This is a genomic window from Streptomyces atratus, assembly GCF_040655115.1.
GTDB lineage: Bacteria > Actinomycetota > Actinomycetes > Streptomycetales > Streptomycetaceae > Streptomyces > Streptomyces atratus_D.
On the sequence record NZ_JBFAJH010000037.1, the window covers coordinates 1 to 56567 of the forward strand.

Here is a 56567-nt window from a genome sequence, read left to right on the forward strand (position 1 = left end):
ACGACGACTCGCTGGCGGAACACGGGCGGATCGCGGCAACGCTGCGCTACTGAGCAGGAGTCGCCGACCAGTAGGGGGAACAGCACATCTGCAGATCCCGGACCGACCCGGGAACTCGGCGGCGGCGCCCTTTCGTTGCCCCTGCGGAGGCTGCCGGTGCGGGTTGTGCACGGAATCCGTACCGACCCCACCGTTCCACTGCCCTGTGAGGTGTGACACGATGCTGGCCACCCCCACGCCACGGCTGACGCCCTGGCTTCCCGGCATCGCCGCACCACAGGAACCACAGGAGACATCCCGCGTGCAGACCTCCGAACTCCCGGACCTCGCGCACACCGACACCGGGCCGATGCAGTGGCTCGTGACCGCGACCGCCATGGCCGCCGTCGTCGCGGCGGCAGGCATGCTCCAGCCGGATGCCGCCACCGCCTCGGCCTCGAACCCTCACCGCACGACGACGCAGCACGGCACCGCACCCGCGGCCGCCCCCGATCCGGCCCGGGCGAGCTTCCCGCTGGACTGCGGGACGGTGGGGAGCACCGTCGCCAAGCAGGTCCCCGGTGACCTCGACGGCGACGACCGGCCGGAGACCGTCGCCGTGGTCCACTGCGCGGCCGGCTCCGGCACCCCGCCGAGCGGCGTCTACGTCCTCACACAGGGAAGCGGGGCCGCACCCCGGGTCGTTGCGACCCTGGTGGACCCCGTGCAGAAGATGAGCATCGGTGACTTCACCGTGCGTGACGGAATCATCTCCGCCACGCTCCTCGGCTACTCCTCGCCCGAAACCCCGCGCTGCTGTCCCGACCAGCAGGAAAAGGTGACCTGGCAGTGGCGGAACGGCTCCTTCGTCCGCGCCGCGCAGAGCGGCGCGAACAGCGTCTGACCGGTCACTTCCCGTATCCGGCAGGCCGGGGCCGCCGTATCAGGCGTCGGGGCCGTAGAGCTCGACCCTGTCCGAAACGCGACGTACATGAATGCAGTCGCCCGGGCACTCCTTGGCCGAATCGACCACGTCCTGAAGCAGCGGCAGCGGGACGGGCGTCGTCGCCCCCTTGTCCTGCAGCAGCTCGTCGTCGTCGCTCTTCACGTACGCCAGACCGTCGATGTCCAGCTCGAAGACCTCCGGCGCGTACTGCACGCAGATCCCGTCTCCCGTGCAGAGGTCCTGGTCGATCCAGACCTCCAGGTCCTGCGTGTCGCTGCCGGTGGGAGCGTCCTGCTGCACGGTCATTTCTCCTGCCGTTCCCTGCGTATTCGAACCAAAAAAAGCCAGCCCTGACGGGTGTTGACCGGTTCGACGATACAACCGGCCGCATTCCGATGGTGAACGGTGGGTATTCCCCTGGCGTGAGGGAGAGCGCAAGGGTGAAGATCGGACACACCCCGCAGTCTTTGTGATCTAGGGGTTTCAATCATCACCCACCCAGGTAGGGTCAGGAAGCGTCCAGCTCCCCTTGGAGGAGGTGAGGACCGTGGCAGCCCACGACGACGACATCAACCGCGGCATCCGGCCCGGGCGGGGGTCCGAAGACCCAGCCGGCCAGGTCGCCTATCTTGAGCAGGAAATCGCCGTCCTGCGACGTAAGCTCGCCGACTCTCCGCGCCATACGAGGATTCTCGAAGAGCGGATCGTCGAGTTGCAGACGAACCTCGCAGGCGTGTCCGCGCAGAACGAGCGGCTCGCCAACACGCTGCGCGAGGCCCGCGACCAGATCGTGGCCCTCAAGGAGGAAGTCGACCGGCTCGCGCAGCCCCCGGCCGGCTTCGGAGTCTTCCTGCAGGGCAACGAGGACGGCACCTGCGACATCTTCACCGGGGGCCGCAAGCTCCGGGTGAACGTCAGCCCCGGTGTCGAGCTCGACGACCTCCGGCGCGGCCAGGAAGTCATGCTCAACGAAGCGCTCAACGTGGTCGAGGCCATGGAATTCGAGCGGGCCGGGGACATCGTCACCCTCAAGGAGATCCTTGAGGACGGCGAGCGCGCCCTGGTCATCGGGCACACCGACGAGGAACGAGTGGTACGGCTCGCCGAACCGCTCCTCGACATCAACATCCGGCCCGGCGACGCGCTCCTGCTCGAACCCCGGTCCGGTTACGTCTACGAAGTGGTCCCGAAGAGCGAGGTCGAGGAGCTCGTCCTCGAAGAGGTTCCGGACATCGACTACGACAAGATCGGCGGCCTGGGTGACCAGATCGAGCTGATCCGGGACGCGGTCGAGCTGCCCTACCTCCACCCCGACCTCTTCAAGGAGCACGAACTGCGGCCGCCGAAGGGCATCCTGCTCTACGGTCCGCCGGGCTGCGGCAAGACACTCATCGCCAAGGCCGTCGCCAACTCCCTGGCCAAGAAGGTCGCGGAAGTCACCGGACAGCCCGCCGGAAAGAGCTACTTCCTCAACATCAAGGGTCCGGAGCTCCTCAACAAATATGTCGGTGAGACGGAGCGGCACATCCGTCTCGTCTTCCAGCGGGCCCGCGAAAAGGCCGGCGAGGGCACCCCCGTCATCGTCTTCTTCGACGAGATGGAATCCCTCTTCCGCACCCGCGGATCCGGCGTCAGCTCGGACGTGGAGAACACCATCGTCCCCCAGCTGCTCGCCGAGATCGACGGGGTGGAGGGCCTGGAGAACGTCATCGTGATCGGTGCCTCCAACCGCGAGGACATGATCGACCCCGCGATCCTGCGGCCCGGCCGTCTCGACGTGAAGATCAAGATCGAGCGTCCGGACGCGGAGGCGGCGAAGGACATCTTCGGGAAGTACCTCACGCCATCTCTGCCGCTGCACGCGGATGATCTCGCCGAGCACACCGGTTCCAAGGAAGCCGCAGCTCACGCCATGATCCAATCCGTCGTCGAGCGGATGTACACCGAGTCCGAGGAGAACCGCTTCCTCGAAGTCACGTACGCCAACGGCGACAAGGAAGTCCTGTACTTCAAGGACTTCAACTCCGGAGCGATGATCCAGAACATCGTCGACCGGGCCAAGAAGATGGCCATCAAGGCCTTCCTCGACCAGGGCCAGAAGGGCCTCCGCGTCTCCCATCTCCTCCAGGCGTGCGTGGACGAGTTCAAGGAGAACGAGGACCTTCCCAACACCACCAATCCCGACGACTGGGCCAGGATCTCCGGCAAGAAGGGCGAGCGGATCGTCTTCATCCGCACCCTTGTCACCGGAAAACAGGGCGCAGACACCGGTCGCTCCATCGACACGGTGGCAAACACCGGGCAGTACCTGTAGAACGCGGACCGGCTGCGGATGCCCGGCCGGGCATCCGCAGCCGGTTGCTTTCCGGACAGCTCCCGCGACACCGGAGCAAAGACGTAATTGATCTCCCCACCAGCGCAGAGGCGCTCTAGGCTCTTCCGTACCGCCCAGTCGCGCAGTGCGGGGACGGGCACCGCACACGCACCGGACAAGCAGCGGTACTTGAGCGCCGATCCCGGAAGGGAACGCCGCCGGGCAAGGAGGGCCGCATGACCGTACGGCGAGTAATGGGCATCGAGACGGAGTACGGCATCTCCGTGCCCGGACACCCCAACGCCAATGCCATGCTCACCTCGTCCCAGATCGTCAACGCCTACGCGGCGGCGATGCACCGGGCGCGACGCGCCCGCTGGGACTTCGAGGAGGAGAATCCGCTGCGCGACGCGCGAGGCTTCGACCTCGCCCGCGAAACCGCCGACTCCAGCCAGCTCACCGACGAGGACATCGGCCTCGCCAATGTCATTCTCACCAACGGTGCCCGGCTCTACGTCGACCACGCACACCCCGAGTACAGCTCACCGGAGATCACCAATCCACGGGACGCCGTCCTCTGGGACAAGGCCGGCGAACGCGTCATGGCCGAGGCCGCCGAGCGCGCGGCCCAGCTCCCCGGCGCCCAGCCGATCCATCTCTACAAGAACAACACCGACAACAAGGGCGCCTCGTACGGCACGCACGAGAACTACCTGATGAAGCGGGAGACCCCCTTCTCCGACATCGTGCGCCACCTGACCCCGTTCTTCGTCTCCCGCCAGGTCGTCACCGGCGCGGGCCGCGTGGGAATCGGCCAGGACGGCCACGAGCACGGCTTCCAGATCAGCCAGCGGGCGGACTACTTCGAGGTCGAGGTCGGACTCGAGACGACCCTCAAGCGCCCCATCATCAACACCCGCGACGAACCCCACTCCGACGCCGAGAAGTACCGCCGCCTCCACGTGATCATCGGCGATGCGAATCTGTCGGAGATCTCCACCTATCTCAAGCTCGGTACGACGGCGCTCGTCCTGTCCATGATCGAGGACGGCTTCATCAACGTCGACCTGGCCGTCGACCAGCCGGTGCGCACCCTGCACCAGGTCTCCCACGACCCGACCCTGCAGCATCCGATCACGCTCCGCAGCGGCCGGACACTCACCGCGGTGCAGCTCCAGATGGAGTACTTCGAGCTGGGCCGCAAATACGTCGAGGAGCGGTACGGCGCGGACGCCGACGAGCAGACCAAGGACATCCTGATCCGCTGGGAGGACACCCTCAACCGGCTGGAGAACGATCCGATGAGCCTGTCGGGCGAGCTCGACTGGATCGCCAAGCGGGAGCTCATGGAGGGCTACCGCCGCCGCGACGGCCTGGACTGGGATGCGGCCCGGCTGCACCTGGTGGATCTCCAGTACGCCGACGTAAGGCCCGAGAAGGGCCTCTACAACCGTCTCGCTGCCCGTGGGAAGATGAAACGCCTGTTGGACGAGCGCGAGGTCGAGGAGGCCCGTACGAAGCCTCCTGAGGACACCAGGGCGTACTTCCGCGGTCGCTGTCTGGAGCAGTACGCGGACGACGTCGCCGCGGCCTCCTGGGACTCGGTCATCTTCGACTTGCCGGGCCATGACTCGCTGCAGCGGGTCCCCACCATGGAACCGCTCCGGGGGACCCGTAACCACGTCAAGGAGCTCCTGGACCGCTGTCGCACGGCCGAAGAGCTGGTCCGGGTGCTCTCGGGCGGCTGAAAAGGCCGTGATCTGGGAATCATCGAGATGACCCCCGGACGTTGAGACAACTACCGGGCCAATGTCGGATCCCGTAGGTAGGGTCTGATCAAGTGCTTCGAACCGAGCGGGGTGAGCTATATGGCGACCAAGGACACCGGCGGCGGACAGCAGAAGGCGACGCGCTCCACCGAGGAGGTCGAGGAGCAGACGCAGGACGCGCAGGCGTCGGAGGACCTCAAGGAGCGGCAGGAGAAACTGAGCGACGACGTCGACGACGTCCTCGACGAGATCGATGATGTCCTCGAGGCTAACGCCGAGGACTTCGTTCGATCGTTTGTTCAAAAGGGTGGCGAGTAAGCGCTGAAATGTCCGATGTGATCCGCTCGAAGAAGTGCTCGCGACGCCAGCAGACGCTTTCACGGGATGCCTTCGCCAACAACCAGGCATCCCGTGATGGGCTGCAGGCGTACTGCCGGGAGTGCTGGGCCGAGTATCACCAGCAGCGGCAACGGGCGAAGGGGAAGGGCGTACGCCCCAGGGTTGTGGCGCCGGAGGGCCACAGATACTGCCGACGCTGCGGAGGGATCAAGCCACACGGCGCATGGGACCGCAACCGAACTGCCTCCGACGGACTGTCCACACGCTGCAAGACATGCCGGGCCATCGAGGGGCGCGCGGGTCACTTGCAACGTCAGTACGGCATGACCGAAGCCGAGCGCGACGAGATGATCTCGTCGCAGATGGGCATCTGCACGATCTGTCCGGCTGCCCCCGCCATGCATGTTGATCACTGTCACGAGACGGGTAGGGTCCGGGGCGTACTGTGCTTCAACTGCAATTCGGCCATCGGCAAGTTGGGAGATGATCCTGACACCTTGCGCAGGGCCATCGCTTACCTGGAGGGAAACGCGTGGAAGCCAACACTCGTAGCACCGGGCGTCTACCAGCTGCCTTCCTGACGCCGGGATCCTCTTCGTTCATGGACTTCCTGTCCGACCATTCTCCCGAGATGCTCCCGGGCAACCGGCAGCTGCCGCCGCTGCAGGGGGCGATCGAGGCGCCGCACGGGACCACCATCGTGGCCGCGACGTTCCCCGGTGGCGTGGTGCTCGCCGGCGACCGGCGGGCGACCATGGGCAACATGATCGCGCAGCGCGACATCGAGAAGGTCTTCCCGGCCGACGAGTACTCGGCGGTGGGCATCGCCGGTACGGCCGGGCTCGCCGTGGAGATGGTCAAGCTCTTCCAGCTGGAACTGGAGCACTTCGAGAAGGTCGAGGGGGCCCAGCTCTCCCTGGAGGGCAAGGCGAACCGGCTCTCCACGATGATCCGCAGCAATCTGGCCATGGCCATGCAGGGCCTCGCCGTGGTTCCGCTCTTCGCCGGCTTCGACGTCGACCGCGAGAAGGGCCGGATCTTCTCGTACGACGTCACCGGTGGCCGCTCCGAGGAGCAGGGCTACGCGTCCACCGGCTCCGGGTCGATCTTCGCCCGCGGGTCGATGAAGAAGCTCTACCGCGAGGACCTGACGGAGCCGGAGGCGCTCACCCTGGTCGTGCAGGCGCTGTACGACGCCGCGGACGACGACTCGGCCACCGGCGGTCCCGATGTGGCCCGGCGGATCTATCCGATCGTCACCGTCATCACCGACGAGGGCTTCCGGAGGCTCGCCGATGCGGAATCCTCCGACATCGCGCGGTCGATCCTGGAGCGCCGGATGGAACAGCCCGACGGCCCGCGCGCCGCGCTGCTCTGATCCGGATCCCGGGGCTTCTTCGATGCACTCGTCACTGACAGAAAGGGACGGATAGCCGGTGTCGACGCCGTTCTATGTCTCACCTCAGCAGGCCATGGCCGACCGGGCGGAATACGCCCGGAAGGGCATTGCCCGTGGTCGCAGCCTGGTTGTGCTGCAGTACGCCGACGGCATTGTGTTCGTCGGCGAGAACCCGTCCCGTGCGCTGCACAAGTTCAGCGAGATCTATGACCGGATCGGTTTCGCCGCCGCCGGTAAGTACAACGAGTACGAGAATCTGCGCATCGGCGGTGTCCGTTACGCCGATCTCCGTGGATATACCTATGACCGCGACGATGTGACGGCCCGCGGGCTGGCCAACGTCTATGCGCAGACCCTGGGCACCATTTTCTCCAGTGCGGCGGAGAAGCCGTACGAGGTGGAGTTGGTGGTCGCCGAAGTGGGCACCGAGCCCGAGGGTGATCAGATCTACCGGCTGCCGCACGACGGCTCGATCGTGGACGAGCACGGCTCGGTTGCGGTGGGCGGGAACGCGGAGCAGATCAGCACGTTCCTGGATCAGCGCCACCGAGACGGAATGACGCTGGCGGAGGCGCTCAAGCTGGCCGTGCAGGCACTGTCCCGTGATCCCAACGGAAGTGAGCGGGAGATTCCCGCGGAGCGGCTGGAGGTGGCGGTCCTGGACCGTACGCGCCCTCAGCAGCGGAAGTTCAAGCGGATCGTCGGGCGGCAGCTGGCGCGGCTGCTGGAGGCCGACGGCGGGGCCACGCCGACGGACGCCCCGTCGGACCTGGAGGACGGCGAGGGGGGCGAGGCTCCCACCGATGTCACGAAGGCGTCGGGGTCCGGCGGGTCCGCGGAGCCGTCGGCGTCCCCGGAGTCGTCCGAGGAGTAGTCCTGCCGGATGTTCCTGTGCCCGGTCCACCGTTCGCGGTGGGCCGGGGCATCGTCATGAACGGGCGGGTGGGGGCCCGGAGGAGCCGCGGACGACCAGGTGCACCGGCAGGCTGCCGGGTTCGGCCGGGCAGCCGTCGAGCACGGCGAGCAGGGCGGTCATGCCGCGCTCGCCGACCTGCTCGGCGGGGAGCTGGACGGTGGTGAGTTCGGGTTCGACGGCGGTCGCCAGAGCCAGGTCGTCGAAGCCTGTGACGGAGAGGTCGTCGGGGACTCGCAGGCCGAGCCGCCGGGCGGCCTTGCAGGCGCCCGCGGCCAGGATGTCGTCGTCGCAGATGATCGCGGTCGGCCGGGGGCCGGGGGCGGCCAGGGCGTGTTCCGTGGCTTCCCGGCCGGACCGTACGTCGAGCGCTGCCGGGACGGTCCGTACGGAGGCGCCGGGTACGGCCCGCAGGGTGTCGCGGACGGCCCCGGCGCGAACGGCGAAGGTCCAGGAGCCGACGGCCGACGCCAGGTGCAGGAAGCGGCGGTGGCCGAGGGCGAGCAGATGGTCCGTCACCTGCCGCATGCCGTCGGCGATGTCGAGGTTGACCCGGGCCGCGACGCCGGTGTCCGCGGGGTCGCTGTCCAGCATGACCAGAGGCAGGCCGGCGCCGCGCAGGGCGTCGAGGGCGTCGGCGGCCATGGACGAGGCGATGACCCCGTCAAGGGCGGCGCGGGCGGAGGCGAAGGGGTCCTTGGCCGGACCCGTGCCGTCGGGGGAGGGGTAGAGGACGACCCCGAAGTCGTGTTCGGCGGCTACGGCGGCGGCGCCGGTGTAGACACGCGCGAAGAACTCGTTGGTGAGCGCCGGGACGACCAGCAGCGCGGTCCTGGTGCGGCCCAGGCGGAGGCTGCGTGCGGCGAGGTTGGGCCGGTAGCCGAGGTCCTGGGTGACGGTGCGGACGCGCTCGGCGGTCGCCTCGGAGACCCTGCCGCGCCATTTGCCGCCGAGGACGAGGGAGACGGTGGCCTGGGAGACGCCTGCGGCCCGTGCGACGTCGCGGCTGGTGGGCCGGGCCGGGGCGGGCTGGGATGCGCTGGTCACGGGACCTCCGGGCTGGGCGGGTGCGGTGCTGGTGCGTGCGGTGAGGTGGACCTGAGGACTGGCCACATGGTACGTATGAAGCTCGAAGTTATACGTAAAACCCCTGGTGTCCTGAAGGCGCCCGGGGGAGAGGGGCGGGACATGGCCGCGGGATATCTGGACATCCTCCGGGCGCGGCATGCCGCACGGCTGCTGATCGGCACGCTGGTGGGGCGGCTGCCGAGCGGCACCGCCCACATCGCGATCGTCCTGTTCACCCGGGCCGAGGGAGGCAGCTACACCCTCGCGGGAGCGCTCGCGGCGGTGTACGGCCTCGCCACGGCGGTCGGCCAGCCCCTGCTGGGCCGGGCGGTGGACCTGTACGGCCAGCCGCGCGTCCAACTCCCCGCCTCCGTCGTCTCCGGGCTGGGCATGTCCCTGCTGGCCCTGGTGGGCCTCGGATCGCTTCCGCTGGCGTACGGGGCCGTGATCGTGGCAGGGGTGTTCACGCCGCCGCTGGAGGGCGGTCTGCGGGCACTGTGGCCGACGATCCTGGGGAGCGAGGACCGGGTGCACCGGGCGTACGCCATGGACGCCGTGGCCCAGGAGGTCATGTTCACCGTGGGCCCGCTGCTGGTGACGGTGCTGGTCTCGCTCCGGTCGCCCGCCGCCGCGCTGCTCGTCATCAACACGATAGGAGTGCTGGGGGCGCTCTCCGTGGTGGTGTCGAAGCCTTCCCGCACCTGGCGTTCGGCGCCCCGTGAGGCGCACTGGCTGGGCGCGCTGCGCTCGCCGGGGCTGCTGGCGCTTCTCGGTTCGTTCTTCTTCGTCGGGCTCGCGCTGGGCTCGATCACGGTGGCGGGCGTCGCGTACGCCGACGACCACGGTCGCGAGGCGGTCTACGGCTGGCTGATGGCCGCGCTCGGTCTCGGCGCGCTGATCGGCGGCGCGGTGTACGGGGCACGCCAGTGGGCCGGGGCGCCGGAGCGCCGGCTGCGGGTCATCGTCGCGCTGCTGGCCCTCGGCTATCTGCCGCTGATGCTGACACCGGATGTGGTGGCGATGACCGCCCTGGCCGCGCTCGCGGGGGTGTTCCTGGCGCCGGCGATCGCGTGTTCGTTCATCGTGGTGGACCGGCATGCTCCGACGGGCACGGTGACGGAGGCGTTCTCCTGGCTCGTGACGACGTTCGGCGTGGGCGCGGCGGCCGGAACGGCCGTGGCGGGCCCGGCCGTCGAGCTGGGTGGGACGGCGTGGAGCTTCGCCGTCGCGGGGGCCGGTGGAGTGGCCGCGCTGATGGTACTGCTGGCGACGGGAAGGGTCCTCGCGGTTCCCTGGCGTACGGATGTTTCCACGCAGGGATCCGAAAATGATCGAAACGGTGCTGTCCAACCCGGTTTCAGCTCGGGCCATCAGGCGTAATGTTCAGTCATGGACCGCCGCATTTTCGGGCTGGAGAACGAGTACGGCGTCACGTGCACGTTCAGGGGACAGCGCCGACTGTCTCCTGACGAAGTGGCGCGCTACCTCTTCCGCCGTGTCGTGTCATGGGGCCGCAGCAGCAATGTCTTTCTGCGGAACGGCGCCCGCCTCTACCTCGACGTGGGATCGCATCCGGAATATGCAACCCCCGAATGCGACAATCTGACCGAGCTGGTCACCCACGACAAGGCCGGCGAGCGCATTCTCGAGGGCCTGCTCGTCGACGCCGAACGCCGCCTGCACGAGGAGGGAATCGCGGGCGACGTCTATCTCTTCAAGAACAACACCGATTCGGCGGGAAACTCCTACGGGTGCCACGAGAACTACCTCGTGGCGCGGCACGGAGAATTCTCCCGGCTCGCGGACATCCTCATTCCTTTCCTCGTCACGAGGCAGCTGCTCTGCGGTGCGGGGAAAGTGCTGCAGACCCCGCGCGGCGCGGTCTACTGCGTCAGCCAGCGTGCCGAGCACATCTGGGAGGGCGTCAGCTCCGCGACGACGCGCTCCCGTCCGATCATCAACACCCGCGACGAACCGCACGCGGACGCGGAGCGGTACCGCCGCCTCCATGTCATCGTCGGTGACTCCAACATGTCCGAGACGACGATGCTGCTCAAGGTCGGCGCGACGGACCTGGTGCTCCGCATGATCGAAGCAGGTACGGTGATGCGCGATCTGACGCTGGAGAATCCGATCCGGGCGATCCGTGAGGTCAGCCACGACATCACGGGCCAGCGGAAGGTACGCCTCGCCAGCGGCCGCGAGGCGTCCGCCATCGAGGTGCAGCGGGAGTACTACGAGAAGGCCGTGGACTTCGTCGACCGCCGCGGCATCCGCACCGGCACGGTCGAACAGGTCCTGGAGCTGTGGGGCCGCGCGCTCGACGCCATCGAGGCCGAGGACCTCGACCGGATCGGGACCGAGATCGACTGGGTGATGAAGTACAAGCTCATCGAGCGGTACCGGGCCAAGCACAACATGACCATGTCGCATCCGCGGGTCGCCCAGATAGACCTCGCCTACCACGACATCCACCGTCGGCGCGGGCTGTACTACCTGCTGGAGCGGAAGGGGCAGGCCGCCCGTATCTGCAACGACCTGAAGATCTTCGAGGGCAAGTCGGTGCCCCCGCAGACCACCCGGGCGCGGTTGCGCGGTGATTTCATCCGAAGGGCCCAGGAACAGCGTCGGGACTTCACCGTCGACTGGGTCCACCTCAAGCTCAACGACCAGGCGCAGCGCACGGTGTTGTGCAAGGACCCGTTCCGTTCCGTGGACGATCGAGTGGAGAAGCTGATCGCGGGTATGTGACCGGGCGCAGGACGCGCCTCGGCTCTTGTGCGACTCGGGCCCCGTACGTTCCTCGTACGGGGCCCTGTGCACGCCCTAGAGTGTCGGGGACCCAATCAACTGTGCCGTCTGAGATCTGAGGAACCAGTGCGCCGACTTGCCGGCCTTCTCGTTGTCCCCCTGCTGCTGTTGACAGCGGCGTGCGGCGGCAACGGCAAGGGATCCGCCTCCGCTTCAGCCTCCGCCTCGAACAACGCATTCCCCGCGATCACCGCGGGTGCGAAGTTCGGCGAGAAGCCCACCCTCTCCAAGGGAGAAGGCGATCCTCCCAAGGATCTGAAGACGCGTGTCGTCAGTGAGGGAAAGGGCGCGACGCTGAAGAACGGCGACGCGATCCAGGTCAACTACCTGGGGCAGGCGTGGGACTCCACGAAGCCGTTCGACAACAGTTTCGACCGTAAGCAGCCGTTCGATCTGACCCTCGGTGCCGGCATGGTCATCAAGGGCTGGGACCAGGGGCTCCTCGGGAAGAAGGTCGGCAGCCGCGTCCAGCTCGTCATTCCGCCGGACCTCGGTTACGGTGCGCAGGGCCAGGGCGACATCAAGCCGAACGCCACCCTCGTCTTCGTCGTGGACATCCTGAAGGCGACGACGATCCCGGTGTCCGCCAAGGGCACCCCGGTCGCGCAGGACAACGTCGACCTGCCGAAGGTGGGCACCAACACCGATGGCAAGGCTCCGACGGTCAAGATCCCGCAGAAGACCGACCCGCCGACGAAGCTGGTCTCCAATGACATCCTGGAGTCCAAGGGTGAGGTCATCAAGGAGACCGACAGCGTCGTCGTGAACTATGTGGGTCTGCTGTGGAAGGACGGAAAGACGTTCGACAGCACGTACGCCACAGGCAAGACCCAGACCTTCCCGCTGGCCCAGGTCACCCTCAAGGGTCTGAAGAACGGGCTGATCGGCAAGAAGATCGGCAGCCGCGTCCTGCTGGTCATCCCGCCGGACCAGGCCTTCGGCGACAAGGCACAGCAGTCCATCCCCGCCAATTCCACGCTGGTCTTCGCCGTGGACCTGCTGGCAAAGATGTAAGACTGTCCCGGTTGCCCAGTTCATCATGTGGAGGAGCAGTTCAGTGAGCATCGAGAAGCCCGAGATCGACTTCCCGGGCGGCGAGCCGCCGGCCGACCTGGAGATCAAGGACATCTGGGAGGGTGACGGGGCGGTCGCCAAGGCCGGCGACATGGTCAAGGTCCACTACGTGGGCGTGGCCTTCTCCACCGGCGAGGAGTTCGACGCCTCGTGGAACCACGGCACCCCGCTGCAGTTCCAGCTCGGTGTCGGCCAGGTCATCTCCGGCTGGGACCAGGGTGTGCAGGGCATGAAGGTCGGCGGCCGTCGCCAGCTGACCATCCCCGCGCACCTCGCGTACGGTGACCGCGGCGCCGGCGGCCGTATCGCCCCCGGCGAGACGCTGATCTTCGTCTGCGACCTGATCGCCGTCTGATCCGTTCCCCGGACACATCACGAGGGCCCGTGCTGGACTGCACGGGCCCTCGTTCCGTCGGAGCGCGGGCCTCAGGAGGGCGCCGAAGGCCGTGGCCGGGTTCGCGGCGCCAGGATCCTCAGCACCCTCCTCGCTTTTGTCCGGACACTCCGGAGCGGTACGGTCGAGGGTCGTAGAGCACGTAGAGAAAGGGCGCCGATGGCGATTGCCAAGGCCGAGCGGCTGATGAACCTGGCGCTGTGCCTGCTGGGGACCCGGCGCCCGCTCAGCAAGCGCGAGCTGCGAGGTTCCATCGAGGCCTATCTGGAAGCGGGCGCCGACGAAGCCTTCAACCGGATGTTCGAGCGGGACAAGGATGATCTGCGCGAGCTCGGTCTGGTCATCGAGACCGTGGAGAACCTGGACGGCGACACCGGCTATCTGGCCCGCCGGGACAGCAACCGGCTGCCGCCGATCACGCTGGACGCCGAGGAGGCCGCGGCGCTCGGTCTGGCCGCGAAGGTGTGGCAGCAGGCCCGGCTCGCGGGCGCGGCCAGTGGCGCGCTGCAGAAGCTCCGGGCCGCCGGGATGCCGGAGGCCGAGGACGCGTACGAGGTGCACAGCGCCCTCGAGCCCCGTATCCCGGTCCATGAGGCAGCGTTCGAGCCGTTGATGCTGGCGTGCCGGGACCGCCGTCCGGTCACTTTCGACTACCGCAAGGGCAACGCCGCCCGCCCGGAGCAGCGCCAGGTGGAGCCCTGGACGCTCGAGTGCTGGCGCGGTCACTGGTATCTGGCCGGCTGGGACCGGGACCGTCGTGCCGAACGGGTGTTCCGCCTCTCCCGGATCACCGGCCGGGTCCGCTCGCGGGCCGGGGCGTTCACCGCCGAGGTGCCCGACGTGGTGACCGTCCGGGAGACCGTCGAGAGCTGGGCCGGGGAGACGGCGACCCGGACCGCGCTGATCCGGCTGCGGTCCGGCTCCGGTTACCCGCTGCGCTCGCGGGCGATATCGGTACGGGAACTCGGCGACGGCTGGGAAGAGTTGGAGATTCCGTACGGGCACGGTCTCGACGCCTGGCTCGTCGAGTTCGGCCCGGACGTCGTCGTGCAGGAACCCGCGGATCTGCGGGCCGATGTGATGGACCGGCTGCGCGCCGTGGCCAAGGACTGAGGAGGGACCGTATTCATGGCGACGAACGCGATCGACCAGACGCGCCGGATGCTGTCCCTCGTGACGTATCTGCGGGAGCGCCCCGGCGCCCATGTTCAGGACGTGGCCCGGGCATTCGGGATCACCGAGGACGAGCTGATCTCGGACCTCGACGTCCTGCCCATGTGCGGGACGAGCTTCCGCGGCGGCGATCTGCTGGACATCGACACCGACGGCGACCGGATCTGGTGGCACAACCCGGACGACGTGGCGGAGCCGCTGCGGCTCGCGGCGGACGAGGCGACGGCCCTGCTGGTCGCGGCGCGCGCCGTGGCCACGCTGCCGGGGCTGCGGGAGAGCGACCGGCAGGCACTGCTGCGGGCCACCGCCAAGCTGGAGACGGCGGCCGGTGAGGTCGGGGCGGCGAGCTCCCGGCTCTCGGTCACCTTCGAGTCCGAGGGTGGCGTCTTCGCCGATGTCGACCGGGCGATCTCGGAGCGGCGCCGGCTCTGGCTGCGGTACTACTCACCCGCGCGCGACGAGCTCACCGAGCGCGAGGTGGACCCGATCCGGCTGTTCGCCGTGGGGCATACGTACATGGAGGCCTGGTGCAGGTCCTCCGAGGACCGGCGCACGTTCCGGCTCGACCGGGTCGCCGAGATCCGGCTGCTGGACGAGCCGTCCGCACCGCCGGAGCTGGAACTGCGGGACCTGTCCGAGGGGCTGGTGCAGCCGGCGGCCGAGGACCCCGAGGTGGTGATCGAGGTCGGGCCCGGTGGCCGGTGGGTCGCCGAGTACTACCCGCACGACAACGCGGAGGAACTGGCCGACGGCGGACTGCGGATCACCTTGCGTACGCCCGATCCGGCGTCGCTGCGCAGGCTTGCGCTGCGACTCGGTGGGGAAGGGCGCATCGTCGCCCCGCGGGAGCTGGCACAGAGCGCACAGCAGGCGGCGCAGGCGGCGCTCGCCGCCTACGACGGCCCTGCCTGAGCGGACACCTGAGGGGATATGAGAAATATGTCTGTGATGTCGGGTATCTCGACTGTGGTGGTACCGGAGTCCGTACGGTTCAAGGCCGCCTGCACGGACTGCCGCGGGCGCTTCGAACTCGCGGCGGGTGCCCTGCGCCTCGCCATCGGCTCCAGTCGTCGTACCACGTTCTACTCGTTCACCTGCCCCGAGTGCGGCGCCGCCGTCCGCAAGCCCGCCGGGGAGCGGATGGTGGAACTCCTCACGGGCGGGGGCGTGCGGACGCTGCGCCTCCACGCCGGCCTCCAGAACTCCTGACACACCGGCACCCGGCTCCTGCACACCTAGACAACATCGAGGCTCTGCGCATGTTCTGGCCCATGCTCGCCATCGCCCTGGGATTCCTCGGGATCGCCGTCCTCGGCGTGCTGGCCATCAAGGTGTTCGTCGAGGCCCAGCGACTGGGGCGGCAGGTGACCCATACCACTCGGCGCATCAACCGGGCTGCGGAGGACCTCGAACGGGCCGCAACCGATCTCGCCGCCACCGGCGAAGCGTTGCGCTGACGCGGGCGAGGGGCGGCGCGCCGGACCGGCCGATCGGGGCGGGCGGAGCCTCCTGTTTCTCAGGTTCGGAGGGTACGCTGCTGGTGACGGCCCTGAGAGCGAGGCGTGGGCCGTAATCGCAAGGATGCGTGGGTATTGCCCTGCGTTTACTCCTGCGGGATACGATCGCTGACAGTACGAAGACCGGACGTCTGTCCGACGTTCGATCAGCCCCACCCCTGCTGCCTCGGTGAGAAGGTACACGCATATGTTCGGAAGGCTCGGCGCTCCCGAGATCATCCTGATCCTCGTCGTCATTGTTCTGCTGTTCGGCGCGAAGAAGCTTCCTGACATGGCTCGCTCGCTCGGCAAGTCGGCCCGCATCCTCAAGAGCGAGGCCAAGGCGATGAAGTCCGAGGGCGCCGCCACGGCCACCCCCGCGGACCCGCCGAACGGCGCTGCCCAGGACCAGTCCGCTCCGCGCACCATCAAGGCCGCCCCCGGCGACGTGACGAGCTCGCGTCCGGTTGCCGAGCCGACCGACTCGACCAACCGCTGACAACCGGGCCGACGCAGGCGCCGTGATGCTGACGGCCTGCTGCACGAGATGAGGACGTGGGTTGCTCAAGTCTGCCCGCAAGCAGGAGACGGACCCAGAGGGCCGCATGCCCCTGGTGGAGCACCTGCGTGAGCTGCGTAACCGGCTGGCGAAGGCTCTGCTGGCGATCGTCCTGGTCACGATCGTCGCCGCGTTCTTCTACAAGGGGATCATCGAGTTCTTCACCGACCCGGTGCTGAAGGCGGTCGGTTGCGAGTCGAGCTTCGCCGAACTCGCGAAGAAGGAGGACGGCACCTGTGCGCGCATCGTCCTGAACGGTCTGCTGACGCCGTTCACCCTTGCGCTCAAGGTCTCCCTCATGGCGGGCGTCGTCCTCTCGTCGCCGATCTGGCTCTACCAGCTGTGGGCGTTCATCGCCCCCGGTCTGCACAAGCACGAGAAGAAGTACTCGCTCGCCTTCGTCGGCGCGGGCTTCCCGCTCTTCCTCGCCGGTGGCTTCTTCGCATACAAGACGCTGCCCACGATGGCCAAGGTCCTGCTGGACTTCTCGCCGGCCGGCCTGGACAACCAGCTGCCGCTCGATGACCTGCTGGACCTGATCACACGCATGGTGGTGGTCTTCGGACTCTCCTTCGAGCTGCCTCTGCTGCTCGTCATGCTGAACCTCGGCGGGGTCATCACCGGCAAGCGGATGCTCGGCTGGTGGCGCGGGATGATCATGGGAATCACGGTCTTCGCCGCCCTGGCCACGCCCAGTACGGACCCGCTCACCATGCTGGCCCTCGCCGGGCCGATCTGGGTCCTGTACTTCTGTGCCACGGCACTCTCGCTCCTCAACGACCGCCGTAAGGCACTGCGTGCGGCGGAGGGACCCGCCGATGACGAGGCGTCGGAGCTGGACCTGACCCCCGAGGACATCGGTGAGATCGAATCGGTGCCGACGTCCGGGTCGCTGCCCGCGCAAGCAGGGCCGGACCGTGACCGGGTGAACGGTTACGACGACATCACCTGACCTTGTAAGGTCCCCCGGGTGACCAGCGAGATCACCCTTTTCGTCAATCCCACCGCAGGACGCGGCCGGGGCGCGCACGCCGCGCAGCCGGCCGCTTCCGCGTTGCGGGCCGCCGGATTCTCCGTACGCACGGTGCTGGGCGAGGACGCCGACGACGCACTGCGTCGGGCCCGTGAGGCCGTCGCGGGCGGGACCGGTGCGCTGATAGCCGTGGGCGGGGACGGCATGATGTCCCTCGCCCTCCAGGCCGTCGCCGGGACCATGACACCGCTCGGTGTCGTCGCCGTCGGCACCGGCAACGACTTCGCCCGCGCCCTCGGCCTGCCGATACGGGACCCGGCCGCAGCGGGAAGGCTCGCAGCCGAGGCCCTCAAGAGCGGCAGCGTCCGCGAGATCGACCTCGGCAGGGTCGGGGAGCGGTGGTTCGGTTCGGTGCTCGCTTCCGGCTTCGACTCCCGGGTCAACGACCGGGGCAACCGGATGCGCTGGGTCGGCGGGCGGTTCAAGTACGACCTCGCGATCCTCGCCGAACTCGCCGCGTTCAGGCCGATCCCGTTCCGCATCAGGCTCGACGGCGGACCCGTCCAGGAGATCGAGGCGACGCTCATCGCCGTGGGCAACGGGTCCACGTACGGCGGTGGGATGCGGATCTGTGCGGACGCCGTCATGGACGACGGGCTCTTCGACGTGACCGTCGTCGGGGACTGCAGCCGTACCACCCTGCTCAAGGTGTTCCCCCGCGTCTACAAGGGAACGCACCTCGGTCATCCCGAGGTCACCGTGCACCGGGTCTCGTCGATCGAGCTGGTCGCGGCCGGTGTCACCGCGTATGCGGACGGTGAACCGCTCGGCGCCCTGCCGCTCACCGCGACCTGTGTGCCGGGTGCCGCCAGGGTTCTTGCACGTTGAATTAAAGATCGCGCTGACTGTCGGAGGTGACGGGTAGGCTCGTAACCAAGATGACAGAGGACCTCTCACCAGCTGAGCGATACCAGGCTTTCCGGATCCGCGCCGCCGAGCAGGCCACGGCACTCGCGCCCTTCCGCGAGTTGTACGAGTTCGGTCTGGACCCGTTCCAGATCGAGGCATGCAAGGCCCTGGAGGCGGGTAAGGGGGTGCTGGTCGCGGCCCCGACCGGGTCGGGCAAGACGATCGTCGGCGAGTTCGCCGTGCATCTCGCGCTGCGCCAGGGCCGCAAGTGCTTCTACACCACACCGATCAAGGCCCTGTCCAACCAGAAGTTCACCGATCTGGTCAAGCGCTACGGAGCGGACAAGGTCGGCCTGCTGACCGGCGACAACAGTGTCAACGGGGACGCGCCGGTGGTCGTCATGACCACCGAAGTGCTGCGGAACATGCTGTACGCCGGCTCCCAGGCGCTCCGCGGCCTCGGCTACGTGGTGATGGACGAGGTGCACTACCTCTCCGACCGCTTCCGTGGCGCGGTGTGGGAGGAAGTGATCATTCATCTGCCGGATTCGGTGACCCTGGTGTCACTGTCGGCGACCGTGTCCAATGCCGAGGAGTTCGGCGACTGGCTGGACACCGTCCGCGGTGACACCGAGGTCATCGTCTCCGAGAACCGGCCCGTGCCGCTCTGGCAGCACGTTCTGGCCGGCCGCCGGATGTACGACCTCTTCGAGGAGGAGACCGACCACGGTGGCCGCGGCGTCGGCCGCCGCGAGGTCAGCCCCGACCTCGCCCGGCTCGCCCGCATGGAGAACCAGCGCGGATACAACCCGCGCGAGCGCCGCCGCGGAAAGATGGTGCGGGAGGCCGACCGCGAGCGCGAGCGGCGCCAGCGCAGCAAGATCTGGACCCCGTCCAGGCCCGAGGTCATCGACCGGCTGGACGCCGAGGGGCTGCTGCCCGCTATCACGTTCATCTTCAGTCGGGCCGGCTGCGAGGCCGCCGTGCAGCAGTGTCTGCAGGCCGGACTGCGGCTCAACGACGAGAACAAGCGCCGCCTGGTGCGGGAGATCGTCGAGGAGCGGACGGAATCCATCCCTCCCGAGGATCTCCATGTCCTCGGCTACTACGAGTGGCTCGAAGGTCTGGAGCGAGGCATCGCCGCGCACCACGCCGGCATGCTGCCGACCTTCAAAGAGGTCGTCGAGGAGCTGTTCGTACGCGGGCTCGTCAAGGCGGTCTTCGCAACGGAGACCCTCGCGCTCGGCATCAACATGCCCGCGCGATCGGTGGTGTTGGAGAAACTCGTCAAGTGGAACGGCGAGCAGCACGCCGACATCACCCCGGGCGAGTACACCCAGTTGACCGGGCGTGCCGGGCGGCGGGGGATCGACATCGAGGGCCATGCGGTGGTGCTGTGGCAGCGCGGCATGGACCCGGGAGCGCTGGCCGGACTCGCGGGTACGCGTACGTACCCGCTGCGGTCCAGCTTCCGGCCCTCGTACAACATGGCTGTGAACCTGGTGCAGCAGTTCGGGCGGCACCGGTCGCGTGAGCTGCTGGAGACCTCGTTCGCCCAGTTCCAGGCCGACCGCTCGGTCGTCGGGATCTCCCGGCAGGTGCAGAAGAACGAGGAGGGTCTCGAAGGCTACCGCGAGGGCATGACCTGCCACCTCGGTGACTTCGAGGAGTACGCACGGCTGCGCCGTGACCTCAAGGACCGGGAGACGGAGCTGGCCAAGCACGGCGCGTCGCAGCGGCGGGCCGCCGCCGCGGCCTCGTTGGAGAAGTTGAAGCCGGGCGACGTCATCCACGTCCCGACCGGGAAGTTCGCCGGGCTGGCCCTGGTGCTGGACCCGGGGCTGTCCGCCGGGCGGGCCAACGCGCATCGCGGGCTCGAATACAACGACGGGCCGCGGCCGTTGGTGCTCACCGCCGAGCGGCAGGTCAAGCGGCTCGCCTCCATAGACTTCCCCGTGCCGGTCGAGGCGGTGGAGCGGATGCGGGTGCCGAAGTCGTTCAACCCGCGGTCGCCGCAGTCGAGGCGCGATCTGGCGTCGGCCCTGCGGACCAAGGCAGGGCACATTGTGCCGGAGCGGCACCGCAGGGGGCGGGCCGAGGCTGCGGACGACCAGCAGATCGCCCGCTACCGGGCCGAGTTGCGGGCCCATCCGTGCCATGGGTGCAACGAGCGTGAGGACCACGCGCGGTGGGCGGAGCGGTACCACCGACTGCAGCGGGACACGAAGCAGTTGGAGCGGCGGATCGAGGGGCGGACGAACACGATCGCCCGCACCTTCGACCGGATCGTGGCGCTCCTCACCGAGCTCGACTATCTGCGGGGCAACGAAGTCACCGAGCACGGGCGGCGATTGGCCCGGCTCTACGGCGAACTGGACCTGCTGGCCAGCGAGTGCCTGCGGGCAGGGGTCTGGGAAGGGCTGAACCCGGCCGAGCTCGCCGCGTGCGTGTCCGCGCTGGTGTACGAGGCGCGGCAGGCGGACGACGCCGTGGCGCCGAAGCTGCCGTCCGGGCCGGCGAAATCGGCGATGGCCGAGATGGTCCGCATCTGGGGACGGCTCGATGCCCTGGAGGAGGACTTCAAGATCAACCAGGCGGAGGGTGTCGGGCAGCGGGAACCCGATCTCGGATTCGCCTGGGCCGTCTACATGTGGGCGTCGGGGCGGACACTGGACGAGGTGCTGCGCGAGGCGGAGATGCCCGCGGGGGACTTCGTACGGTGGTGCAAGCAGGTCATCGATGTGCTGGGGCAGATCGCGGCCGCGGCGCCGCCGGGTGCGGGCGCCGGGTCCGTGGCGCGCAATGCCCGCAAGGCGACGGATGCGGTGCTGCGGGGAGTTGTGGCTTACAGCTCGGTGGGGTGACGGGGCTCCGCCCCCGGATCCCGGTCCGGGGCGCCGGACGGGCCGGATCGCGGCCCGTCCGGGTGCGAGGACCGAGGATCCGGGGACGGTGCACCTCCGGTCCGTGGGCGGCGCACCCCCGATCCGGGGCGGTGCGCCCCGTTACGCAGTGTCCGTGCGCGCGGTGTCCCGCTTGGCGACTGCGAACCGTCGGCGAGGTCGATGCGGCCCACCGTCACGGGGTGGGGCAACGAAGTGGTCAGCGTGCCGAGACCTTCGGGCGGCAGCTCCCCTCCCACACCTCTGCCTCGATCCTGCCGCCGCCCTCGCCGACTCCCTCCAGGCCGGACTTGGGCGGGTCGGTTCGCAGGGCGTGCAGTCGGTAGACGGGGGCGGTGGTGGTCGTACGGATCAGGCCGGGCCCAGGGAAAGGAGTTGGGGGTGGAGGTGCCGGCCCGTCGGATGGGCGCCCACGACTGTGACGCCCGCCGCCTCGGCGGCCGCACGTGCGGTGTGCTTCGCGCCGAACACCTCCAGCTGCCCGGCGGCCGGCCCGACGGAGACGATGCCCGCGTCCTCGGAGGGGAAGCCGTAGCCGGGGTGGATGCCGCCCGCCCCGGTCTCCTTGACGGCCTTCAGGGCTACTTGTGCTGGTTGCGGCTGTGCAGTGGCAGAGCGGCAAGCGCGAGCAGAATGGCAAGTCCGAGCAGCACGATCGCCTCGGGAACGGGTTGCTCGGCGCGCCAGAGCTGGACTGGCAGCCCGATCCAGGGCACGCGCAATCGTGCTACGCCTTGGAGTGCCGTGGGCCGTATCGGAGTGGAGTCCGGTGTGGAGTTGGCGTCACCTTTGGTGATCAGGTTGTTGTTGGGAAGTACCTGGTGGACCCGATGGGTGAGCAGACGGCTGGGTCGGGTGGGGTCCTGGGCCAGCACGATTTGGCCCACCGCCGGTGTGCGGTCGCGCGGTGGTGGCTGGTAGAGAACGACGTCGCCCGGCATGAGGGCGGGACGCATGGAGCCGGACTGCACCACGCCCGCTGTCCAGCCCAGCGCCACCACGGGCAATTGCGCCCACACCAGCAGCCCAACCATCGAGCCGAGCACGGTACGTGAGATGACCGCGGTGACCGCGCGGATCGGGTGCGGGGTCCCCTGGGCCGTGGGTTGGCGGAGCGCGCTGGCCGCTAGGTCACTCGGGAGAGTCACTTGTGTTCCCGCGCTTCCCAGGTGAAGGTCACCTCGTTAATGGTCACGCTTTGGGAGCTGTTGGGTGCGCTCCGGCTGAACTTCCACGCGAAGCGGAAGCTCAGCGAGTTGGGTGGCTTGCCGGGCAGGGTCCAGGGACCCACGCCGGTGCGGAAGTCGGTGTACAGGGCGATGAACTGGTCCAGAGTGCCGTCGAACGCAGTCTTGTGCGGAGTGAAGCCGTTGCAGTCGCCGAAGGTGCCGCCGCTGCCTACCTCGATTTTGAGGTTGATGAAGGATTGGAAGTTGTTGGGCCAGTTCGGTGAGTTGCTGTACAGCTTGAGCGCGGTGGGGAAGTCGGCGTGCGGCTCGATTCTGATGCAGTTGGAGCCTGTGTCGCCAGGTCGCATGTTGTCGATGCGGAACATGGGCACCTTGCTGTCGTTGGCCAGCCCGAGCGAGCCGGACTCCCACGTGTTGCCGCTGTTGCTGCTGGTCCCACTCCAGTCGGCGTAGGTGGCACCCCAGACCAGAGCACCGCTGAGCAGTAACCCGAGCGGAACGGGCACCACCTGCGCCAGCACGTTCAGCCAGGGACGCGCCATCGCCCACTCCGTTCAATTCCGTCGCTCCTGCAGCATATTGTCTCACCCTGTCCCACCTGCGGCGGTGCCGCTCCGTGTCGCAATCCGGGTCTGATGGAGGCTCGATTTCCTGAGGAGGGTCGGGAACCGGAACGGAGCGTCCGTCACCGCGCCAGGTCGGCGGCGATCCGTGGCGGCGGCGCTACCGGCCCGCACAGGCGGTGACGTTCGCTGGCGGCACGGACGCCGAGCCGCTGATCGAGGCCAGGACTCTGCCTTGCCCAGAGGCGGAACAGGGTCAGGCTGTGGGTCTGGCCGCTGCGGAGCCGCACGTATGCCGTGATCGTCTGATCGACGCCCTCAGCGTGACATCCTCGACCAGCAGGCCGCACATCTGCTCTGAGCGCGGGTCGCACTGTCATGACATCGCGACTGATGACCACCAGCGACCGCTGTCGGCCGAACGAGGCAACGCAGTCCACGTTCGACGAGGTGGTTGTAGCGGGCGGTGGTGATCTCCGAGGAGCGTCCCGGGCGGGCCGCGGACAGCCGCAGCAGCCGGCCCTTGTCGTCGGTGAGCGCGAGGAAGAGCAGGCCGTGGGCCTTATGCGCACGGGATGAAGTGCGTGAACAGCGCGATGTAGGTATCGACGATGTGGTGGTAGGCGATGCCGCCGGACTTCCCCAGCCTGACCGAGGTCTCGGAGAGCAGATTGTCGACGGCCTCCACAGGCTCAGAGCTCACCGGTCGCCTCGTCGTGGCTTTTGGCCCCACCTTGGCTGAACCCCAGGAAGGCCCGGTTGCCCTCCGAGGTGGCGTCCCGGGCCGGATCGCCGGGAGTCGTCGGGCGGGCGCGCCAGGCCTGCACCTCCAGCGGGGTGCAGGTGTAGTCGGGGCGCGGTTCAAGCGGGTGCGGGACGTTGGCGATGAGCACGGTCAGGTCCTGCTCGGCGCGGAGCGTCACCGCGGCGCCCGGCCCGGCGGATCCGGTGAACTCCAGGGCGCCGTCCTCAGGACCGACCTGGTCTTCGGACTGATCGAAGGCGTGATCCTGGTGCGCCGGTCCGGACCGGAACAGCCGGTGGCCGCGTTCGCGGAGGCGACGGCGGATGCGGCGCTGCGGATGTTGGGCGCGGAGCGCGCACAGCCCGCGCCCTGCTGGATGTGGTGCCTGTGGACCCCCAGACGTGCCTCGGCCGGTCCGCTCGGTGCGGACCGGCCGAAAGCTCACGCTCCTTCGTCGTTCAGGGACCGCTGGGCGGACACGCCCTAGGTCCGATTGCTCCTCGCCGCCGCGCCGGCGCAGGCCAGCCCCAGCAGTACGGCCAGACCGCCGATGATGACGTTGTTGAGGACGACGCCCATGTCGGGGCTGCGGCCGACGACCCACGGCGAGACGATCATCCAGATGCCCATGGCACAGATGGCCCAGCTCAGGCCGTACATCCGGTCCGGCATCGCCGTGAACCCGAGTCCCAGTACCGCGATCGCGATGCCCATGATCAGGTTGTGCTGCACAAGCGTGGGCTGGCTTGCCGTGAAGTGAAGTACCCAGGGCGAGACGGCGCAGTAGAGGCCGACGAGGAACACCGGTCCGTCCACGAGCGCCACATCGCGACCACCGAGCATGCGGGCATAGCGCTCCCGCATTTCGGAGGCATCCGGGTGACTGGTGATGTCAGCGCGGGTGTGTGGTGAGACGTTGGACATGAGAGTCGTCTCCTTCGATCCTGCAGGCCCGACCATGGTGTGAGCGGGGTGTGCTGTAGGCGCCTGCTCCACCATTCTGCGCTTATCTCGGCCTTATGTGTATATGTCGGACCCTCTGGATCCTAGGATTCCTGGGCTCCCAGGCGCCGGGCCGGAACCGCCAGCTCGGGCGTTCGCAGGATCCGGTTTTCGCACCCCGGCAGCGGGACGTGCAGGGGCTCCGTCCAGCGTGGCGGGATCGCGCCCATGCCGTACACCGCCCCGGCCAGGGCGCCGGTCACCGCCGCGACCGTGTCGGTGTCCCCGCCGACGTCGATCGCCGCTGTCAGCGAGGCTTCGAAGGTCCGTGTCGTACGCAGCGCCCAGACCGCCGTCCCCAGGGCACGGCCGCACCGCCCCGTTGAACTCCGTCGCCGGACCGGGATGTCAGCCGGGTGCGAGGACGGCCGCCCAGCGTTCGCGCTGGTCGTCGTGTACGTCGGCCAGGGCGCCCGGCACGGCTGCGAGCGGGTCGTCGCCGTTCAGCGCGCACCCGGATCAGCTCGGGAGGACGGCGGTGCCTTCCCGTGCGGCGCCGTCGCCATGCGTCAGTGCCGCGATCCGGCGGGCCGCGGCCATCGTCGCGGCCCGCGCCGACGGCTCCGGGCCGCCGGTCCGTGCGAAGTACACGGCGGAGGTGGCGGCCCGCTTCAGTGAACCGTTGCCCGCCGCACGACCGTTGACCTGGAAGTGGCGCTGTCAGCCGAGGCCGCGCGCCCGTTCGAAGCGGGCGCGGGCCTCGGCCAGATCCACCACCGGGTCCGGATAGCCGACCCGGGCCCGGTCCGGGCCGGTGAGATTCCACGGCTCGTGCACCGCAGCGCCGTCCAGGCCCGCCAGTTCCGGCACCCAGCGCCGTACGTACGCGCCCCGTGGATCGAACCGCTTGCCCTGGATCAGCGGATTGAGCACGCGGTTGGGGCGGGTGTCCGTACCGGTGCCCGCCACCCACTGCCAGTTGAGCTGATTGTTCGCCAGGTCCCCGTCGACCAGGAGATCCAGGAAGTGCCGGGCGCCGACGCGCCAGTCCACGTACAGCGTCTTGGTGAGGAAACTCGCGACCAGCATGCGGCCCCGGTTGTGCATCCAGCCCTCGTGCGCCAGCTGTCGCATCGCCGCGTCGACCAGCGGATAGCCGGTGAGCCCGGCACGCCACGCCTCGATCTCGTCGGGGTCGGACCGCCACCGGTCGCCGCGCGGACGGTAGTCGGCCCAGGCGGCGTCCGGCCGGGCGGCGAGAACCTGGTGGTGGAAGTCCCGCCAGGCGAGCTGCCGTACGAACGCGTCGGCGCCCGGTCCGCCCTTCTCGCGTGCCAGGTGCACCACTTCGGCCGCGGAGAGACAGCCGAAGTGCAGAAACGGCGACAGCCTGGATGTCGCGTCCCCGGCGAGGTCGTCGTGGCCGGTCCCGTAGTCGGCCATCGGGCCGTGCAGCCAGGAGGTCAGCAGTCTGCGCCCTGCCGTCTCGCCGCCCTCGGCAAGTCCCGGGGACAGGCCCGTCACCTCCGCTCGCGTCGGCAGCGGTGCGGACGTCGCCGTGTCGGGAACCCGTACCGTCCGCGGCCCGGTCAGGGTGCCCCGTACCCCCGCCGCCTCCCAACGGCGGAAGTACGGGGTGAACACCGCGAAATGGTCACGGCCCGCCGGGACGACCAGGCCCGGAGCGAGCGCGGTGACCACCGCGTCATGGACGTGCAGGGCGCAGCCGGCAGCCCCGAGAGCCGTACGCAGACGCTCCTCGCGTTCCCTCGCGTAGCCGCTCACCCCGGCCGCGATGTGCAGACTCTCCGCCCCCGTCTCCGCGACCACGGCGCACGCCCCGGCCACCACGTCGGCGCTGCGGACGACCAGCCGGCCGCCGCGGCGGCGCAGCCCCGCGTCGAGATCGACGAGGCAGTCGGCGAGGAACGCCCGCCGGTTCGGCGCGTCGAAACCGGTCCGGCGGATGCCGTCGTCCTGGACGAAGAGGGGAACGACGGCATCCGCGTCGCGCACCGCGGCGTGCAGAACGGGGTTGTCGTGCATCCGCAGATCGGAGGTGAACAGCGCCACCGAGACGGTCATGGCAGGGAGCCCCTCATACGGTCGGGAAGGTCAGCAGTGTCAGGGGAGCGGACGTCGGCTGCACGGAGCCGCCGGCCGGCTCGACGGTGATTCCTATGCCCGACGCGCCGTCGACCGGGCCGTCGTCGCTTCGACGGAGCGCACCCGGTCCACCGCCCGGTGTCATCACCCAGTTCACGGCGCTGCCGCGGGAAGCCTGGAAGCGGGGGCGGTCCGCCACACCTCGACCAGCGCGTCCTGCGCCGCCTTCTCCGACTGTGCGGGATCGCGCAGCACCCCGTACGAGGCCGAGGACCGGGCCGCAGACCGCGTCGTACACCGTGGCGAACGCAGCCTGGCCGCCGCGGGCGACAAGACCCAGGGGTTCCTGGAGATCGGGCCCACCCGATGGTGCTTCGCTGATGTGCAGGGCTTGTTTCACGCGGGCTTCCTCCCAGGATGCGCGCCGGTTTCATGAGGTGATTCGGAGCCGACGGCAGCGCGGATTGGTCAGTGCGTGAAATCCTTCCACGCCGCCGCGAACTCGCGATACATCGTGGTTGACGCGTAAGGGTGCTCGCGATATGTTTGTACACGAGTATTCGATGATGAAGTAATGATCTGACGAAGTGAAGGGCGGTGGGGGCGGTGGCCAAGCGGCGCAAGCTCAGCAATCCACTGGCGCTCACGGTGATGGTGCTGCTCGCCGAGCGGTCCATGCATCCGTACGAGATCGCCCAGACGCTTCGCCGGCGCGGCAAGGAACACAGCGTCAAGATCAATTTCGGCTCGTTGTACACCGTGGTCCAGAACCTGGAGAAGCACGGGTACGTCGAGGTGGCCGGCGTGCAGCGCCAGGGCAACCGCCCCGAGCGCACGCTCTACGACATCACCGAGGCGGGGCGCGCCGAGATGGTCGACTGGCTCTCCGATCTGCTCGCGGTTCCGGCCGCCGAGTACCCGGTCTTCGAGACCGCGCTCTCGCTGCTGCCGGTGCTGCCTCCGGAGGATGTCGCGGAGTTGCTGGAAACCCGGGAGGCGGCGCTGGCGGTCCAGTCCGCGGCGACGCGGGGCATCCTCGGCCGGCTGGCGGAGAAGCTGCCCCGGGTCTTCGTGGTGGAGACCGAATACCAGCTCCACATGATCGATGCCCAGCTGGAGTGGATCAAGAAATTCCGTACCGAACTTCTCGACGCCACGATCAGTGGCATCGAGGAGTGGAAGTCCTTCCACGAGACCGGCGAGGTTCCGCGGGACTGGCAGGACCTCGACGAACAGGAGATCGTCCTCGATCCCGAGCGGAAGGCGTAGCGCCAAGCGGTATCGAAGAAAGAGAAAGACCCCGGCAGGGGCTGTTGGAGCAGCGCCCGCCAGGGTCTCGAACCCCGGACCGGCCATGCCGTGAAGGCGAGCCAGGCGATCGAGGTGCGGCACACCCAGGATAGCCCGGCTCTCTTCACGCGGATCGGTTCGGCATGCCCGGACACCCGCTGACCACAGGAGAGAGCTCCGTGATGAGCACCCGTGCGCCCGCAGTAGAGGCGCGACAACTGATCAAGACCTATCCCGGCGATGTCACCGCACTGAACGGCATGGATCTCACCGTCGGTGCCGGCACGGTCTTCGGACTCCTCGGTCCCAACGGCGCCGGGAAGTCCACCACCGTCAAGATCCTCACCACCCTCGCCCGCCCCGACTCCGGCGCCGCGAGCGTCGCCGGACACGACGTGCTGCGCCACCCCGACCGGGTCCGCCGCGCGATCGGCGTCGTCGCTCAGAAGTCCGGCGCCGACCCGGTCGCCACCGGCCGGGAGAACCTGTTGCTGCAGGGCAGGCTGTACGGGATGCGGGGCGCCGCGGTCCAGCGTCGCGCCGATGAACTGCTGGACCGCTTCGACCTCGCCGACGCGGGGAAGCGGCAGGTCAAGGGGTACTCCGGCGGAATGCAGCGGCGCCTGGACGTGGCGCTCGGCCTGGTCCACCGCCCCGAGGTGCTGTTCCTGGACGAGCCCACCACCGGACTCGACCCCGAGGCCCGTACGGCCATGTGGGACGAGATCGCCCGGCTGGCCGGCGACGAGGGCCTGACCATCGTGCTCACCACGCACTACCTGGAGGAGGCCGACCGGCTCGCCGAACGCATCGCGATCGTCGACCGCGGCCGGATCGTCGTCGAGGGCACCCCCGACGAACTCAAGGGCGAACTCCGCGGCGACGCCGTCCACATGGAGCTGCGCACCGACGCGGACCGTGCGGCGGTCACCGCCGCGCTCACCGGACTGCCCGGGGTGTACGAGGTGCTGGCCAAGGGCCGCCGGGTCAGCGTCCGCGCCGAGGACGGAGCCGCCGCCGTCCCCGTGCTGCTCGGCGCCCTGGACCGGGCCGGTGCGACGGTCGCCGCCGCCACCGTCGCCCGCCCCTCTCTCGACGACGTCTATCTGCGCTACGCCGGACGCCGCTTCTCCGAGGCCGAGGCCGTGGACGCCCAGCAGATCCCCGCCACGGTCGCCGCAGGAGGTACCCGATGAGCAGTCACGTCATCGCCCAGACCTGGTACATGACCCAGCGTCAACTCATGGCGATCATCAGGCAGCCGGTCTTCCTGGCGATCTCCCTGGTCCAGCCGGTGATCTGGCTGTTCCTGTTCGGCAACCTCTTCAAGAAGGTCGTCGAGCTCGGCGGCTTCGGCACCACGTCCTATCTGGACTACCTGATCCCCGGCATTGTCGTGATGAGCGCCCTCGGGTCGAGCATGTGGGCCGGAATGGGCACCCTGGAGGAGATCGAGCGGGGAACGCTCAACCGCTTCCTGACCACCCCGGTCAGCCGGAACGCGCTGATGAACGCCAACGTCGTGCAGAACGGCATCAGTACCGCCGTCCAGTCGGTCATCATCGTGCTGCTCGGCTGGGCCGCCGGTGCGACGTACCCGGGTGGTGCGGGCGGGCTGCTGATCCTGCTCGTCGCCTCGATCCTGCTCGGTACGGTCTTCAGTGCGCTCTCCAACGCGCTGGGGATGCTGGTCCGCCAGCGCGAGTCGATCATCGGTATCAACACGTTCCTGCTGCTGCCGCTGACCTTTCTCTCGTCCTCGTTCATGGCGCCGAGCCAGATGCCGTCCTGGATGCGGCAGACCGCCGACTTCAACCCGGTCAACTGGGCGATGGTGGCGGGCCGTTCGGCACTGACCGCCGAGCCCGACTGGGGGCTGGTGCTCAGCCGCGGGGGAGCGCTGCTCGCCCTCGCGGTGGTGGCGGTCTGGCTGTCGACCCGCACCTTCCGCTCGTACCAGAAGTCCGTCTGACGGCGCGTGCGGCCGCTGGGTCAGGAGAGCGCCGTGTCGTGGAACCGGTCCGGGAAGGTCTCCCCGGGCCGGCTCTTCGGTTTCCGGACCGCGCGCAGCACCAGAAAGACCAGCAGGCCGAACGGCGACAGCAGAATGGTCAGTACCAGCAGGGGACTCATCACCAGGGCGGGGATGCCCAGCCGCCGCCCCTCCAGGAACATCCACTGGCCCAGCAGCAGATCCCAGGCGATCACCTGGGCCCAGATCGCCCCCGCACCGTTCGCCAGCACGGTCAGGTCGCGGAACGTGTCGATGTCGGGGCTGCGGACGGCAGTCCACAGTTCGGGGAAGACCGGCACGGCCATCAGCAGATACACGGCCAGCACCGGCAGAACGGTCAGAGGGGACGCCGCGAGGCGCGCGGTGGGCCGCCAGCGCGGCGCCAGGACCATGAGCAGCCAGAAGGGCGCGGCCAGCCAGAAGGAGACCTCGAAGAGTGCGCCGGTCATGCCATGAGCTCCTTCTCGACGGAATCCGCTGTGCGGACTACGGAAATCGGCCGCAGGGCCGCATATGTTCCGGCGGCGGTGGCGGCCAGGACGAGTGCCGCGGCGGTGAGCGTCGCGCCGTCCGGATGAATCAGTGACTGCCCGCGCAGCGCCTGCCAGGTGACGAGGGCGACGACCGCCGCGTACGCCCCGGAGGCGACGCGCACCAGACGCAGCCGGACCCGCGGATCACCCAGTCGGGGAAGGCGCGGGGACAGCGCGGCCAGCGCGAACAGGAAGAGCGGGAGCAGCTGGAGCGCATGCATTCCGACGAAGTGCGGGATACGCAGATCGCCGCCGGTCGTCGACCAGCCGGTGAGCGGCATCGAGGGGCCGCCGTCCGGTACACCGACGGAGTGCGCGCCGACCACATCGGCGGTGTCGAGGTTGCCTGCGGCTCGCTGCCCGGGCGTCGGCTGCGTCATCAGGAAGCCGAATCCGGCTCCCACCAGAGCTATGAGCACACCCGAGCGGATCGCCAGGGCGGCGGCGCGGTCCGGGATACGGGCACGCAGCAGCAGGATCGCGATGACCAGGGTTCCGGTCCAGAGGATGACGACGGTGGCGCCCATCACGGTGAACAGCCGCTCGTCGAAAGGGGTGGCGTGGTTGAAGTGACTGCGCCTGCCCCGGATCACCTGCCCGGTGATGATCGCCATCTCGACCAGGCTGGAGAGGGCGACCACGGTCCCGGCCACCCAGCCGGTACGCCGGCCACGGGTGAGCAGCGTCAGCATCCAGGCGAGCGCCAGGGCGTACACCACGAACGAGACCGCGAATTTGAAGGGCTTGAACCAGATTGCCGAACCCAGGAGGACCCGGTCGTCGACCAGCAGTCCCACCCCGGAGACGACGGCCATGACGGCCATTGCCGCGGCGAAGAGGACTAAGGGACGGTGCCAGGAACGCCATGACGACATGGATGTACCCCCAGTGACGGTGAAAGACCAATATGGATAGTGGCACTCTCCGCTATCCGATAGTGGAACTATCTATGATGGGATGCGGAGTTGGCAAGGGCGGAAGGAGTGACGCGCGGTGCGCATCGGCGAGTTGAGTCGCAGGTCCGGGGTTTCGGTACCGACGATCAAGTTCTATGTACGTGAAGGGCTGCTGCCCGCAGGGCAGTTGACCAGCCCGAATCAGGCGTCGTACGACTCCGGGCACGAGCGCAGGCTGAAGTTGATCCGCGCCCTGCTGGACGTCGGCGGCCTCTCGCTCGCCGCGATCGGGGATGTCCTGCACACGATCGACGACCCCGCGCAGCCGGTGCACAACGTGCTGGGCGTGGCGGCGAAGCGGATCACGGCGCTGGAGGGCGGCGAACCCGGGCCCGAACTGGATGACGCCCGCGAGGAGGTGGCCGAACTGCTGGTCCGGCGTGGCTGGCGGGCCGAGGCGCACAGCCCGGCCGGCGAGGCGCTGGCCGGGGTGCTGGTCGCGCTGCGGCGGGCGGGGCACGGGGGGTTCGTCGAGCTGCTCGACGACTACGCGGCCGCCGCAGAACCGGTCGCCCGGGCCGACCTCGACTATGTGGGGCGGCGGGCGGCGCGCGAGGACCTGGTGGAGAGTGTGGTCATCGGCACGGTGTTGGGCGAGGCGATGTTCAGCGCACTGCGCCGGCTCGCACACGTGGACGCGTCGGCAAGGGCGTACGGCGACGGCAGGCCGAGGGAGCCGCGCGGCGCCGGCTGACCGGGAGCCCGGGACATACGCACACCCCGGTCACCGTCCGGGAGCCCGTGACACGCATGCGCCCCGGTCGCCGTCCGTCCTGGACGGTGACCGGGGCGTACCTACCCACAAGAGGCGCCCGGGTGCGGTGGCCTACGCCGCGCGCTCCTGCTCGCGCTCCACCTGCTCGTTCCACTGCCGCTTCACCGAGCGCCAGGCGTCGTCGTTCTGGCCGCGGCGCCAGTAGCCGGAGATCGACAGCTGCGACAGCGGGATCCTCCGGTCGAGACGCAGGTGCCGACGGATCTCCTTCACGAACCCCGCCTCGCCGTGCACGAACGCCTGGACCTCGCCCGCGGGGAAGTCCAGCGACTTCACCGCCGCGGTCACGGCCTCGCCGACCGGGCGCTCGCCGCGGTGCAGCCAGGTGAGCTCCACCCCGTCGGCCGTCTCGATCTTCTGCTCCTCGGACGCGTCCGCCACCTCGATGTACGCGTGCGCCACCGCGCCCGTGGGCATTTGCTCCAGCGCCGCCGCGATCGCCGGCAGGGCGCTCTCGTCGCCGGCCAGGAGGTGCCAGTCCGCGGACGCGTCCGGCCCGTACCCGCCGCCGGGGCCCAGGAATGTCACCTGATCGCCCGGAGCCGCCCGAAGCGCCCACGGGCCGGCCAGGCCCTCGTCGCCGTGCACCACGAAGTCGATCGCCAGCTCCCGGGTGACCGGGTCCCAGGAGCGGACCGTGTAGGTGCGGGTGGTGGGCCACAGCTCGCGCGGGTACTCCTCGCGGATGCGGGCCATGTCGAACGGGTGCGCATAGTCCGCGCCCTCGGGTGCGAAGCACAGCTTGACGTAGTGGTCGGTGAACCCGGACAGCGCGAAACCGGCCAGGCCGTCCCCACCGAGTACCACGCGCACCATGTGCGGGGTGATCCGCTCGGTGCGCAGGACCTGGGCCCCCTGCGCCGTGGGCGCCTGCCGCGCCGGTCGTTCTGCCACGAGGTTCTCCCTGCTCCAAATACTTAGGCTTGCCTAAGTTAGCACCTCATGCCCGGAGGGCGGAGAGCAGTCGCTGCAGGGCGCCGCCCAGTCCCCACTGCTCGGCCAGCGCTTCGAGGGCGGCGGGGTCGCGCGGCTCGGTGGGCAGCGCCGGATCGAACGCGGGCAGCGGGACGTCACCGGCGACCCGGACCACGGTCGGGGCGACGGCCACGTAGTCCCGTGCCTCGTCGAGCCGCTTGCGCTGCGAAGGTGTCAGCCTGGACGCCGGATCGTCCACCGCGGCCATGATCCCGGCCAGGTCGCCGAAGGTGTCCAGCAGTTTCGCCGCTGTCTTCTCGCCGATGCCGGGGACCCCCGGCAGCCCGTCGCTCGGGTCGCCGCGCAGCAGCGCCAGATCGACATAGCCGGAGCCGTCCACCCCGTACTTCTCGCGCAGCCACGCCTCGTCCGTGAGCTGGAGCGACCCGACACCCTTCAGCGGGTAGAGCACCCGCACCCCGCGGGCGTCGTCGACGAGCTGGTAGAGGTCCCGGTCGCCGGTGACGATGTCCACCGGGCCCGTGGCGAGGCCGGTGAGCGTACCGATCACGTCGTCCGCCTCGTACCCCGCGACACCGACCCGGGCGATGCCGAGCGCGTCGAGCACGTCCTCGATGATCGGGACCTGCGGGGCCAGCGTGTCGGGGGTCTCCTCCTCGTCGGGGAGTCCCTCGGCGGTCTCCACGGCGACGCGGTGTGCCTTGTACGACGGGATCAGCTCCACCCGCCAGTGCGGGCGCCAGTCCGCGTCCATGCAGGCCACCAGCTCGTCCGGCCGGTGGTCCTGGACGAGCCGCCCGATGAAGTCGAGCAGTCCGCGCACGGCGTTCACCGGTGTGCCGTCCGGTGCGCGCACCGAATCGGGGACCCCGAAGTAGGCCCGGTAGTAGAGGGAAGCGGTGTCAAGAAGCATCAGGCGTCGCGTCACACCCCGATGATGCCGCACCTCACTGACACCGACCCGGAAGTGAGCTGGGTCACTGTTCCGTTTGGCTCGTGTAAGTACGGGCAGGCGCTCCATCGGAGCGGACCACGTCGCCATTTCGACTGCAGCGCGTGCCAAGCGGACCGAATCCGCGCCGCTCCACGGTCTGCCGGAGGGGGTGGCAGACCGTTTTCGGTTCAACGCGTGAGGTGTATGTGTCAAGGCTGCAAGCCGACCACTTGTACAAGGTGTTCGGCAGACGACCCGATCAAGCCGTGCAGAAGCTCGAGAGCGGCACGGACCGCGACGAGTTGCGCGCCGACGGAACGACCGCAGCGGTGATCGACGCCTCGTTCACCGTGGAACCGGGCCAGATCTTCGTCGTGATGGGTCTGTCCGGATCCGGCAAGTCCACGTTGCTGCGGATGCTCAACGGGCTGCTGGACCCCACAGCCGGACGCGTGCTGTTCGACGGCCAGGACCTGACCGCCCTGAGCCCCCGCGAACTCCGCGCCGTCCGCTCCTCGAAGATCAGCATGGTCTTCCAGCACTTCGCTCTGTTCCCGCACCGGAGCGTCCTGGAGAACGCCGCGTACGGCCTCGAAGTGCAGGGTGTGCCGCGCGCCGAGCGCGAGAAGCGCGCCGCCGAGGCGCTGGAGATGACCGGACTCGCCGGCTGGGAGAAGTCCTGGCCCGACGAGCTGTCCGGCGGCATGCAGCAGCGCGTCGGCCTGGCCCGCGCCCTCGCCACCGACGCCGACCTGCTGCTCATGGACGAGTCGTTCAGCGCGCTGGACCCGCTGATCCGCCGCGACATGCAGGACCAGCTGCTCGAACTGCAGAAGCGGCTGAAGAAGACCATCGTCTTCATCACCCACGACCTCAACGAGGCCATGCGCCTCGGCGACCGGATCGCCGTGATGCGGGACGGGAAGATCGTCCAGCTGGGCACCGCCGAGGACATCCTCGTCACCCCCGCCAACGACTACGTCGCCTCCTTCACCCAGGACGTCGACCGCTCCCGGGTGCTGACGGCGGGCGCCATCATGGCCGAGCCACACACCGTCATGGGCACCACGGGCGACGACGGCAAGGAACTCCGTACGCCCGACGACGTCCTCGGGGCGGCGCCGGCCACGGTCTCCGAGTCCACGCCGATCATCGAGCTGTTCACTCCGTGCTCGCGCAGTGGTGTGGCGGTCGCCGTGACCGATGCCAAGGGCAGGCTCGTCGGGGTCGTACCCCGGTCCCGGCTGCTCGCCGTCCTCGGCGAGCCGATGACCCCCACCGAGCTCCCGCAGGACGTCACGACCACTGCGAAGAAGGTGGCCGCCGATGTTTAGGCTCCCGCTCGGCGCATGGGTGGACCGTGCGGTCGACTGGCTGCAGACCCACCTGGCCTGGCTGTTCGACGCGATCAGTACCGTCGTCAGCGGCATGTTCGACGGCATAGCCGCCGTCCTCTCCGCCCCCGCCCCGCTGCTCTTCGCGGGCATCGTCGCCGTCATCGCCTGGTGGCTGCGCGGTCTGCTCGCCGGTGTACTCGCCTTCGTGGGCTTCGCGCTCATCGACTCGGTCGAGCTGTGGGACGAAGCGATGGACACCCTCACGCTGGTGCTCGTCGCGACCATCGTCACGCTGGTCCTGGCCGTTCCGCTCGGCATCTGGGCGGCGCGCTCCAAGACGGTGTCCGCGGTGACCCGGCCGGTCCTCGACTTCATGCAGACCATGCCCGCCATGGTCTATCTGATCCCCGGCGTCATCTTCTTCGGCGTCGGCGTCGTGCCCGGCATCATCGCCACCATCATCTTCGCGCTGCCTCCGGGCGTCCGGATGACCGAGCTCGGTATCCGCCAGGTCGACGGCGAACTCGTCGAGGCGGCCGAGGCCTTCGGCACCACCTCGCGCAACACCCTGCTGCGGGTGCAGCTGCCGCTCGCCCTGCCCACGATCATGGCGGGCATCAACCAGGTCATCATGCTCGGCCTGTCCATGGTGGTCATCGCCGGAATGGTCGGCGGCGGCGGCCTCGGCGGCTCCGTCTACCGCGCCATCGGCAACGTCGATGTCGGCCTCGGCTTCGAGGCGGGCGTCTCCATCGTCATCCTGGCGATGTATCTGGACCGGATGACCGGTGCGCTGGGCCGCGAGGTCTCCCCGCTGGCCCGCCGCGCCCTCGCCAAGGCCCAGTCGGTGGCCGGCGGACTGAAGATCTGGAACCACCGTCCGCAGCCCGCCGTCGCGGTCGTCGGCGTCGTCGTCCTCGCACTCGTCGCCGGTGGCATGGGCATCTTCGGATCGTCGAAGCAGGACACCGGTGCCGCCACCGACGCTTCGAACGTCGGCAAGGGCAAGAAGATCAGCATGGGATACATCCCGTGGGACGAAGGGATCGCCTCCACCTTCCTCTGGAAGGAGCTGCTCGAGCGGCGCGGCTTCGAGGTCGACGTCAAGCAGTACGAGGCCGGCGCGCTCTACACGGGTATGGCGAACGGCCAGATCGACTTCGAGACCGACTCCTGGCTCCCGGTCACCCATGCCACGTACTGGAAGAAGTACCAGGACCGCCTGGACGACATGGGTTCCTGGTACGGCCCCACCTCCCTGGAGCTGGCCGTCCCCTCGTACGTGAAGGGCGTCGACTCGCTCGACGACCTCAAGGGCAGGGCGTCCGACTTCAAGGGCCGCGTCGTCGGCATCGAGCCGAGCGCCGGTGAGACCGGGCTGCTCAAGGACAAGATCCTTCCGGGGTACGGCCTCGACAAGGAGTACAAGGTCGTCGACGGCTCCACGCCCTCGATGCTGGCCGAGCTGAAGCGCGCGTACGCCAAGAAGGAACCGATCGTCGTCCCGCTCTGGTCGCCGCACTGGGCGTACAACCAGTACGACCTCACCAAGCTCAAGGACCCCAAGAACCTCTGGGGCAAGGGCGACGGCATCCACACCCTGACCCGCAAGGGCTTCTCCGACGACAACCCGCACGTCGGCAGCTGGCTCAAGAACTTCAAGATGACCGAGGACCAGCTCACCAGTCTTGAGGCGAAGATCCAGACGACCGGCAAGGGCAAGGAGCAGGACGCCGTCCGCGCCTGGCTGAAGGAGAACCCGGGCGTCGCCGACAAGTGGACCCCGGTCGCCAAGGCGGCGAAGGGCTCGAGCGGCAAGGACGAGCGCGACCGCACCGTCGAGATGGCCTGGTTCCCGTGGGAGGAGGACATCGCCGCCACCTACCTGTGGAAGGCTGTCCTGGAGGACCGCGGCTACAAGATCAACCTGAAGCAGTTCGAGGTCGGTCCGATGTACGCCGCGATGTCCCGCGGCCAGCTCGACGTGCAGTTCGACGGCTGGCTGCCGTACACCCAGAAGAACTACTGGAACACCTACGGCTCCCGGCTCACCGACCTCGGATCGTGGTACGGCCCGACCTCGCTGGAGATCGCCGTCCCCTCCTACGTCAAGGGCGTCGAGTCGTACAAGGACCTCAAGGGCCGCGGTGGCGAGTTCAAGAACCGCATCATCGGCATCGAGCCCGGCACCGCCACCATGGCCAACCTGAAGAACAACGTGCTGCCCGCCTACGGCCTCGACAAGGAGTACAAGGTCGTCGACAGCTCGACGCCCTCGATGCTCGCCGAGCTGAAGCGCGCGTACGCCAAGAAGGAGCCGATCGCGGTTCTGCTCTGGACGCCGCACTGGGCGTACAACGAGTACAAGCTCACGAAGCTGACGGACCCCAAGAAGGCCTTCGGCAACGGCGACACCATCCGCACGATCGCGAGCAAGGACTTCCCGAAGAACTACCCGCAGCTCACCAAGTGGTTCAAGGACTTCAAGCTCAGCGAGCAGCAGCTGGCCGGCCTGGAGAACGAGATCCAGAGGCGCGGCACGGGACACGAGGAAGAAGCCGTGAAGGCCTGGATGGACAGGAATCCGGGCATCGCGGACAAGATGGCTCCCCAGTAGGGTCTGAAGCACGTGAAGGGGTGGCACTGCCGACCGGCGGTGCCACCCCTTCCGGCTGTTCCGGCATTCATTTACCGGCCGTCCTTGCCCAACCGTGTGCGTAAGGTGCTGGCAGCCGGAAGGATGACGAGTCGGGAGGGAGCTCGACATGGACGACAAGGAATCACTCCGCGTGGGCGCCGCGGTCCGCCGGCGGCGCAGATCCCTGGGGCTCACACTGGCCGCGGTCGCGAGCCGCAGCGGCCTGTCCGTGCCGTTCCTCAGCCAGATCGAGAACGAGCGGGCCCGGCCCAGCGCCCGGTCGCTGGACCGGGTGGCCGACGCCCTGGAGACCACCACGGCACGGCTGTGCGCCGCTGCCGACTCGGCGCGCGCCGTTGAGGTGGTCCGGGCGGGCGCGGGGGACGGGGTGCGCCGAGTGGTGCGCGGGCGGCATCAGCTCAGCGCGCTGGAGTTCACCGGCGAGATCGACCTCGGCCGGGAGTTCCAGCACCGCAACGACGAGGTGATGTACGTGGTGGACGGTGCCGCGGAGGTGGAGGCGGAGGGGCAGGCCTACCGGCTGGAGCGCGGCGACACGCTGTTCCTGTCAGGTGGGGTACGGCACCGTTGGCGGGCCACGGTGCCGGGGACGCGGCTGCTGCTCGTCGCGGTCGCGGAACACGTCGACGCCACGAACGACCCGAGACGCTGACACCCGGTGCCCGAACCGGTGCCTGTTCGCCTGCCTCGCCGGCCCCGACGGCGTCCCGCACGCCGACCATGCCGCCGGGCGGGCTCCGAGGGTACGTCACACGCGGCGGTATCTCACGTGGTCCGGGCCGCCACAGGCCGGGGCGCCTGCGGCGCTGCGAGCAGCGCTCCGCTGAACAGCCCACGCAGCGTGCGCAGCCCGGCCGTCGCCCAGGCCGTCACCAGCAGTACGTACAGTGCGACGGCCAGCCAGCTGAACGCCGTCAGACCAGTGTGCCGGGCCAGTCCCGCCGCGCCCGTGACGCACGTACCGACCGGGAAGGTGAAGCCCCACCAGGTCATGCTGAACGTCATGCCCGCCCGTACCGCGCGTACCACCATCGACGCGGCCAGCGCCAGCCACAGCAGCGCGAACCCCATCACCGGCACCCCGTACAGCACGGCGAACGCCCCCAGCGCCCCGGCGTACGGTGCCTGGATCGCGCCCGGCGCCACATCGGCGAGCTGATTGACCGCCGTCGTGGACTGCCCCAGCGGACCGAGGACCAGGAACAGCGTGGGAGTCAGGGCGAGCGGCAGCGGCCCCCGGTGGACCAGCCGCGAGAAGATCAGCGGCAGCATCACCAGCGTCGCCAGCAGGCTGAGCCCGAACATCGCATAACAGGCGAGCAGCATCGCCTCCCGCCACTGACCCGCGGGCAGCTCCGGCACCAGCAGGGGGCCGAGCGCCGCGGACACCATCGGCGCCACCACCGGCAGCAGCCAGACCGGCGACGCGGTCCCGGGCTCCGGGCGGTGGCGTACGACCATCAGATACGGGATCGCGACCGCGGCGGCCAGGCCGATCAGCGTGCCCGAGGTGTACAGGACCACGTCCGCGGCGAGGGCGGCCCGATGCCCGATGACGTCCCGGCCGACCGTCATCGTGGAGCCGCCGACGGCCAGCAGCGCCATCGAGAGGCAGCCGTAGAAGGGGGCGACGGCCGGGTCGAGGAGATGGGCTCGGGCCTGGTCGCGGTGGGCGAACCAGTGTCCGGCGCGGGCGGCGAGGACCGCGGTGAGAACCACTGCCGCCAGCGCCCACACCACCGTGCAGGCCGCCCGCAGCCCGGGCACGTGCACGGGGAGCGCCGCGCCCGCGCCGGCCACGATGGCCGTGCCCATGACCGTCGCGTACCAGTTGGGGCCGATGTGGCGCAGAGAAGGAAGCCGCACAGCGGCGGAGTACGGGGCGCTCGTCTGCGCGCGGGTCTGCGGAATGATGGCCATGCCACGATTTTTGTACCGGGGGCCGTCCCCCACCAGGGAGATTGTCCCTATGAGGTCATAAGCTGGCTTTATGCCCAGCGACGCACCCACACCTGCCCTCCTGTCCCACCGGGTCCCCGACCTCGGAGCGCTGGAGCTGCTGCTCGCCGTCGCCCGGCACGGCAGCCTGGGACGCGCGGCGCTGGACGTCGGCATCACCCAGCCCGCCGCCAGCAGCCGTATCCGGTCGATGGAACGCCTGCTGGGCGTCGCCCTCCTCGACCGGTCGCCGCGCGGCTCCCGGCTCACCGACGCGGGCGCGCTCGTCACCGACTGGGCACGCCGGATCGTCGAGGCCGCCGAGGCCTTCGACGCGGGTGCGCAGGCGCTGCGCGACCGGCGCGACTCCCGGCTGCGGGTCGCCGCCTCCATGACCATCGCCGAATATCTGCTGCCCGGCTGGCTGATCGCACTGCGCGCCGAACGGCCGGACACCGCGGTCTCGCTGCTCGCGGGCAACTCGGCGGCGGTCGCGGGGCGGCTGCTCGTCGGCGAGGCCGACCTCGGATTCGTGGAGGGGCTGTCCATACCGGAGGGCCTCGACGGCACGGTCATCGCGCACGACCGCCTCGTTGTCGTGGTCGCCCCGTCCCATGCGTGGGCCCGCCGCCGCACACCGCTGACCCCGCAGGAACTGGCCGCGACCCCACTGATCCTGCGCGAGCGCGGCTCCGGCACCCGACAGGTCCTGGACGCGGCACTGGCCGTGCACGGCGGGCTGGCGCAGCCACTGCTCGAACTCTCCTCGACGACAGCGGTGAAGGGCGCGGCGGAGAGCGGTGCGGGACCGTGCGTCCTGAGCGAACTGGCGCTGGGGGAGGAGCTGTCCTCGCGGCGGCTGGTGAAGATCCCGGTGGCGGGGGTACGGCTCCGACGCCAGCTGAGGGCGGTCTGGCCTTCGGGGCACCGGCCCACGGGCCCGGCTCGCGACCTGCTCTCCCTGACGCGGTCGAACCCGTCCGGCGACTGAGGACGGAGCGCGGCCTCCGGGTTCATTCCTCCCCGCATTGTTGGCCGGGATGAGCGAGCCATTCGTAGGGTTCACAACTGCTGGGTAAACACATGGTTTTGGCGAGCGTGGACACTGCCCAGGAACGGTTGGCTCACCTGCAGGGACCGTTTCACGAGCGAGGAGAGCGCCCTCGCGGCGGCACGGTGGCCGAGCCCCGACGGTGGATGGCCGGCCTGCCCGGCCGGCCGGGCAGGACCCGCCCGGCCCAGCACGGTCCGCAGATCCGGGAAGCGGAATCCGGCGGGTCCCACCGAGGCCGCGTATCACGTCACTGGACCCGCCGGGTCACGCGCTGACGGCGTACGGGGCGAAGTCGTCCAGCATGATGACCCAGCCTTCCTCGCGGAAGATACGGGTGCCCTCGTCCCTCAACTCCGGGTCCCCGGTGGCATGCTCCACCCAGGCGAGCGGGTCCGGGCCGAGCAGCGCCCGCAGGCGTGGAGAGGCCGCGAGCAGTTCCGCGAGCAGGGCCGCCTGATCCGGCTGCGCGGGCCGGGGTGCTCCGTCGGGCCCGGCCAGGACACCCATGGCGCTGGTGTACAGGTGCACCTTGTCCAGCAACGCTCCGTTGGGGAGGCGCATGGGGAACTCGTCCCGGGGCAGCACCACCCGCTCGTAGTACGGGATCTCGGTTTCGTCGACGGCCTTGAGCTGGTCGTCGTCCAGCCAGGTCACGGCCAGTGTCAACTCCGCACCCTTGTCGGCGAAGGGCGCGGTCGCCACGTATCCGGCGGGGTAGATGTGGGCACACATGCCGATCGCGATGCCCCGTGTGCTGACCGGCACCATCGGGACGGTCCCCGACAGGCCCCGGCTCACCAGCTTGTCGTTCAGCTGTGCGGGGGAGGCGTTGGAGCCGACCGACACGGCAGGGTGCCGGTCGCCGAGCAGTGCGAGCCCCTCTGCGGCCAGGTGTACGTCGAGAGGGACCGGCCCCCCTTCCGTGAGGACGTTCCAGTCGTCGACGGGGCCGCGGCCGGCCTCGAGTTGCAGCAGACACCCCTCGTGGAGAAGGGACGGCTCCGTGATCGGCAGCCCGGGGTACGTGAGGGGGGCCTTGGCGGGCACGGTGGCAAGGCCGAGCGCTTGGAGCGAACGATTCAGCACCCTGCTTCTCCTTATGGGCGACACGGTCGACATGGTGAGCTTGCCACAGCGGAGGGTCGAAGTGAGTGACAAGGGGAAGTGCACCGCGGGGCCGGGTGCGAGGGCATGGCTAGAATCATTGATTCTCTGCCCAAGTAGCTTATACGGGGGGGCTTTTGATGATGCTGACGCGTGCCGTGATCAGCGGGCGGGGTCACCCGCGCTTTCGTACGTCGCTGCGCTGGTGGATCGCCGAACGCACGGTGCTGGGGCTGTTCGGTCTGGTGATCGGCGGGCTTGTGCTGTTGTCGGCCGCGATGGCGGTGGGCCTGACCCTGACCCTGCACTCCCCGCGCAGTCAGGCCGAGCGGCTGGGAGACTCGGGGCACCTCCTGGATCTCACCCTCCAGTCGCTTCGGGCGTGCGTGGGAACCGACAGCATCAGTCCCCAGGAGGACAACACGGCCCACGAGGCGCTCTCCACCATCGCGTCGGTCATCGGAGCCATTGTGCCCGCGACTCTGGTCGGTGTCGTCTTCATCAAGATGTTCTCCGTGAGGCCCTTCGTCTGGCGGCGGAAGGTGAGTCTCAGTTACGCGCACCAGGCCGACGCCCGTGAGTTCGCGGAGGCGCACGTGGGCCGCGACGAACGGATCATCGCCGTGCGGTTCTACAACCGTATGGAGAACCTCTCCGTCATCGATCTCACCGCCCGCGTCTATCTCTGGTACCTGCGCAAGTCGCCGCACGACGGCACTCCGGTCTTCTACAAGCAGCCGTTGCGGGTGCTGGACCAGCAAGGCAATGTCGCACAGGAGCGGACCTGGTTCGTCATGGACCGCGGATCGCCCTTCACGGTGTGGATCCCCGTGGAGGCGGCCGTGCCGAGCCTTCCGATCACCCGGATACAGGGCACCGATCTGCAGGGCGCCGAGTCCGTGAGGATGCTCGTCCGCCTGACGGCCAAGGCCGGCGGACTGGGCACGGAGGTCTTCGGCGAGCGCTGGTTCGACCTGGGCGGCGAGGACTTCGAACTCGGCAGATTCGCCCCCCTCAAGCCACAGGTGGACGTGGATATCCGCAAGTGGGAGGGGTGGCGGAGGTTCGACGAGCTTCTCGCCCCCGAGACAGTCGCCCGCGAGCAACTGCCGCAGCACGTCAAGGAGTCGGCGCCCTCCCGCTGGGGTTTCGGCCGCCGCGGGCGTGCGGCCTACCGCGCGGCGGCTTCCGGCACTGTGACCGGCCCGGTGAGCCGGCTTCCGCGCTCGTCCCGCCCCTGACGTACTGGAGTGCCCCGGGTCCGGGGGTGGGTCCGGAACCTGGAGTGGAGCAATGAGTAACGCGACACCGCCCGGCTGGTCTCCGGACACGGCCGCTCCGGGCAGCGAGCGGTGGTGGGACGGTACGGCATGGACCGCCCACACCCGCCCGCGGCCGACCACAACGCAGGAATTCGGTCCCGTGCAGCCCGCTCGGTCCGCCGGTCCCGGTCAGGTCAACGGCGGCGGAAGCGCAGGACCATCGCCCCTCGACCGCCGGCAGCGAGTTGCCCGTCGTCGTGCGCTACGCCTTCGACGCCGGTCCCGCCGGGACCCGCTCGCTCTCGTGGACACCCTCACCCGGGCCATCCGGCCGATCGACGACAGCGAGACGAGCGGCGTCGTCGGCAGCTCCGTCGCCCCTTGACGCCGGCCTCGTCAGAGGAAGGTGCGGCCCTCGCCCCGGTAGGTCGGCACGGTCGCCGTCACCCGGTCGCCCTCGATCAGCTGCAGCTCGTCGAAACGCTCGCACAGCTCACCGGCCTTCGCGTGCCGGAACCACACCTTGTCGCCGATCAGCAGATCGTCGGCCGGGGCGCCGAGCAGCGGCGTCTGCACCTCGCCCGGACCCTCCTGCGGGTCGTAGCGCAGTCCCTCCGGCAGATACGGGACGGGCAGCCGGTCCGCACCCGCGGCCCCCGATGCCGGGTAGCCGCCGCCGAGCACCGTCACCACACCCACGCCGGGCCGCCGCACCACGGGCTGAGCGAACAGCGCCGCCGGGCGGGCCGTGAACGACGTGTAGTTGTCGAACAACCGCGGCACGTAGAGCCCCGACCCGGCCGCGATCTCGGTCACCGCGGACTCCGCCGCCGTGTGCTGCACGCTGCCCGTACCGCCGCCGTTCACGAACTCCAGGTCCGGCGCCACCGTGCGCACCGCCCGGACCACCTCCGCCCGCCGGGCCGCCAGCTCCTTGCGTGCCGTCGCCTGCATCAGCCGGATCGCCCGGGACCGCAACGGCCGGCCGGCGACCGCGTCCCCGACCCCGGCGACGTGCCCCTCGTACGCCATCAGACCGACCAGCCGGAAACCGGGCCTGCGCGCCACCGAACGCGCCAGCTCCGCCAGCTGGGCGGGGGAGCGCAACGGCGAACGCCGCGCGCCGATCCTGATCCGGCCGCCGAGCAGCTGCAGAGAGGTGTCCAGTTCCAGACAGACCCGGATCTCCTCCCGGCCGCCGGCCCGCGCCGCGTCGATCAGTTCCAGCTGTGCGTGGTCGTCCACCATCACCGTCACCGCGGCGGCGAGCTTCGGGCCGGCGGCCAGCTCGGCGAAGGCGGACCGGTCGGCCGACGGGTACGCCAGCAGGACGTCGTCGAACCCGGCCCGGGCCAGCCACAGCGACTCGGTCAGCGTGAACGACATGATCCCGGCGAAGCCCGGCCGTGCGAGCACCCGCTCCAGCAGGGTCCGGCAGCGCACCGACTTGCTCGCGACCCGGATCGGCTTCCCCGCCGCCCGGCGGACGAGATCGTCGGCGTTCGCGTCGAAGGCGTCCAGATCGACGACGGCGATCGGGGCGTCGAGGTGGGCGGTAGCCCGGTCGTAGCGGGTCCTGTCAGCGGCACGCGCGGTCATGGCCGCAGCTTGCCAGACACCGCTACCGGTGGGTAGGGGGATGATCCGGGCAGATCCCACGGGGCTGCGGCGCCCCGCTCCCACCCGGCCCCTCCCAGCCCGTAGAGTGACCGGCACGCGGCGGCCAACGGGCCTGCGTGTGACGGTGATCCGCGAGCGGTACGGAATGTGGACCAGGGGGGCGGATGAGTACCGAGGCGCAGCGCGCTCCCGTGCCGCCCCGCCCGCTGACGCCGCCCCGCCCGGCCGGATCCCCGGACGAACCGGGGCACACGGCGGAACCCGTGGCCCCGGTCGTGCCCGCCGCGTCCCCGGCCCAGGCGAGCCCGAGCCCCGATCCGGCGCCGCGTCACGTCCCACTGCAGAGCCAGAGCCAGAGCGGGAGCCGGCCCCAGAGCCCGGATCCCGGGCCGAGCCCGGTCCCGGAGCAGCAGCCCGTGGAGACGACCACCCGGCTCCGTCCCGTGAGCCCGATGGCCGTCCACGCCCCCGGCCCTGCCCCCGCATCTCCTCCGTCACGCCCCGAGACGCCGCCCGCCGCGACCCGCCGTCGGCCGGTCGGTGCCGTGGATCTCACCCTGCGGCCCGGCGCGATACCGCCCCCGCCGCACCCGGGCGGCTATGCCCCGTACCGCCACGGCCACCGCCCGTACCCCGGTCCCGAGACGCCCGCCGAGACCACCACCCGGCTGCGCCCCGTCCGTACCCGTCACCCGGCCAGGTCCGCGGCCGCCGCGGCCTGTGTCGTGCTCGGGCTCGGGCTGATCGGCGGCGCGGTCACCGGGGCCTATCTCACCAGCGAGTCCTCGGCCTATCCCGGGGTCCGTGACCCGTACGTCACCGGCCGCACCGCCTGGCGGGACGTCCCCGTGGACACCCTCTTCCCGCGCACCCTCAAGGGGGAAGGCGCGGGTCCCGGCGGTGCGGACCGGGTCTGGACCCGGATCGGAGTCGCCCCGGACAGCGGCTGCACGACCGCGCTCGACCCCCTGCTCCTCACGACGCTCCGCCCGGTCGGCTGCGAACGGCTGCTGCGAGCCACGTACACCGACGCCACGTCCAGCAGCGTCACCACGGTCGGCATGGTCTTCACCGAGGGTGCAACGGACGGGATGAGGGCGTTGAGCACCCGCTTCACCGACCAGCACCTCGACACCCGCACCGACCTCATGCCCCGTACGTACTCCGTCAAGGGCACCCCTGCCGCCGGGTTCGGCGACGGGCAGCGCGCCACCTGGACCGTCCATGTGCTGACCGAGGTACCGGTCGTCGTGTTCGCCGTCTCCGGCTTCGCCGACGGGCGTACGGTCACCGACCCGCAGCCTGTTGCCAGGGCGATGGCCGCGGACTCCACGACGGCCGCCGCGCAGGCAGGTCTTGGTCATGAGGCCAAGGGCATCGCCGACCGGATCGAGCGTGGGCTGCGCCGGACCGTCACCGATCTCTCGGAGAATCCGCAATGAGCAGCCGACGCCGCCACCGCCGCGCACTCGGCGCGGTCTGCGCCGCCACCGCGTTCGCGCTGCTGCCGGCCGTCCCCGCCCGGGCGGACACGATCAGGCCCCAGCAGTGGGGCCTCCAGGCGCTCCACACCGACCGTGCCTGGCAGACCACCAAGGGCAAGGGGATCACTGTCGCCGTCGTCGACACCGGTGTCGACGACAGCCTTCCCGACCTCGCGGGCCAGGTGCTGCCCGGCAAGGACATGATCGGCTTCGGAGCCCGGCACGGCGACCGTTCCTGGGCCCGGCACGGCACCGCGATGGCCGGCATCATCGCGGGCCGCGGCCACGGTGTCGGCCGCGGTGACGGGGTGCTCGGCATCGCCCCCGAAGCGAAGATCCTTCCGGTCCGGGTGATCCTCGAAGCCTCCGACCCGTCCCGCGCCGAGGCCCGTGAGTCCCGCGGGACGGCCCTGGCCGACGGCATCCGCTGGGCCGCCGACCACGGCGCCGATGTCATCAACCTCTCCCTCGGCGACGACAGCGAGTCCGCGCACCCCGACGGCGGTGAGGACGCCGCCATCCAGTACGCGCTGAAGAAGGGCGCCGTCGTCGTCGCGTCGGCGGGCAACGGGGGCGAGAAGGGCGACCACATCTCGTATCCTGCCGCCTACCCCGGCGTGATAGCGGTCGCCGCCGTCGACCGGTACGGCACGCATGCCTCGTTCTCCACCCGCCGTTGGTACGCCACGGTCAGTGCCCCCGGTGTCGACATCGTCGTCCCGTCCCCCGACCGTCACTACTACATCGAGTGGGGGACCTCGGCCGCCTCCGCGTTCGTCTCCGGCGCGGTCGCGCTGGTCCGGGCCGCGCACCCGGGGCTGTCGCCCGCCCAGGTCAAAAATCTCCTCATGGACACCGCGCGCGACTCACCCGAGGGCGGCCGCGACGACTCCCGGGGCTACGGCATCGTCGACCCGGCCGCCGCGATCAAGGCGGGCGGCACGCTCCGTCCGGCCGGTCCGAAAACCGATTCGGCCGCGTCCGCCGCCTCCGCGAAGACCGGCTACAGCAAGCGGTACTTCGGCCCGGGCCCCACCCCGCGGCACGAGGACGAAGCCCTCGCCGGCTGGCTCGCCCCGGTCGCGGGCGGCCTCGGAGCCGTACTGCTGGCACTGGCCGTGCTGCTGTGGCGCGGCAGGAAACCCTCCGCGCGCCGCTGAGGCCGGGCCGCGGGCACGCTCACCGCGCCCCGTCGAGCACCCGCACCGCGGCTTTCGCGACCGACTCCACCCGCTCGATGCCCGTCTCCTTCGTCTGCTGCCCGGCGGAGAGCACCGCCACCAGATACGTGTGCCCGTGGGCCGTCACCTGCCCGATGCTGTTGATGTCCCACAGCCCGGTGGCGCTCCGCGGCATCCAGCCGTTCTTCAGCGCCCAGTCGCTGCCCGCCGCCGACACCCCCCAGTGCTGGTCGGCCGCCACCCCGCGCATCAGCCCCTGCAGATACGTACGGGAGTCCTCGCTCAGCTTCGAATGCGTACCGAACACCGTCCTGAGCAGCTTCAGCTGATCCGCCGACGTCGTCTGTGTCAGCCCCCAGGCGTCGGCGGCGGTCGTGCTCGTCAGCCCGAACCGCTGGTTGGCGGCGTCGAGTCCGGCCGCCCCGCCGATCGCCTGCATCAGCGAGGTTGCGGCGTCGTTGTCGCTGTTCTCGATCATGGTGACGGCCCGGCTGCGCTCGTAGCCGGTGAGCTCCCGCCCGTCGTCCTGGGCCCGCAGCAGCAGTGCCGCGAGGATGTCGACCTTGACGATGCTCGCAGTGGCGTACATCCGCTTCCCGTACACCGCACCGGCCCCGCTGCCGGTGTCCAGCACCGCGACCGACATCGTGGAGTCACCGGTCAGCGGCGCCACCGTCGCTGCCAGCTTCGCGTCGAGGTCCACTTGGGGCTCCCTGCTCGTCACCACCGGGGCTGCCGACGATACGGAGGCGACGGGGCGGGGCGCCGCATCCGAGGGCCGGCCCATCGGATATATGTCTCCCGCGGCCGAACCGGCCGGCAGGACCACGGCCGTGATGGCGGCGGACAGCGCGGACGTACGTATTCTCGGCATCGGTAGAGGCATGGAGCGGACGCTGGGAAGAGGATCCGGCAGAGGGCCGTGGCGCACCTGAGGACGGCGTGAGAAACCGCACCGACTACGCTCGCCCTGTGGCGCAGAAGAACATTCCGAACCCCGGTTACTCCGACGACGACGGCACGGCCGATCCCGCACTGGCCGCGGCGCTCGCCGCCTGGGCCGAGGACCGGACGGCCGTCGGCCCGGTCCTCGAAGCGCTCAAGGGAGCCAGGCTCCTGGTCCCCGTCGTCGCCGTCCTCGGTGAAGTGGAGGAGGTCGAGGAGACCAGTCGCGAAGCGGCCGGCAAGGGTGGTGGTGGGCGACGGGTGGGCGGGCTGCGCCGGGAGAAGACCAGCGACATGGCCGTCCCCACCCTCCAGGCCGGTGACCGCCGCGCGCTGCCCGCTTTCACCTCGACCGCCTCGCTGGCCCGCTGGGATCCGCAGGCCCGACCCGTCGCCGTGCCCCTGCACCAGGCGCTGCAGGCGGCCGCGCACGAGAAGGCGGACACGGTCGTGCTCGACCTCGCCGGTCCCGTGGCGTACGAACTGACCGGCTCCGCGCTGCTCGCCCTCGCCGAGGGCCGTACCAGCGCCGACCCGCTGGACGACCCGGCGGTCACCTCAGCGGTACGGGACGCGGTCGCCGCCGAGCCCGCCGTGCTCCGCGCCCACCTCGTCCCGGGACGGTCGGGCGGCACCCTCGCCCTGGTCCTGGCGCCCGAAGCGGGCCCCGCCGAGACGGCCCGCCGGGTTGCGGAGTCGCTGGCCGCCGACGAGGTTCTGCGGGCACGCCTGGTGCGGGGCCTGGACCTCGCCGTGCTTCCGGCCGACACGGTCACGCCCGGTGAACCCCTGTTCGCACGCTGATCACCCCGCCGGCCCCACGCGCGGGAGCAGCCGCCCCGACGGGGTGGTCGCGGCGCTGGTTCACCGGCTGACTCGACAGAGCGTGACGTGGGAACGCAGTGAGCCCCTGCCCGGACGGGCAGGGGCTCACGGTCGTACGGAGGGGGAGGGGGAGGGGGAGGCGACTCAGCCGAAGACGGGGCCGGTGTACTTCTCTCCGGGGCCCTGGCCCGGCTCGTCCGGCACCAGCGAGGCCTCGCGGAACGCCAGCTGCAGCGACTTCAGTCCGTCCCGCAGCGGCGCCGCGTGGAAGGAGCTGATCTCCGTGGTGCTCGCGTCCAGCAGGCCGGCCAGCGCGTGGACCAGCTTCCGGGCCTCGTCGAGGTCCTTGTGCTCGTCGCCGTCCTCGGTGAGGCCGAGCTTCACGGCGGCCGCGCTCATCAGGTTGACGGCGACCGTCACGATCACCTCGACCGCGGGGACCTCTGCGATGTCGCGGGTCAAGTCGTCGAAGCCGGGGGTTTCACTGCTGGGGGTCGCGTCACTCATGCGCCATACGATAGGCGCACGTCGGCACGGTCCCGCCTGCGGGAGTGGTCTGCGGCAGCTGGTTAGCGCACGCCCCGGTGAGCTGCTAGCCTGGTGTTACGACCGGCTGGGCACCTATGCGCCCGGCCCACAAGTGGAGGCTCCGATCTCCCACCTGACCATCCTCCGGGACGGCAGGTCACCGGTCAGGTGGCGCCCATCGTTCCGTACGGACGATGGAGCCGCCCGATGCGCCCCGCGGTTGACCGCGGCGGTGTTCCGGTTTTCCAGGAGCCCCGCCTGTGTCCCGTCCGGGGCATTTTTCATGCACTGGTGCGGTTGGTCTCAGGAAAACAGACGTTACGTGGCTGTCCGCCAGGCGGCCGCGTGGTGCTACCGAGGAGGATCCATCAGCGCCGAGCCCCGCATCAACGACCGGATTCGCGTTCCCGAGGTGCGACTTGTCGGTCCCAGCGGCGAGCAGGTCGGGATTGTTCCGCTTGCCAAGGCCCTGGAACTCGCACAGGAGTACGACCTCGACCTGGTCGAGGTGGCGGCGACCGCCCGTCCGCCCGTGTGCAAGCTCATGGACTACGGGAAGTTCAAGTACGAGTCGGCCATGAAGGCCCGTGAGGCGCGCAAGAACCAGGCGCACACGGTCATCAAGGAGATGAAGCTCCGGCCGAAGATCGACCCGCACGACTATGACACCAAGAAGGGTCACGTCGTCCGGTTCCTCAAGCAGGGCGACAAGGTCAAGATCACGATCATGTTCCGTGGTCGTGAGCAGTCCCGCCCTGAGCTGGGCTTCCGTCTGCTCCAGCGTCTCGCTTCGGACGTCGAGGAACTCGGCTTCATCGAGTCGAACCCGAAGCAGGACGGCCGGAACATGATCATGGTTCTGGGCCCGCACAAGAAGAAGACCGAAGCCATGGCCGAGGCCCGTGAGGCCCAGGCCGCCCGCAAGGCGGAGCGCCAGGGTTACACCCCCGACGCCGAGGCTGCTGCGGAAGAGGCTGCCGAGGCTCCGGCCGAAGCGCAGCCCGAGGTTTCGGCCGAGACACCTTCCGAGGCGTGACCTCAGGGGGCGCCATCCAGGCGGCCCCGGGTCACCCCGGAATCCCCACCAAGATCTGACGCCCCTGTTGTCCGGTGCCTGCACCGCGAGGGGCGCCACTGACGAGGAGAGAACGGCGCGATGCCGAAGAACAAGACGCACAGCGGTGCCAGCAAGCGTTTCAAGATCACCGGCTCCGGCAAGGTGCTCCGTGAGAAGGCCGGCAAGCGCCACCTGCTCGAGCACAAGTCGTCCAAGAAGACCCGCTCGCTGACCGGCACGGTCGTCGTGGCTCCGGCCGACGCCAAGAAGATCAAGAAGCTTCTCGGCAAGTGAGGTTCGGCCCCCGGTGAATCCCGGGGGCGCGACCTCGATCACACCGGGACCAATTCGTTTCCGGGCTGGGTGAGTCGATACCGTGAACACCAGCCCCGCTACAAGGAGTTAACAAGTGGCACGCGTCAAGCGGGCAGTCAACGCCCACAAGAAGCGCCGGGCAATCCTCGAGGCCGCCAGCGGTTACCGCGGTCAGCGCTCGCGCCTGTACCGCAAGGCCAAGGAGCAGGTCACCCACTCCCTGGTCTACAACTACAACGACCGTAAGAAGCGCAAGGGCGACTTCCGTCAGCTGTGGATCCAGCGCATCAATGCCGCTGCCCGCCAGAACGGCATGACGTACAACCGCCTCATCCAGGGTCTGAAGGCCGCCAACATCGAGGTGGACCGCAAGATCCTGGCCGAGCTCGCGGTCAACGACGCCAACGCGTTCGCCGCTCTCGTCGAGGTTGCCCAGAAGGCCCTCCCGAGTGACGTCAACGCCCCGAAGGCCGCCTGATCCAGGGCACACTTCTTGGCTTTTGAGCCGGACCCGCAGGCGCTCGCCGTCTGCGGGTCCGGTGCGTTGCACCCCTTGTTCCGTACCTCCGCACGCAGAGAGGCCCGCCGCCGACCATGGCCACCCCCGAACTGATCTCCCCGCGATCGCCGCGCGTCGCCGCCGCCCGGCGCCTCGCCCGGCGCAATTTCCGGGGCAAGGAGCGACGGTTCATCGCTGAGGGGCCGCAGGCCGTGCGCGAGGCCGCCGAACACCGCGGCAGTGACGGCGAGCCGACCCTGCTGGAGCTCTTCGCCACCGTCGAGGCGGCCGAGCGGTACCCCGACATCATCGAAGCCGCCCACGCGGCCGGCGCCCGGGTGCACCTCGCGGACGGCGACACACTCGCCGATGTGTCGCAGACCGTCACCCCGCAGGGACTCATCGGCGTCTGCCGGTTCCTCGACTCGCCGTTCGAGTCCGTTCTCGCCGCGAAGCCCACCCTGGTCGCCGTCCTCGCACACGTACGCGACCCCGGGAACGCCGGTACGGTGCTGCGCTGCGCCGACGCCGCGGGCGCCGACGCCGTCGTCCTCACCGACGCCTCCGTCGACCTGTACAACCCCAAGTCCGTGCGTGCGTCGGTCGGCTCGCTCTTCCACCTGCCGGTCGTCGTGGGCGTACCGGTCGAGCAGGCCGTCCAGGGGCTGCGGGACGCGGGCGTACGGATCCTCGCCGCCGACGGCGCGGGGGACGACGACCTCGACGACGAGCTCGACGCGGGCACCATGGGCGGGCCCACCGCCTGGGTCTTCGGCAACGAGGCGTGGGGGCTGCCCGAGGAGACCCGGGCGCTGGCCGACGCCGTCGTCCGGGTGCCGATCCACGGCAGGGCGGAGAGCCTCAACCTCGCCACCGCGGCGGCCGTCTGCCTGTACGCCTCCGCGCGCGCCCAGCGCCCCCGCCGTACCGCCGGCTGACCGGCCCCGTACCCCGCCGGCCGGCGCACCGCAGCAGTGCGCCCCCACAGGGTGTCGCTCCGTCACCGACGACTAGTAGTGTGACGAACTCGGGGGCCCACTGCACCGGTTCGAGAGGTGGGGTACGGGAATATGTCTGTCGGCATGAGCAGGCCGCGCGAGACACATGCGGCCGACGTGCGCGCCGACCGGGGTCCTGACGGCGAGAGCACCCCGGCCGACGGCGAGGTCGCCGGCCCCGCGGACGACACCGTCACATCCGGTGTCGACCCGGACGATCTCCCCGACGGACTCGTCATCGCCGACAGAGCGGGCCGGGTCATCTGCTTCAACTCGGCGGCCGCGCGGATCACCGCCGTACCCAGGACCGCCGCTCTCGGCCGCCCGCTGGAGCACGTACTGCCGTTGGAGGACCTCAAGGGCCGTCGCTGGTGGGCCCTGACCGACCCGTACGGCGGCCTCGCGATCCGGGTCGGCCAGCCCGAGCGGAACCTGCTGCTCCCCGGCGGCCGCGAGGTCCTGGTCGCCGCCCGGTACGTACGCGAGTACCCGACCGGTCCGGTACGCCGGCTGGTGATCAGCCTGCGCGGCACCGAGGCACGCCGCCGCAACGAGCGCAGCCACGCCGAACTGATCGCGATCGTCGCCCACGAACTGCGCTCCCCGCTGACCTCCGTCAAGGGCTTCACCGCGACGCTGCTGGCCAAGTGGGAACGGTTCACCGACGACCAGAAGCGCCTGATGCTGGAGACCGTCGACGCCGACGCCAACCGCGTCACCCGGCTCATCGCCGAGCTGCTCGACATCTCCCGGATCGACTCCGGCCGCCTGGAGCTGCGCCGCCAGCCGGTCGACCTCTCCGCCGCCGTGGAACGCCATGTCCAGGCCCTCACCGCGAACGGCCAGGCACCCGACCGCTTCCTCGTCCGCACCCGGCAGCCGCTGCCCGCGGTGTGGGCCGACCCGGACAAGGTCGACCAGGTTCTCGGCAACCTGCTGGAAAACGCGGTGCGCCACGGCGAGGGAACCGTCACCATTGAGCTCGCACCCGCACCCGCGAAGAGCGACGAGAAGGGAACAGCCGTCACCGTGAGCGACGAGGGCCCCGGCATCCCCGAGGAGTCGATGGGCCGTGTCTTCACCCGTTTCTGGCGGGGAAGCAAGCGCGGCGGCACGGGGCTGGGCCTCTACATCGTCAAGGGCATCGTCGAGGCGCACGGCGGCACGATCACGGTCGGCCGCGGCCCCGGCGGCGGCGCAGAATTCCGATTTATTCTGCCCGTGGGGGCTCCGGCCTTTCTGAAATAGGAGAGTCTGCGAAGCAATCCGGCAGGGCGGCGGCGGGCGACGGGAGGACCTGAGCAGCCCGCGGGCTTCCTCCACCCCTCGTGGCCTTTAGACTCGACCTTTGGCACCTTTGCGTCCTCCAGTCGTCGAGCGGGGCCACGGGGGTCCGGGGGCATCCCCCGGTAAGAGCAGTACCAGCCAATCGGAAGCACGGGAAGAGATGTCGGCACCGAACAAGTCGTACGACCCAGTCGAGGTCGAGGCACTGAAACCGGAAGAGATCGAGCGCATGCGGGACGAGGCGTTCGCCGCCTTCGCCGCCGCGGGCGACCTCGACGCGCTCGCCCAGGCGAAGACCGCGCACACCGGTGGCACCTCGCCCCTGTCCCTCGCCAACCGGGAGATCGGCGCACTGCCGCCGCAGGCCAAGGCCGAGGCGGGCAAGCGCGTGGGCCAGGCCCGCGGCGCCGTGAGCAAGTCCCTCGCCGCCCGTCAGGCGGAGCTGGAGGCCGAGCGGGACGCCCGTGTGCTGGTCGAGGAGGCGGTGGACGTCACGCTGCCGTACGACCGCACCCCGGCCGGCGCCCGCCACCCCCTGACGACCATCATGGAGCGCGTCGCGGACGTCTTCGTGGCCATGGGCTACGAGGTCGCGGAGGGCCCCGAGGTCGAGGCGGAGTGGTTCAACTTCGACGCCCTGAACTTCGTGCCCGACCACCCGGCCCGGCAGATGCAGGACACCTTCTTCGTCCAGGGCACCACTCCCGACGGGAAGCCGACCACGGGTGACGAGTCCGGCATCGTGCTGCGTACGCACACCTCGCCGGTCCAGGCCCGCACCCTGCTCGACCGCGAGCCGCCCGTCTACGTCGTCTGCCCCGGGCGGGTCTACCGCACCGACGAGCTCGACGCGACGCACACCCCGGTCTTCCACCAGATCGAGCTGCTCGCCGTCGACGAGGGCCTCACCATGGCGGACCTCAAGGGCACCCTCGACCACATGGTCCAGGCGCTCTTCGGCCCGGACATGAAGACCCGGCTGCGGCCGAACTTCTTCCCGTTCACCGAGCCGTCCGCCGAGATGGACATGGTCTGCTACGTCTGCCGCGGCGCGTCCGTCGGCAACCCGGACCGCCCCTGCCGCACCTGCGGCAGCGAGGGCTGGATCGAGCTCGGCGGCTGCGGCATGGTCAACCCCAAGGTACTCATCGCCTGCGGCGTCGACCCCCGGAAGTACAGCGGATTCGCCTTCGGGTTCGGCATCGAACGGATGCTGATGTTCCGCCACAACGTCGAAGACATGCGAGACATGGTCGAGGGTGACGTCCGGTTCACCCGGCCGTTCGGGATGGAGATCTGATGCGCGTCCCGCTTTCCTGGCTGCGGGAGTACGTCGACCTGCCGGCGACGGAGACCGGCCGTGACGTACAGGCCAAACTCGTCGCCGTCGGTCTGGAGGTCGAGACCGTCGAGCACATCGGCGCCGGCCTCAAGGGCCCGCTGGTCGTCGGACAGGTACTGACCATCGAGGAGCTGGAGGGCTTCAAGAAGCCCATCCGGTTCTGCACCGTCGACGTCGGCTCCGCCAACGGCACCGGTGAGCCGCAGGAGATCGTCTGCGGAGCCCGTAACTTCGCTGTCGGCGACAAGGTCGTCGTGGTCCTCCCGGGCGCCGTCCTGCCCGGCGGCTTCGCGATCGCCTCGCGCAAGACGTACGGCCGGACCTCGCACGGCATGATCTGCTCCACCGACGAGCTCGGCATGGGCGACGACGGCACGCACGGCATCATCGTGCTGCCGCCGGAGCACGAGGTCGGCACCGACGCGATCGAGCTGCTGCAGCTCGTCGACGAGGTCCTCGACATCGCCGTCACGCCCGACCGCGGCTACTGCCTCTCCATGCGCGGTGTCGCCCGCGAGACCGCCATCGCGTACGGGCTGCCGCTGCGCGACCCGGCGCTCCTCGACGTGCCCGCACCGAACGCGTTCGGCTACCCGGTGAAGGTGGCCGACCCGATCGGCTGCGACCGGTTCACCGCGCGCACCGTCGTCGGCCTGGAGCCCGAGGCGCGTTCCCCGATCTGGCTGCAGCGCCGGCTGCAGAAGGCCGGGATGCGCCCGATCTCGCTCGCTGTGGACATCACGAACTACGTGATGCTGGAGCTCGGCCAGCCGCTGCACGCCTACGACCGGACCCGTATCGACGGACCGATCGGGGTGCGCCGTGCCCAGCAGGGCGAGAAGCTCACCACGCTCGACGGCGCGGTCCGCGTCCTGGACGCCGAGGACCTGGTCATCACGGACAACCGCGGACCGATCGGTCTCGCGGGTGTGATGGGCGGCGCCAACACCGAGATCGCCGACACCCGGAACGGTGAGAACACCACCACCGAGGTCGTCATCGAGGCCGCGCACTTCGACGCGATCTCGATCGCTCGGACCGCGCGCCGCCACAAGCTGTCCTCCGAGGCGTCCAAGCGCTTCGAGCGCGGCGCCGACCCGCAGGCCGCGGCCGCTGCCGCGCAGCGCAC

At 69.8% G+C, this 56567-nt stretch carries 56 protein-coding genes and 5 pseudogenes (1 of these 61 running past the window's edge); 40 read left to right on the forward strand and 21 right to left on the reverse strand.

From position 1 onward, the window contains the following. Positions 1-301: 301 nt before the first annotated feature. A complete protein-coding gene (locus AB0I23_RS29445) occupies positions 302-883 on the forward strand; it encodes a hypothetical protein (RefSeq protein ID WP_359113903.1) in 582 nt (193 codons plus the stop codon). 39 nt (positions 884-922) lie between these two features. Here AB0I23_RS29445 and AB0I23_RS29450 read toward each other — a convergent pair whose 3' ends face one another. Next, positions 923-1231 carry a ferredoxin gene (locus AB0I23_RS29450; protein WP_359113791.1) on the reverse strand — a complete coding sequence of 103 codons (309 nt, stop codon included), beginning with the start codon at positions 1229-1231 and terminating at the stop codon, positions 923-925. Positions 1232-1472: 241 nt separating this feature from the next. Here AB0I23_RS29450 and arc point away from each other — a divergent pair, with 241 nt between their 5' ends. The 6 genes from arc to prcA all read left to right on the forward strand — a co-directional run bounded on the left by arc (position 1473) and on the right by prcA (position 7620). After that, positions 1473-3239, forward strand: coding sequence for a proteasome ATPase (arc, locus tag AB0I23_RS29455; protein ID WP_359113793.1), 1767 nt, complete (start codon positions 1473-1475; stop codon positions 3237-3239). Between the two features lie 236 nt (positions 3240-3475). Continuing rightward, entirely contained in the window at positions 3476-4987 is a 1512-nt protein-coding gene (gene dop, locus AB0I23_RS29460) for a depupylase/deamidase Dop (protein ID WP_359113795.1), read from the forward strand. A gap of 120 nt (positions 4988-5107) precedes the next feature. After that, on the forward strand, positions 5108-5326 hold the full coding sequence (locus AB0I23_RS29465; RefSeq protein ID WP_359113797.1) for a ubiquitin-like protein Pup: 219 nt from the start codon (positions 5108-5110) through the stop codon (positions 5324-5326). Positions 5327-5334: 8 nt separating this feature from the next. After that, entirely contained in the window at positions 5335-5928 is a 594-nt protein-coding gene (locus tag AB0I23_RS29470; RefSeq protein WP_359113799.1) for an endonuclease VII domain-containing protein, read from the forward strand. Continuing rightward, a complete protein-coding gene (gene prcB, locus AB0I23_RS29475) occupies positions 5880-6725 on the forward strand; it encodes a proteasome subunit beta (RefSeq protein WP_359113801.1) in 846 nt (281 codons plus the stop codon). Before AB0I23_RS29470 ends, prcB begins: the two co-directional genes overlap by 49 nt. A gap of 58 nt (positions 6726-6783) precedes the next feature. After that, on the forward strand, positions 6784-7620 hold the full coding sequence (gene prcA, locus AB0I23_RS29480) for a proteasome subunit alpha (protein WP_359113803.1): 837 nt from the start codon (positions 6784-6786) through the stop codon (positions 7618-7620). Between the two features lie 54 nt (positions 7621-7674). On the opposite strand, the gene AB0I23_RS29485 is transcribed toward prcA, so the two are convergent. Beyond that, the gene (locus AB0I23_RS29485; protein WP_359113805.1) at positions 7675-8706 is read right to left on the reverse strand and encodes a LacI family DNA-binding transcriptional regulator; all 1032 of its coding nucleotides are present in this window, start codon (positions 8704-8706) and stop codon (positions 7675-7677) included. A 141-nt stretch (positions 8707-8847) separates the two neighbouring features. Here AB0I23_RS29485 and AB0I23_RS29490 point away from each other — a divergent pair, with 141 nt between their 5' ends. From AB0I23_RS29490 to AB0I23_RS29545, 12 genes are all read left to right on the forward strand, one after another. After that, positions 8848-10107 carry an MFS transporter gene (locus tag AB0I23_RS29490; RefSeq protein ID WP_359113905.1) on the forward strand — a complete coding sequence of 420 codons (1260 nt, stop codon included), beginning with the start codon at positions 8848-8850 and terminating at the stop codon, positions 10105-10107. A 9-nt stretch (positions 10108-10116) separates the two neighbouring features. Beyond that, on the forward strand, positions 10117-11478 hold the full coding sequence (pafA, locus tag AB0I23_RS29495) for a Pup--protein ligase (RefSeq protein ID WP_359113807.1): 1362 nt from the start codon (positions 10117-10119) through the stop codon (positions 11476-11478). Between the two features lie 126 nt (positions 11479-11604). Continuing rightward, on the forward strand, positions 11605-12552 hold the full coding sequence (locus tag AB0I23_RS29500; protein WP_359113809.1) for an FKBP-type peptidyl-prolyl cis-trans isomerase: 948 nt from the start codon (positions 11605-11607) through the stop codon (positions 12550-12552). 43 nt (positions 12553-12595) lie between these two features. Then, on the forward strand, positions 12596-12967 hold the full coding sequence (locus AB0I23_RS29505; RefSeq protein ID WP_037700522.1) for an FKBP-type peptidyl-prolyl cis-trans isomerase: 372 nt from the start codon (positions 12596-12598) through the stop codon (positions 12965-12967). A gap of 198 nt (positions 12968-13165) precedes the next feature. Next, positions 13166-14119 (forward strand): helix-turn-helix transcriptional regulator, encoded by a 954-nt coding sequence (locus tag AB0I23_RS29510; RefSeq protein ID WP_359113811.1) that lies wholly within the window; start codon positions 13166-13168, stop codon positions 14117-14119. Positions 14120-14134: 15 nt separating this feature from the next. After that, on the forward strand, positions 14135-15091 hold the full coding sequence (locus tag AB0I23_RS29515) for a helix-turn-helix transcriptional regulator (protein WP_359113813.1): 957 nt from the start codon (positions 14135-14137) through the stop codon (positions 15089-15091). Positions 15092-15109: 18 nt separating this feature from the next. Continuing rightward, the gene (locus AB0I23_RS29520; RefSeq protein ID WP_436847012.1) at positions 15110-15388 is read left to right on the forward strand and encodes a hypothetical protein; all 279 of its coding nucleotides are present in this window, start codon (positions 15110-15112) and stop codon (positions 15386-15388) included. Between the two features lie 50 nt (positions 15389-15438). Further along, entirely contained in the window at positions 15439-15636 is a 198-nt protein-coding gene (locus tag AB0I23_RS29525; protein ID WP_037700534.1) for a hypothetical protein, read from the forward strand. Positions 15637-15883: 247 nt separating this feature from the next. Then, positions 15884-16174, forward strand: a complete 291-nt coding sequence (gene tatA / locus AB0I23_RS29530; protein WP_359113817.1) for a Sec-independent protein translocase subunit TatA — start codon at positions 15884-15886, stop codon at positions 16172-16174. A gap of 61 nt (positions 16175-16235) precedes the next feature. Next, complete coding sequence (gene tatC / locus AB0I23_RS29535) at positions 16236-17186, forward strand: twin-arginine translocase subunit TatC (protein ID WP_359113819.1); 951 nt, start codon at positions 16236-16238, stop codon at positions 17184-17186. An 18-nt stretch (positions 17187-17204) separates the two neighbouring features. Then, the gene (locus AB0I23_RS29540; RefSeq protein ID WP_359113821.1) at positions 17205-18095 is read left to right on the forward strand and encodes a diacylglycerol kinase; all 891 of its coding nucleotides are present in this window, start codon (positions 17205-17207) and stop codon (positions 18093-18095) included. A gap of 50 nt (positions 18096-18145) precedes the next feature. Next, a complete protein-coding gene (locus AB0I23_RS29545; protein ID WP_359113823.1) occupies positions 18146-20980 on the forward strand; it encodes a DEAD/DEAH box helicase in 2835 nt (944 codons plus the stop codon). 238 nt (positions 20981-21218) lie between these two features. On the opposite strand, the gene AB0I23_RS41785 is transcribed toward AB0I23_RS29545, so the two are convergent. From AB0I23_RS41785 to AB0I23_RS29570, 5 genes are all read right to left on the reverse strand, one after another. After that, positions 21219-21659, reverse strand: coding sequence for an allophanate hydrolase-related protein (locus AB0I23_RS41785; protein WP_436847013.1), 441 nt, complete (start codon positions 21657-21659; stop codon positions 21219-21221). Further along, the gene (locus tag AB0I23_RS29550; RefSeq protein ID WP_359113825.1) at positions 21601-22167 is read right to left on the reverse strand and encodes a signal peptidase I; all 567 of its coding nucleotides are present in this window, start codon (positions 22165-22167) and stop codon (positions 21601-21603) included. Before AB0I23_RS29550 ends, AB0I23_RS41785 begins: the two co-directional genes overlap by 59 nt. Continuing rightward, positions 22164-22751, reverse strand: coding sequence for a hypothetical protein (locus AB0I23_RS29555; RefSeq protein ID WP_359113827.1), 588 nt, complete (start codon positions 22749-22751; stop codon positions 22164-22166). The genes AB0I23_RS29550 and AB0I23_RS29555 overlap by 4 nt, the downstream gene beginning before the upstream one ends. A 583-nt stretch (positions 22752-23334) precedes the next feature. After that, positions 23335-23475 carry a hypothetical protein gene (locus AB0I23_RS29565; protein WP_359113912.1) on the reverse strand — a complete coding sequence of 47 codons (141 nt, stop codon included), beginning with the start codon at positions 23473-23475 and terminating at the stop codon, positions 23335-23337. Next, positions 23465-23665: a hypothetical protein gene (locus AB0I23_RS29570; RefSeq protein WP_436847014.1), complete on the reverse strand. Its 201-nt coding sequence runs from the start codon at positions 23663-23665 to the stop codon at positions 23465-23467. Before AB0I23_RS29570 ends, AB0I23_RS29565 begins: the two co-directional genes overlap by 11 nt. A gap of 72 nt (positions 23666-23737) precedes the next feature. Here AB0I23_RS29570 and AB0I23_RS29575 point away from each other — a divergent pair. Further along, positions 23738-23863: pseudogene (locus AB0I23_RS29575) on the forward strand (TetR/AcrR family transcriptional regulator); the annotation flags it as partial. Between the two features lie 137 nt (positions 23864-24000). Here the strand turns inward: AB0I23_RS29575 and AB0I23_RS29580 are convergent. From AB0I23_RS29580 to AB0I23_RS29600, 5 genes and pseudogenes are all read right to left on the reverse strand, one after another. Beyond that, positions 24001-24441: an SPW repeat protein gene (locus tag AB0I23_RS29580; protein WP_359113831.1), complete on the reverse strand. Its 441-nt coding sequence runs from the start codon at positions 24439-24441 to the stop codon at positions 24001-24003. A 122-nt stretch (positions 24442-24563) separates the two neighbouring features. Next, positions 24564-25173, reverse strand: a pseudogene (locus AB0I23_RS29585) (ADP-ribosylglycohydrolase family protein); the annotation flags it as partial. 6 nt (positions 25174-25179) lie between these two features. Beyond that, positions 25180-26544 (reverse strand): cryptochrome/photolyase family protein, encoded by a 1365-nt coding sequence (locus AB0I23_RS29590; protein WP_359113833.1) that lies wholly within the window; start codon positions 26542-26544, stop codon positions 25180-25182. Between the two features lie 13 nt (positions 26545-26557). Then, positions 26558-26668 (reverse strand): annotated as a pseudogene (locus AB0I23_RS29595) (anti-sigma factor); the annotation flags it as partial. Beyond that, positions 26659-26965, reverse strand: a pseudogene (locus tag AB0I23_RS29600) (sigma factor); the annotation flags it as partial. The pseudogenes AB0I23_RS29595 and AB0I23_RS29600, both read right to left, overlap by 10 nt. Before the next feature lie 206 nt (positions 26966-27171). Here AB0I23_RS29600 and AB0I23_RS29605 point away from each other — a divergent pair. From AB0I23_RS29605 to AB0I23_RS29615, 3 genes are all read left to right on the forward strand, one after another. Beyond that, entirely contained in the window at positions 27172-27834 is a 663-nt protein-coding gene (locus tag AB0I23_RS29605; RefSeq protein WP_359113835.1) for a PadR family transcriptional regulator, read from the forward strand. Positions 27835-28037: 203 nt separating this feature from the next. Then, positions 28038-29051, forward strand: coding sequence for an ATP-binding cassette domain-containing protein (locus AB0I23_RS29610; RefSeq protein WP_359113837.1), 1014 nt, complete (start codon positions 28038-28040; stop codon positions 29049-29051). Continuing rightward, entirely contained in the window at positions 29048-29827 is a 780-nt protein-coding gene (locus AB0I23_RS29615; protein WP_359113839.1) for an ABC transporter permease, read from the forward strand. Before AB0I23_RS29610 ends, AB0I23_RS29615 begins: the two co-directional genes overlap by 4 nt. Positions 29828-29847: 20 nt before the next feature. Here the strand turns inward: AB0I23_RS29615 and AB0I23_RS29620 are convergent, their stop codons facing one another. Together AB0I23_RS29620 and AB0I23_RS29625 are read right to left on the reverse strand one after the other, a co-directional pair. Beyond that, the gene (locus AB0I23_RS29620) at positions 29848-30318 is read right to left on the reverse strand and encodes an ABA4-like family protein (protein WP_359113841.1); all 471 of its coding nucleotides are present in this window, start codon (positions 30316-30318) and stop codon (positions 29848-29850) included. Next, positions 30315-31277 carry a hypothetical protein gene (locus tag AB0I23_RS29625; protein WP_359113843.1) on the reverse strand — a complete coding sequence of 321 codons (963 nt, stop codon included), beginning with the start codon at positions 31275-31277 and terminating at the stop codon, positions 30315-30317. Before AB0I23_RS29625 ends, AB0I23_RS29620 begins: the two co-directional genes overlap by 4 nt. Before the next feature lie 118 nt (positions 31278-31395). Between AB0I23_RS29625 and AB0I23_RS29630 the strand changes: the two genes are divergently transcribed. Beyond that, complete coding sequence (locus AB0I23_RS29630; protein WP_359113844.1) at positions 31396-32052, forward strand: MerR family transcriptional regulator; 657 nt, start codon at positions 31396-31398, stop codon at positions 32050-32052. 132 nt (positions 32053-32184) lie between these two features. Here the strand turns inward: AB0I23_RS29630 and AB0I23_RS29635 are convergent, their stop codons facing one another. Both AB0I23_RS29635 and AB0I23_RS29640 read right to left on the reverse strand, forming a co-directional pair. Continuing rightward, on the reverse strand, positions 32185-33027 hold the full coding sequence (locus AB0I23_RS29635) for a siderophore-interacting protein (RefSeq protein ID WP_359113845.1): 843 nt from the start codon (positions 33025-33027) through the stop codon (positions 32185-32187). 46 nt (positions 33028-33073) lie between these two features. Further along, positions 33074-33982: a 5'-3' exonuclease gene (locus tag AB0I23_RS29640; RefSeq protein ID WP_359113907.1), complete on the reverse strand. Its 909-nt coding sequence runs from the start codon at positions 33980-33982 to the stop codon at positions 33074-33076. Between the two features lie 287 nt (positions 33983-34269). Here AB0I23_RS29640 and AB0I23_RS29645 point away from each other — a divergent pair, with 287 nt between their 5' ends. From AB0I23_RS29645 to AB0I23_RS29655, 3 genes are all read left to right on the forward strand, one after another. Further along, positions 34270-35337 carry a quaternary amine ABC transporter ATP-binding protein gene (locus tag AB0I23_RS29645; RefSeq protein WP_359113846.1) on the forward strand — a complete coding sequence of 356 codons (1068 nt, stop codon included), beginning with the start codon at positions 34270-34272 and terminating at the stop codon, positions 35335-35337. Next, complete coding sequence (locus tag AB0I23_RS29650; protein WP_359113847.1) at positions 35330-37957, forward strand: ABC transporter permease/substrate binding protein; 2628 nt, start codon at positions 35330-35332, stop codon at positions 37955-37957. The genes AB0I23_RS29645 and AB0I23_RS29650 overlap by 8 nt, the downstream gene beginning before the upstream one ends. 148 nt (positions 37958-38105) lie before the next feature. Then, the gene (locus AB0I23_RS29655) at positions 38106-38651 is read left to right on the forward strand and encodes a helix-turn-helix domain-containing protein (protein ID WP_277325231.1); all 546 of its coding nucleotides are present in this window, start codon (positions 38106-38108) and stop codon (positions 38649-38651) included. A gap of 113 nt (positions 38652-38764) precedes the next feature. Here the strand turns inward: AB0I23_RS29655 and AB0I23_RS29660 are convergent, their stop codons facing one another. After that, positions 38765-39919, reverse strand: coding sequence for a TDT family transporter (locus AB0I23_RS29660; protein ID WP_359113848.1), 1155 nt, complete (start codon positions 39917-39919; stop codon positions 38765-38767). Between the two features lie 70 nt (positions 39920-39989). Between AB0I23_RS29660 and AB0I23_RS29665 the strand changes: the two genes are divergently transcribed. After that, positions 39990-40928: a LysR family transcriptional regulator gene (locus tag AB0I23_RS29665; RefSeq protein ID WP_359113849.1), complete on the forward strand. Its 939-nt coding sequence runs from the start codon at positions 39990-39992 to the stop codon at positions 40926-40928. 327 nt (positions 40929-41255) lie between these two features. Here AB0I23_RS29665 and AB0I23_RS29670 read toward each other — a convergent pair whose 3' ends face one another. Then, positions 41256-42077: a hypothetical protein gene (locus AB0I23_RS29670; RefSeq protein ID WP_359113850.1), complete on the reverse strand. Its 822-nt coding sequence runs from the start codon at positions 42075-42077 to the stop codon at positions 41256-41258. A gap of 158 nt (positions 42078-42235) precedes the next feature. Here AB0I23_RS29670 and AB0I23_RS29675 point away from each other — a divergent pair, with 158 nt between their 5' ends. Next, on the forward strand, positions 42236-43336 hold the full coding sequence (locus AB0I23_RS29675; protein WP_359113852.1) for a hypothetical protein: 1101 nt from the start codon (positions 42236-42238) through the stop codon (positions 43334-43336). Positions 43337-43388: 52 nt separating this feature from the next. After that, positions 43389-43484, forward strand: a pseudogene (locus tag AB0I23_RS29680) (DUF2510 domain-containing protein); the annotation flags it as partial. Positions 43485-43753: 269 nt separating this feature from the next. On the opposite strand, the gene AB0I23_RS29685 reads toward AB0I23_RS29680, so the two are convergent. Continuing rightward, positions 43754-44956 carry an amino acid deaminase/aldolase gene (locus AB0I23_RS29685; protein WP_359113854.1) on the reverse strand — a complete coding sequence of 401 codons (1203 nt, stop codon included), beginning with the start codon at positions 44954-44956 and terminating at the stop codon, positions 43754-43756. Between the two features lie 566 nt (positions 44957-45522). Between AB0I23_RS29685 and AB0I23_RS29690 the strand changes: the two genes are divergently transcribed. Continuing rightward, positions 45523-46419 carry a hypothetical protein gene (locus tag AB0I23_RS29690; RefSeq protein WP_359113909.1) on the forward strand — a complete coding sequence of 299 codons (897 nt, stop codon included), beginning with the start codon at positions 45523-45525 and terminating at the stop codon, positions 46417-46419. After that, positions 46416-47621, forward strand: a complete 1206-nt coding sequence (mycP, locus tag AB0I23_RS29695) for a type VII secretion-associated serine protease mycosin (RefSeq protein WP_359113856.1) — start codon at positions 46416-46418, stop codon at positions 47619-47621. The genes AB0I23_RS29690 and mycP overlap by 4 nt, the downstream gene beginning before the upstream one ends. 19 nt (positions 47622-47640) lie before the next feature. Here the strand turns inward: mycP and AB0I23_RS29700 are convergent, their stop codons facing one another. Continuing rightward, positions 47641-48516 (reverse strand): serine hydrolase, encoded by an 876-nt coding sequence (locus tag AB0I23_RS29700; protein WP_359113858.1) that lies wholly within the window; start codon positions 48514-48516, stop codon positions 47641-47643. Between the two features lie 98 nt (positions 48517-48614). On the opposite strand from AB0I23_RS29700, the gene AB0I23_RS29705 reads away from it, so the two are divergent. Continuing rightward, a complete protein-coding gene (locus tag AB0I23_RS29705; RefSeq protein ID WP_359113860.1) occupies positions 48615-49391 on the forward strand; it encodes an SseB family protein in 777 nt (258 codons plus the stop codon). Positions 49392-49556: 165 nt separating this feature from the next. Here the strand turns inward: AB0I23_RS29705 and AB0I23_RS29710 are convergent, their stop codons facing one another. Further along, positions 49557-49919 (reverse strand): DUF1844 domain-containing protein, encoded by a 363-nt coding sequence (locus AB0I23_RS29710; RefSeq protein WP_359113861.1) that lies wholly within the window; start codon positions 49917-49919, stop codon positions 49557-49559. A gap of 304 nt (positions 49920-50223) precedes the next feature. Between AB0I23_RS29710 and infC the strand changes: the two genes are divergently transcribed. From infC to pheT, 7 genes are all read left to right on the forward strand, one after another. After that, entirely contained in the window at positions 50224-50976 is a 753-nt protein-coding gene (gene infC / locus AB0I23_RS29715; RefSeq protein WP_359113863.1) for a translation initiation factor IF-3, read from the forward strand. A gap of 120 nt (positions 50977-51096) precedes the next feature. Beyond that, a complete protein-coding gene (gene rpmI, locus AB0I23_RS29720) occupies positions 51097-51291 on the forward strand; it encodes a 50S ribosomal protein L35 (protein ID WP_030918579.1) in 195 nt (64 codons plus the stop codon). Between the two features lie 115 nt (positions 51292-51406). After that, a complete protein-coding gene (gene rplT, locus AB0I23_RS29725; RefSeq protein WP_003970214.1) occupies positions 51407-51790 on the forward strand; it encodes a 50S ribosomal protein L20 in 384 nt (127 codons plus the stop codon). 116 nt (positions 51791-51906) lie between these two features. Continuing rightward, positions 51907-52749 carry a TrmH family RNA methyltransferase gene (locus AB0I23_RS29730; protein WP_359113866.1) on the forward strand — a complete coding sequence of 281 codons (843 nt, stop codon included), beginning with the start codon at positions 51907-51909 and terminating at the stop codon, positions 52747-52749. Positions 52750-52881: 132 nt separating this feature from the next. Beyond that, positions 52882-54057, forward strand: a complete 1176-nt coding sequence (locus tag AB0I23_RS29735; protein ID WP_359113868.1) for a sensor histidine kinase — start codon at positions 52882-52884, stop codon at positions 54055-54057. Between the two features lie 199 nt (positions 54058-54256). Further along, positions 54257-55396: a phenylalanine--tRNA ligase subunit alpha gene (gene pheS, locus AB0I23_RS29740; protein WP_359113870.1), complete on the forward strand. Its 1140-nt coding sequence runs from the start codon at positions 54257-54259 to the stop codon at positions 55394-55396. Then, on the forward strand, positions 55396-56567 hold the start of the coding sequence (pheT, locus tag AB0I23_RS29745; RefSeq protein ID WP_359113871.1) for a phenylalanine--tRNA ligase subunit beta. Its footprint extends 1342 nt past the window's final position; the window shows 1172 of its 2514 coding nt (coding positions 1-1172); its start codon is at positions 55396-55398; the stop codon falls past the right edge of the window. Before pheS ends, pheT begins: the two co-directional genes overlap by 1 nt.

Excerpts from the sequence above, each read along its gene's own strand:
- AB0I23_RS29450 (WP_359113791.1), bottom strand. The coding sequence starts at position 1,231 with ATGACCGTGCAGCAGGACGCTCCCACCGGCAGCGACACGCAGGACCTG.
- dop (WP_359113795.1), top strand. The coding sequence starts at position 3,476 with ATGACCGTACGGCGAGTAATGGGCATCGAGACGGAGTACGGCATCTCC.
- AB0I23_RS29465 (WP_359113797.1), top strand. The coding sequence starts at position 5,108 with ATGGCGACCAAGGACACCGGCGGCGGACAGCAGAAGGCGACGCGCTCC.
- AB0I23_RS29470 (WP_359113799.1), top strand. The coding sequence starts at position 5,335 with ATGTCCGATGTGATCCGCTCGAAGAAGTGCTCGCGACGCCAGCAGACG.
- AB0I23_RS29490 (WP_359113905.1), top strand. The coding sequence starts at position 8,848 with ATGGCCGCGGGATATCTGGACATCCTCCGGGCGCGGCATGCCGCACGG.
- pafA (WP_359113807.1), top strand. The coding sequence starts at position 10,117 with ATGGACCGCCGCATTTTCGGGCTGGAGAACGAGTACGGCGTCACGTGC.
- AB0I23_RS29510 (WP_359113811.1), top strand. The coding sequence starts at position 13,166 with ATGGCGATTGCCAAGGCCGAGCGGCTGATGAACCTGGCGCTGTGCCTG.
- AB0I23_RS29515 (WP_359113813.1), top strand. The coding sequence starts at position 14,135 with ATGGCGACGAACGCGATCGACCAGACGCGCCGGATGCTGTCCCTCGTG.
- AB0I23_RS29520 (WP_436847012.1), top strand. The coding sequence starts at position 15,110 with ATGAGAAATATGTCTGTGATGTCGGGTATCTCGACTGTGGTGGTACCG.
- AB0I23_RS29525 (WP_037700534.1), top strand. The coding sequence starts at position 15,439 with ATGTTCTGGCCCATGCTCGCCATCGCCCTGGGATTCCTCGGGATCGCC.
- tatA (WP_359113817.1), top strand. The coding sequence starts at position 15,884 with ATGTTCGGAAGGCTCGGCGCTCCCGAGATCATCCTGATCCTCGTCGTC.
- AB0I23_RS29545 (WP_359113823.1), top strand. The coding sequence starts at position 18,146 with ATGACAGAGGACCTCTCACCAGCTGAGCGATACCAGGCTTTCCGGATC.
- AB0I23_RS29555 (WP_359113827.1), bottom strand. The coding sequence starts at position 22,751 with ATGGCGCGTCCCTGGCTGAACGTGCTGGCGCAGGTGGTGCCCGTTCCG.
- AB0I23_RS29580 (WP_359113831.1), bottom strand. The coding sequence starts at position 24,441 with ATGTCCAACGTCTCACCACACACCCGCGCTGACATCACCAGTCACCCG.
- AB0I23_RS29590 (WP_359113833.1), bottom strand. The coding sequence starts at position 26,544 with ATGACCGTCTCGGTGGCGCTGTTCACCTCCGATCTGCGGATGCACGAC.
- AB0I23_RS29610 (WP_359113837.1), top strand. The coding sequence starts at position 28,038 with ATGAGCACCCGTGCGCCCGCAGTAGAGGCGCGACAACTGATCAAGACC.
- AB0I23_RS29615 (WP_359113839.1), top strand. The coding sequence starts at position 29,048 with ATGAGCAGTCACGTCATCGCCCAGACCTGGTACATGACCCAGCGTCAA.
- AB0I23_RS29620 (WP_359113841.1), bottom strand. The coding sequence starts at position 30,318 with ATGACCGGCGCACTCTTCGAGGTCTCCTTCTGGCTGGCCGCGCCCTTC.
- AB0I23_RS29625 (WP_359113843.1), bottom strand. The coding sequence starts at position 31,277 with ATGTCGTCATGGCGTTCCTGGCACCGTCCCTTAGTCCTCTTCGCCGCG.
- AB0I23_RS29640 (WP_359113907.1), bottom strand. The coding sequence starts at position 33,982 with ATGCTTCTTGACACCGCTTCCCTCTACTACCGGGCCTACTTCGGGGTC.
- AB0I23_RS29650 (WP_359113847.1), top strand. The coding sequence starts at position 35,330 with ATGTTTAGGCTCCCGCTCGGCGCATGGGTGGACCGTGCGGTCGACTGG.
- AB0I23_RS29655 (WP_277325231.1), top strand. The coding sequence starts at position 38,106 with ATGGACGACAAGGAATCACTCCGCGTGGGCGCCGCGGTCCGCCGGCGG.
- AB0I23_RS29660 (WP_359113848.1), bottom strand. The coding sequence starts at position 39,919 with ATGGCCATCATTCCGCAGACCCGCGCGCAGACGAGCGCCCCGTACTCC.
- AB0I23_RS29665 (WP_359113849.1), top strand. The coding sequence starts at position 39,990 with ATGCCCAGCGACGCACCCACACCTGCCCTCCTGTCCCACCGGGTCCCC.
- AB0I23_RS29675 (WP_359113852.1), top strand. The coding sequence starts at position 42,236 with ATGATGCTGACGCGTGCCGTGATCAGCGGGCGGGGTCACCCGCGCTTT.
- AB0I23_RS29685 (WP_359113854.1), bottom strand. The coding sequence starts at position 44,956 with ATGACCGCGCGTGCCGCTGACAGGACCCGCTACGACCGGGCTACCGCC.
- mycP (WP_359113856.1), top strand. The coding sequence starts at position 46,416 with ATGAGCAGCCGACGCCGCCACCGCCGCGCACTCGGCGCGGTCTGCGCC.
- AB0I23_RS29700 (WP_359113858.1), bottom strand. The coding sequence starts at position 48,516 with ATGCCGAGAATACGTACGTCCGCGCTGTCCGCCGCCATCACGGCCGTG.
- AB0I23_RS29710 (WP_359113861.1), bottom strand. The coding sequence starts at position 49,919 with ATGAGTGACGCGACCCCCAGCAGTGAAACCCCCGGCTTCGACGACTTG.
- infC (WP_359113863.1), top strand. The coding sequence starts at position 50,224 with ATGCACTGGTGCGGTTGGTCTCAGGAAAACAGACGTTACGTGGCTGTC.
- rpmI (WP_030918579.1), top strand. The coding sequence starts at position 51,097 with ATGCCGAAGAACAAGACGCACAGCGGTGCCAGCAAGCGTTTCAAGATC.
- AB0I23_RS29730 (WP_359113866.1), top strand. The coding sequence starts at position 51,907 with ATGGCCACCCCCGAACTGATCTCCCCGCGATCGCCGCGCGTCGCCGCC.
- AB0I23_RS29735 (WP_359113868.1), top strand. The coding sequence starts at position 52,882 with ATGTCTGTCGGCATGAGCAGGCCGCGCGAGACACATGCGGCCGACGTG.
- pheS (WP_359113870.1), top strand. The coding sequence starts at position 54,257 with ATGTCGGCACCGAACAAGTCGTACGACCCAGTCGAGGTCGAGGCACTG.